The following is a 41,953-nucleotide window of genomic DNA, read 5'->3' on the forward strand; positions in this document are numbered from 1 at the left end:
CATGCCGCCTCGATGCGGAACAGGCGCGCGAGGAATGCGCCGAGATGCGGCGCGGCGTCGGTCAGCACGAAGGAGCGTTCCTCGGGCGTCATGCCTTCGCCCTGGCAGGCGCGGAAGGCTGCGAGGCGCGCGCCGACGCTGGCGTCCCTGTCGGCCAGGTAGGCGTCGAAGGTCGCGGTCAAACGCGCCAGGGCCCGCGGCTCGTAAAGGTCGGCGTAGGTAAAGCCGGGAATGCCGAGGGTGAGGGTGGCCGAGTCCTGGCCGACAGTCATGTCATTCATTATGCAGAGCGCCTGCTGGTTGAATTGAGGAAATATAAAGGGCGCAACAATACGGCAGCGTATGGATGAGCGCAATCAGTAGCGGGCGCCCGCGCCGCTGCCCCCGGGCGGGCCGGCCCCGCGGCGCATGCCCGCGTACATTCGGGGCAGCGCCCGCTCTCGGCAATAAGAAGTGACGTGCGAGTGGCCACACCGCCATCGCGTCAGGGGTATACGACCAGCGTCCTGACCTCGATGCTCTCCCGCGCATGCGCGTCAGGCGGCGCGGCCGGGTTGCGGAAGCCGGTGTGGGGGGTGTAACTCGCCCGTCCGTCGGCGCAGGAATCCCAGTTCTTGAGCAACAGCACCTCGTCGCGCTGCATGTCGCTGGCGTAGTACCAGCGGTGCGCAGGATTGTAGGTCACCGAATAGATTTCGCCGCTATGGCGCGGATGTTCGAGGTCGTCCTCGCCGAAATGATGGATGTCGGTGGCTACGAAGTCGGCGGGGTTGGCGCTGCGCGCATCGCACACCGCCAGCGGTACGTCCTGCACCGGCCCGACTATCGGCCGCCAGACGTTGACCAGCGCCATGCGCTGTCCGCTGTAAGCGGGACGCCCCGCATCGGCGAGGATTTCCCGCGCGCGGCGCGGGCCGGACTGGGGCGTGTAATCGTTGTGCGCGGCGTCGACCGGCATGCGTATGCCGGGCTGCCCCTGCGCGGCGCGCAGCGCGCTGCGCTGGTTGTGATCGAACACCACCACGTCAAGAGCGCCCAGCGCGCGGTGCAGAAGTTGCGCGACCTCGGGGTAGTAGCGGCTGCGCACCAGTGCGTCGTCATAGAAGTCGTCGATGGCCGACGGCGCCGTGAGCAGGGCGAAGCCGGCGCCGTCGAGGGTGGGCGCCTCGCCGAGCGCACGACAGTCGACGATGGTCAGGCGGTGGTGCTCCTGGGCCGGCAAGCGCGAGGGGCGGCCGCTGTTGGGCGGATAGATCAGGCGCTGGGCGCGGCCGCCCTGGGGGACGAGATAGGCGAGCGGGGCGACGACGTCGCCGGCGGTACTGGGCATGGTGGGTACTCCTGCGCGGGCCGTCTCATTGTAGGTGCGAATTCATTCGCACGTTCGGGGACCAGCTCAGGGATGCGCGGCGGCACCGATGGCGTGCGAATGAATTCGCACCGACGGGTGGTCTAGCTGGCCGCGCCGTCGAAGGTGCAACCGTAATGCACGCTGCCGTCATGGGCGTCGCGGCGTCGCACCTGCGCCGCGCATACGCTGCGCTGGCGACCGGGCACCGGCAGCGCCAGCGAGGCGCCGTCGCGCATGAAGGCGTCGGTCGGGGTGTCGACCACGAATCCCACGCCCTTGTCCGACAGGTCGCGCAATTGGAGATCGATCACGCCATCGGCGCTGCCATCGGCATTCAGCACCAGCGCCGACAATGCCGCCTGGCCGGCGCCGGCATTGCGACGCAGGTCTTCACGGCGATTGAAGATGCGGAAGAAATCGGCGGTGGCGTGGTTGCCGAGATCGGGCGCATCGGAGAAAGCGATGGCCACCACGCGCTGCGTGCCGCGCGTCGCGCACAGCACCACGTGGCTGGCGATTTCGGCAGTGCTGCCCATGCCCGGGATGCTGATCGACGTGGTCACCGCCTGGCCGCTGGCGAGGGCCGGCAGGTCCGGGTGATCGAACACCAGGCGCACGCCCTTGAGGCTGACGTTGACGACCTCGGCGGCGGTCCAGTGTCGACCGTCGAGTCCCAGGCTCAAGCTGGGCGCGCCCTGCGGCGGCGGTTCGTGGCGATAGTACTGACGACGATTATTGGTGTTCTTGGTGATCATGCACGCAGCCCTCTGTGGCGTCGCACTTTAACAGATGAGTCCATGCCCTGTGCATCATATTGTGGATTGGTTCGCGGTCTTGGGCCGGATATTGAGCCGAGGGGCGTCGTGCCCTGGGCTGGTGCACGCGTGCCGCGCGCAGGTCAGAATAGCCCCATGACCAGCGCCACGCCCGATGCCGTCCGCGATTTCGATCTGCGCCGCCTGCCGGACAGTTTCTATCTCGACCCTTATCCCACCTTCCATGCCCTGCGCCGCGAGGCGCCGCTCCATCGCTGCCCGGACGGCAGTTGGCTGCTCACCCGTCATGCCGATCTGAACCACGTCTACCGCAATCCGCGCCTGTTCAGCTCGGACAAGCAACAGCAGTTCCGCCCCATGTTCGGCGACAGTCCGCTGTTCGAGCATCACACCACCAGCCTGGTGTTCAACGATCCGCCGCTTCACACCCAGGTGCGCAAGGCCATCGGTGATGCGCTGTCGCCGCGCGTGGTGGCCGCCATGCAGGCCAGTCTCACGAGCCTGGTCGATGGTCTCATCGACGCCATGGCGGTGCGCGGCGAGTGTTGCCTCATGCAGGACTTCGCGTCCGCCATTCCCATCGAAGTGATAGGCAACCTGCTGGCGCTGCGACGCGAGGATCGACAGCCACTGCAGCGCTGGTCCAACGCCATCCTCGGCGCGCTGGAATTCGGCTCCGACAGCGCGCGCCTGGCCGAGGGCAACCAGGCGGTCAATGAATTCGTGGCGTTCCTCGAAGTGCTGATCGCCGAGCGGCGGCGCGACGCGGCCACCGCCGACGACATCGTCAGTCGCCTCATCCGCTGGGAGACGCCCGACTTCCGCCTGAGCGAGTTCCAGATCGTCCACCAGTGCATCTTTCTCTTGAATGCCGGGCACGAGACCACCACCAATCTCATCGGTAACGGCGTGCTGGCGCTGCTCAACCATCCGGCCGAGCTGCGACGGCTGCGCGCGGACCCGACGCTCATCGATGCGACGGTGGAGGAGTGCCTGCGCTACGAGGCGCCGGTGCAGCTCGGCAACCGCACCGTGACGGCGACGACGCGCATCGGCGACGTGGAGCTCGAGCCCGGCACGGTGTTGACGCTCGCCATCGGCGCCGCCAACCGAGACCCGGCGGTGTTCGACGCGCCCGATGTGTTCGACATCACGCGCACGCCCAACCCGCATCTCGCCTTCGGCGCCGGCATCCACACCTGCGCGGGCCTCGCGGTGGCGCGCTTGGAGGCGCGCATCGCGATATCACGCCTGGTCGAACGATTTCCGGCCTTGGCGCTGGCGGGTGAACCACGGCGTGCGCGGCGTGCGCGTTTTCGCGCGCTGGAGGAATTGCCGGTGATCTGCCGTTGAGCATGAGTGTGCGAATGAATTCGCACCTACAGGCGATGCCGACCAATCAATCCTTATCGACCCTGGATGTGCGATTCCAATCGCGCATCCGATCAAACGCCGCTGAACTTGCGCTCCAGCCCCCGCCAACATCCCGCGTAATCGTCTTGCAGGGTCGGCGTGTTCAGCGCCCAGGCCGTCAGCTTGAACACGTAGCGGCTTTCGAACATGAAGGCCATGGTGTGTTGCTGTTTCACCGGCGCGAGGTCGGCCTTGGATGCCGCCTCGAACACGCCCGCTTCCGGCCCATGGGGCACGAAGGCGTTGTGCAAGCTCATGCCGCCCGGTTCGAAGCCGGCCTTCTTGGCATCGTACTGGCCGTGGATGAGGCCCATGAATTCGCTCATCACGTTGCGGTGGAACCACGGCGGACGGAAGGTGTTCTCCGCCACCATCCAGCGCGGCGGGAAGATCACGAAATCGAGATTGGCCACGCCGGCGCCGGCGACGGTGAAGTGAGCACCGTGAATATCGACGGGTCGGGGTGATCGTAGGTGACGGTGTTCATGGCATTGAAGCGCGCGAGCTCGTACTTGAACGGCACCGCCGTGCCGACCCACGCCACCACGTCCAAAGGACAGTGCCCGAGCGCGGTGCTGAACATGCGGCCCTGGAACTTGGTGACGAGTTCGCAGGCCGCGTCGTCATCGCTGAAGTGCGCGACCGGCGTCATGAAGTCGCGGCCGTTCGCATAGCCGTCCGAACCTACCGGCCCGCGTTCGGCGAGGCGCAGGTAAGGACCGTAGTTCTCGCACACGTAACCGCGCGCAGGCCCGTCGACGAGGTCGACCTTGAACTTCATGCCGCGCGGCACCAGCGCGATTTCGCCCGGCGCCACGTCGAGCAGGCCGCACTCGGTGGCGAGCCGCAGCGCACCGCTCTGCGGCACCAGCAGCAGCTCACCGTCGCTGTTCTGGAAGTAGCGCCGTGCCATGTCGCGGTTGGCGCTGTACAGATGCACGCCGACGCCGGCCTGGGTGTGGCAATCGCCATTGGTGGCGACGGTCACGAGCCCATCGACGAAGTCATGGGGTGTGCCGCGCGGCGGCTGTGGGTCCCAGCGCAAGGCCGTCGGTGGGGTCAAGCCTTCGTCACAGGGTGCGGTGCGCAGACCGTCGTGCGCCAAAGGCCGCGGCTGGCCCTGCAGCACCGAGGGCCGGATGCGATAGAACCAGGTGCGACGGTTTTCAGCGCGCGGCGCGGTGAAGGCGGTATAGGTGAACTTCTCGGCGTACAGGCCGAGCGGCGGCTTCTGCGGCGAGAACTGCCCGCGCGGCAGTGCGCCGGGCAGGGCCTCGCTTTCGAACTCGTTGCCAAAGCCGTTGAGGTAGGAAAGTTCGTGCATGGTGGTCGCTCGCTGCTGGCGCGACGGGACGCGCGCGCTCGCGGCTATTATAGGCAGCGTGCGCGGCGACCCGCGTCGGGCCGTCGTTCGTCATCCGGAGAAATTCGTCCATGTCCGACACCGACACCGCAGCGAAGTCCGAAGCCGCCGCGCGCGCGCAACTCGCCGACGCGCGCACGCCGCTGATCCGCAATGCCTGGTACGTGGTGGCCCTCGCCGAGGAAGTCACGCGTACGCCGCTCGGCCGCGACGTCATGGAAACCTCGTTGGTGCTTTACCGCGGCGAGGACGGTCGTGCGGTGGCACTGCAGAACCGCTGCTGTCACCGCTCCTTTCCGCTTGCCCACGGCAGCCTGGAGGGCGACGCCATCCGCTGCGGCTATCACGGCCTGCTGTATGCGCGCGACGGCCGCTGCATCGACATTCCGATGCAGGACAAGATCCCGCCGCGCCTCGGTCTGCGCGCCTACCCGCTCGTCGAGCGCGGGCCGCTGCTGTGGGCGTGGTTCGGCGCGCCGGAGGCCGCCGATGCCAGCCTGTTGCCGCACCCCGCATGGTTGGGCGCGCCGCAGTGGGACATGTACATCGGCTACCTGCCGATTTCCGCCAGCTACGTGCACATGCACGAGAACCTGCTCGATCTCTCGCATCTTTCCTTCCTGCACCCCAAGACCTTCGGCACGCCGGAATACGCGCGCGCGCCGGTGGAACTGGCGGTCAAGGGTGACGATATCCAGGTGTGGCGCCGCGTCGAATGCCAGTTGCCCGACATCTACGCCGTGCCGCTGGCGTGGCAGGGCTGCCGTGCCGAGCGCAGTTCCGGCTCGCGGTTCGTGGCGCCCGGCCTGCACGTCAACACTGGCATCCTGCGCAATCTCGAGCGTCCGGCCGTGGCCGACGATGAGCTGCCCACCATCCGCGTCGCGCAGCTCATCACGCCCATCGACAAGACTCACCTGCATTACTGGTTCGTCGGTTGCCGCAATTTCGCGCGCGGCCGCGCCGACATCGACGACTTCATGCGCAGCGCGCAAATCAAGGCCTTCAGCGAAGACCAGTTCGCGATGGAAGCGATCACGCGCATGCACGCGGTGGACCAGCACGCGCCGCTCGAGGAGATGCACATCCCGACCGACGCCGCCGGGCTCGCCATGCGCCGCGTGCTGCGTGCGCTGGCCAATCGCGAAGCGCGCGACGGCGCTGGTCTTCACGGCGCATAGGCCATACGCTCAGGGCTGAACACGGGTTTCATGCAGGGGAGCATGCATCGATGACGGACAATCCCAAGGCCGCGCGCGCCGCCACGCGCAGCGCGCTGTTCGGCGGCATAGACGCCGAGCGCGAACGCATGGCGGCCAGCAGCGATGACGACGAGGCGCTCGGCAGTTTGACGCCGGCGGCGGTGGACGCGCTGGTCGCGTGCGGTGCGCTGCGCATGAAGCTGCCCATGGTGCTGGGCGGTTTCGAAGCCGATCTCGTCACCCAGATGGAAGTGCTGGAGCGACTGGCGATGATCAATCCCGCCATCGGCTGGTGCGCGATGGTGGGCGCCACCAGTCTCGGCGTGCCCGGCGCCTTCCTGCCCGACAGCGGCATCGCGCGCATGTTCGCCGACGGCCGCATCCCGCGCGGCGCGATCGTGGTCACGCCGTCGGGCGTCGCCACGCCGGTGGCGGGCGGCTTCAAGGTGAACGGACGCTGGGGTTTCGCAAGCGGCGTGCGCCACAGTGAATGGGTGGTCGCCATCACGCGCGTCGAGCGCGCGCCGCAGGCGCCGCCCGAAATCTATTTCCTGGTGTTTCCAACCAGCGCCTGCGCCATCCAGGACAACTGGCAGGTGCTGGGGCTGAAGGGCACCGGCAGCTGCGATATCGTCGTCGCAGACCTGTTCGTGCCCGACGACATGGCGTTTGCGGTCGGCGAGGCGCCACGCCGTGGCGGCGCCTTGTATCGCATCGGCCTGCCGGCCTTCGTCGCCTATGAACACGCCGGCTTCGCGCTCGGCATGGCGCGGCGCGTGCTCGACGACCTGGTCACGCTGATGCGCAACAAGAAGCGCGGCTACGCGCCGGGCGGCAGCAGCATGGTAGATCGCGGCGCGGTGCAACGCCTGATCGGTCACACCGAGATGCGTCTGCGCGCGGCGCGCGCACTCAACGTCGAAGCCAACGAGGAAGTGTGGGAGACCGTTGCCGGCGGCCGCGCGCTCACCGCCGAGCAGCAATGCGCGGTGCGCAGCGCCGCGACCTATGCCACCGAGGTCGCGGTGGAAGTGGTCAACGAGGCATTCCGTTACGCCGGCGCCAGCGCCATCTACGAGCACAGTTTCATGCAGCGCTGCCTGCGCGACCTGACGGTCGCCGCGCAGCACTACATGGTGGCCGACACCGCCTACGAGCAGCTCGGCCGCGCGCGCCTGGGGCTCGGCGACATCAACCCCATGGGCTGAGGCGAGGGCAGGAAGATGGAATTGTCATTGTTGCTGACCGGCCTCGGGCTCACCACCGGCGAACTCGTCATGCTCGCGCGCCAGGCCGACACCGCGGGTTTCGCCGGTTTCTACATGGCGGAAGTGCATCGCAGTGGTTTCGTGCCCTTGACCGCGGTGGCGAGCGCCACGCAGCGCCTGCGCATCGGCCCTTACGTCTTGAATGCCTACGCGCGCAGCCCCTTGATCACCGGCATGTCGGCCATCGATCTCAACGAGATCAGCGGCGGACGCCTGGTGCTGGGCGTAGGCGGCGGCAATCGCGTCATCAACGAGGTGTGGCAGGGCATTGCCCACCAGCGCGTGCTGACCAAGATGGGCGACTACGTCGAGATCCTGCGCCGCATGGCGGCCACGCGTGTCGGCGCGCGCGTGGACTTCGACGGCGCGGTGCATCGCTGTCATTGGTCGCCGGTTGTCGAGCCAGGGCCCAAGCCGTTTCCCATCGTGCTGGCGGCGGTGTTTCCGAGCATGATGAAGATCGCGGCGCGCGTCGCCGATGGCATCGGCGGCGGCGCCACGCTCGGCGTCGATTACCTGCGCGAAGTGCTGCGGCCGCAGGCCGCGCGCATGGCGGCCGAGGCCGGGCGCGATCCGGCCAGCCTGCGCTGGTCGGCGGTCGGTGTGATCGCGATGGACGAGGATCGTGAGCGTGCGCGCGCCGCGGCACGCGCGGCGCTGTGTCATTTCTACGCGCCTTTGCCGCACCCTTATTACGAACACACCATGCGTGAGCAGGGCTTCGGCGCGGCCGCCGATGCCGCGCTCCTGCACATGCCGAAAGGCAATCTCGCCGCCGCCATGGCGGCGATTTCCGATGCCTGCCTCGATACCCTGACCATCGCCGGCACGCCGGCCGAGTGTCGCGCGCGCATCGCGGCCTACGCGGGCGTGGTCGATGAACTGCTGCTGCTGAACGTCCTGCCGCGCGCGGACGGCCACGCGCTGATGGCTTACCAGGGCCTGATGGGCTTGCCGCGCGCGCTCAGCGCGGCACTTCGAGCTTGAAGGCAATGGTCACGCGCAGGCCGCCGAAGGCGCGGCTCGGCGGGCGACCGGCATGCTCGATGCGCGAATCGAAGAACAACGCACGGTTGGGCGCCGGCAGCCACGCGCGCAGCACGTCGTCGCGTTCGTAGAACACCGTCTCGCCTTCCCATTCCCGTCGCCACTCCGGCATCGGGTAGTAGAGCAGGGTGTAGGTGCCCTCGCGCAGGTCATCCTTGTGCGCCTGCCCGCCCTGGCCGAAGGTATGACCGTTGGCGTACACGCGCACGATGCGCAGCGGTCGCTGCGCGAGGCCCTCGCACAGTGGTTGCGCGTGGCGCCAGGCCTCGTCGATGAGCGCTTCGCCGTCGAGATCCATTTTCCAGAACGGCAATGAGCCGCCCGGCGTCGAGACGTTGCCGAACAGCCAGCATGGCCGTTGCACGAGCGTCCACAGCGCTTCATGCAGGGTGGCCGGCAGCAGCGATGGCAGCAGGCTCGGCATCGCGCTCATGTCTCGGCCCACATGCGCATGAGCGTGTGGTAGGCGTTGTTGAGCGCCATGAGTTCCGCGCTGTCGCCATGGCGCCCATGCAAGGCGCCCATCGCGCGGTCCATCTGGTGGAGCAGGCGCCGCTGCTCGGGATCGCGCACCAGGCTCTCCACCCAGGTGATGGCCGCCAGCCGCACGCCGCGCGTCACCGGCGCCACGCGATGCAGAAAATACGGCGGGTAGGCCACCAGCGAGCCGGCCGGCAGCTTCACCTGGCGCTCTTCGTTGCCGGTGTTGATCACGAGTTCGCCGCCGTCGTAGCTGGCCGGGTCGGACAGGAACAAGGTCACCGCGACGTCGGTGCGCATCTGCAGCGGCGTGAGCAGGATGGCGTTGTCGACGTGCTCGCCGTAGGCCATGCCGGGCTCGTAACGGCTGAACATGGGCGGGAAGGCGCGGCGCGGAAAAGCACAGTGATGGAACAGCGCATTGCGCTTCAAGGCCTCCAGCACCAGGCGCACGCCGTCCTGCACCGCCGGGTGTTCCGGCGGCAGCTGCTGGTTGTGTTTGACCGCCGCCGCGAGCCCGTGCGCGGTGTGCTTGCCATCGAGCGGCTCGACATTCGCGTACATCGCGTGGAGCGTGGCGACTTCATCGGTGCTCAGCACCTGATCGATGCGCGTCAGCATGGGGACGATGCCTGGTGGGTTCGCGCGATTATGGGCCAGGCCCCAACATCGGACCAGCGCGCGATGAGCGCCGATGATGGCCTCGGCTTGGGTTAGGATGGCGGTCAAGATGATGGCCGGGACGAACGAGGTGTGTGTGCCATGAATGACGAACAGACCAGCGACATGGATCTTGACCGCGCCAGCAGGCCGCTGCGCAGCGCGGTGATGGCGGCACTCGGCCTGCTGGCGGTGGTGGTGCTCGCCCTGATGTTCTATTGGGACGACGAGCCCGCGCTGTTCGACGTGCGCGCGGCGGCGCGCAACCATGTGACTTCGGCGGAAGACGCCAACATCACCGGCGTCACCACCGTCGCGACCCTGGTGCAGGTGGCCGAAACCCTGCTCGACAAGCGCGGCGGTTATCTTTCCAACGACCGTCTGCCGCCCGGCGTGCTGATGGACAACATGCCGAACTGGGAATTCGGCGCCTTGACCCAGGTGCGCGATCTCGCCAAGGCCCTGCGCAACGACTTCAGCCGCTCGCAGACCCAGTCCAGCGAAGACGGCGACCTGTCGGTGGCCGAACCGCAATTCAATTTCGACAATGCCTCGTGGATCCTGCCGTCGACCGAGGGCGAGTACCGCAAGGCCATCAACGCCCTGCAGCGCTACCTCGACAGGCTGGTCGACGACAACCACGAGGATGCGCAGTTCTACGCGCGCGCCGACAACCTCGCCGACTGGCTGGCGATCGTCGAGAAGCGCCTGGGCAGCCTGTCGCAGCGCTTGAGCGCGTCGGTCGGCGTGTCGCGCGTGAACGTGGACCTCGGCGGCGAAGCGAGCGGCGGACAATCGAAACCGCGCGCCGCGCAGATGGACATCAAGACGCCGTGGACGCGCCTCGACGACGAGTTCTACGAGGCGCGCGGCGCCACCTGGGCCTTGATCCAGTTCCTGCGCGCCATCGAAATCGACTGCCGTTCGGTGCTCGAGAAAAAGAACGCGCTGGTCAGCCTGCAGCAGATCATCCGTGAACTGGAGTCGACCCAGGACACGGTGTGGAGTCCGGTGATCCTGAACGGCACCGGCTTCGGCTTCGTCGCCAATCATTCGCTGGTGATGGCGTCGTTCATTTCGCGCGCCAACGCCGCGGTCATCGATCTGCGCAACCTGCTGTCCAACGGATGATGCCGTGATGGCCGACGGCGCGCGCAGCGAACGCCTGCTCGATGAACAGGCCGCGGTGGCGATGCTCGCTGACGGCATGACCATCGCCATCGGCGAGCCGGCGCCGATGGCGATGGTGCGCCATGTCATTCGTCATGGTCTCAAGGATCTCACCGTCATCGCCAGCGGTCTCACGCTCGACATGCTGGTGGCCGCCGGCTGCGTCAGGAAAGTCATCAGCTATTACGCCGGCGGTGGTTTCGGCGTGCCGGTCGCGCCGGCCTTCCGGCGCGCGGCCGAGCGCGGCGAAGTGACGGTGTGGGAATGCGAGGAAGGCATACTCACCAGCGGCCTCGAAGCAGCAGGCAAGGGGCTGCCCTTCCTGCCGTGGCGCGGCGGCGTCGGCACCTCGCTGCCCGAGGTCAATCCCGACCTCAAGATCATTTCAGACCCGATACGCGGCGAAACGCTGTTGGCGGTGCCGGCCATCCAGCCCGATGTCGCGCTGCTGCATGCCGCCGCCGCCGACGTGTACGGCAATGTGCAGCACCACGGCGGGCCGGGATGGCTGGACCTGTTCCTGGCGCGCGCCGCCGCGCGCACCCTCGTGCAGGTGGAGAAGATCATTCCCAACGAACAGGTGAGGGCCAATCCCTGGGCCACCACCATCGGCCGCGCGGATGGCGTGCTGCGCATGCCCTACGGCGCCCATCCCTATTACAGCCGCGGTCACTACCTGACCGACAGCGCGCTGCTCGAGGACTACGTGCGCGCCGCCGAGCGCGACGGCGGAGCGGATCTCGCGGCTTTCCTCGCCCATTATTGCCGCGAGCCTGCCACACATGCCGATTACCTGGAACGCATCGGCATCAAGCGCCTGCTGGCCCTGCACGAGTATTGAGGCACGCATGAACGACCAGTGCAGCGTGTCGGAACTGCTCGCGTGCTTCCTGGCGCGCGATCTCAACGATGGCGAAGAACTGCAGGTGGGCGTGGCGCTGCCCATTCCCGAAGCGGCGGTGCGTCTCGCCCATCTCATGCACGGGCCGAACATGGAGCTGGTGTTCCTCGGCGCGCGCATGAACGTGCATCACCTCGAGCGCGTGCCCTTGCCGGCTTTCGGCTGGGACAATCGCGTGGTGCGCTGGACCGAATCGTTCAGCGATCGCGGTCATCGCTTCGACCAGGTCAAGGACTGGCATCGCCGCGTGTTCTTCATCGGCGGTATCCAGGTCGATCCTTTCGGCAACACCAACTTGATAGGCGTCGGCCAGGATTACCAGCGTTTGAAATTTCGCGGCCCGGGCTCGGTCGGCACGCCGACGCTCACCACCCATGTCGGGCGTTACTACATCGTGCTGAACAGCCACAGCCCGCGCATCTTCGTGCCGAAGTGCGACTTCGTGAGCACCGTGGGCTGGGGACAGGGCGGCGCTGATGCGCGCTCGCGGCTCGGGCTGCCGGGCGGCGGACCGAAATATTGCGTGACGCCGCTATGCATCATGGATTTCACCGAAGACGAAAAGCGCCTGCGCCTGCGCTCGCTGCACCCCGGCGTGAGCGTCGAACAAGTGCAGCGCCAGACCGGCTTTCCGCTCGTCATCCCCGACGAAGTGCCGACCACGGCCTTGCCGAGCGCCGCTGAGATCGAGGTCCTGCGTACGCGGGTGGATAGTGTCGGCGCCTTGCGCCAGGCGTAAAAAAAGCCGGGCCCTCGCGGGCCCGGCTTCGGTGCTGCGTTACGCAGCGATTCGACTTAGAACGCGATGCCGAGAGAGATACCGGCGGTCCACACGTCGAGGTTCTGCTTGGTGTTGAGGCTCAGGCCCTTGGCCAGGCCTGCGGCACCGGCCGCCGCCACCGCACCGGCATCGTAGTCCGGGTCGGTCAGGTCGGCCGACAGGTGGTAGCGGAAATCGGCGCCGAGGGTGATGCCCGGCATGACTTCGTAGTCCACACCCGCGGCGAACTGCACGCCGATATCCAGGTAGTTGGTGCTGTCGGACGGCGGCGACACGACGTTCAGATCGAGACCGGCCGGGATGATCCAGGGACGCAGCTTCGAGCCTTCCATGAACTTGATCTTGGGCGCGGCGCTGACCGTCAGCATCATGAGGTTCTGCTTGCCCGTGATGTTGGTGCAGTTGAGCGCGCCCGGCACGCCACCGGCCTTCACTTCGTTCAGCAGCAGACACTCGGCGACGGGGCCGAGGAGATGCGCGTCCTTGCTGCCCATGTTGCGGAACTCGAGGCCGAGTTCGGCGATCGTCCATGCGCCGGGAATCAGGCCCAAGGTGTCGCGCGACAACAGGAAATCGAAACCGGCGCCGAAGTACCAGCCGTCGTCACGCTTGTTCTCGATGTCGGCCAGGCCAATCGCGCCCGGCACGTTGATCATGTCGGTGAAGGCCTGGTTGGAGCGGTCATCGGGCATCTTCGAATAGCCGCCGCGGAAGAACACGCGGTTGCCGGCTTCCTTGGCGGGCGCGGCGACCGGCGCGGGCGCGGTCTCGACCTTGGCGACACGGGTTTCGATTTCGGCGACCTTTTGCTCTTGGGCCGGCGCCTGGGCGGCAACCTTGGACAGTTCAGCGCGCAGCGCGGCCATTTCCTGTTCCATCTGGCTCAAGCGCTGTTGCAGTGCCGCCACATCCGCATCGGCATGGGCGCCGGCGCATGCGAGCGCGAGGCCTGCGGCTATCGCGGTGCGGGTAAACGTTTTTTGACGGTTCATCGTCGTGTCCTCATCTAGTCTGATCAGCAGGTTGTCTAGCTATCCCGTTCCTCGGGCAGCACTTGGGGCAAAGTCTGAAAGGGATTATGGAAATTCAGTTGATCGCGATCAAGCTGGAGCACGATGCCCTCCCTGGGGCAAACAAACAACAGCATCCGGCGGATATATCGGGAAATGCGCTACGGGATTGAGGAAGCGGGACTAAGGGGATACACCTACGGGGCGGGCAGTGCCGGCGCACGCATGGTGCAACGCCACCGCATCGCCGACACTAGCCGGGACGTCCCGGCGCCGCGCGCCTGCCTGGCGCCGCCTACAACACGCTCAGCAACAGAGGGGAAACCATGCATCCGCCCAGATTCGGCTTGTTCCTGTTACCCAACGACGTGCGCGAAGCGGTCACCGCGGCGCGGCGCGCCGAGGACGATGGCTATTACTCGGTGTCGGTCAACGACCACTTCTATTCGCCTTTCGGCGGCGCGCGCACGCCGCAGCTCGAATGTTTCACGGTGCTGACGGCGATGGCGATGGTCACGCGGCGCGTGAAACTCGCGCCGGCGGTGGTGGCGGCCTCGTTTCGCTCGCCGGCATTGCTCGCCAAGTGTGCGACCACCCTCGACCACGCGAGTGAAGGGCGCTTGATCCTGGGTCTCGGCGCCGGTTGGCAGGTGAGTGAGTACAAGGCGCACGGTTATCCCTTTCCGCCGACCCCTGAACGCGTCGAGCAACTCGCCGAGCAACTCGAGATCCTCAAAGCGCTGTGGAGCGAGGAAGCACCCAGCTACCAGGGCAAGTACTTCACCATCGCCGACGGCGGTAACAATCCCAAGCCGCTGCAGCAGCCCGGCCCGCCCATCATGCTGGGCGGCTCGGCGCCCTCGATCCTGGCGCTCGCCGCCAAGCACGCCAAGGTCTTGAACATCATTCCGCCGACCTCCAACGGCAAGGATTTTCCCAACGACCCGGCCGCCACGGTGCGCTTCACCATGGAGGTGATGAAAAACAAGATAGCGATGCTCGGCGGCCTGATGGAGGCCGAAGGGCGCAAGCGCGACGACATCGAACTCGGCGGCTTGCTGCTGCTCGGCATGTCGCGCCAGGCCAACGACAGCGCGCTGCACGACATGGCGAAGAATCTTGGCTTTGCCGACTACGCGTCCGCCCAGCGTTCACCGGTCGCGCTATTGGGCACGCCGGCCGAGGTGCGCGACGAAATAGCGCGGCGCATCGCCGAGACCGGTGTCACCTATTACATGATGTTCCCGGCGAGCGATGAATCGTGGTCATTGTTTTCGAAGGAAGTGCTGCCGCATTTCGCGCGCGGCTCTTGACCGACAGCGGCGCGGGCGATTCATGCGCCAGCGCGACGGCGCGGCGACTGCGTTTCAGCGCGGCGCCGACCTCGCCTCGGGCTCGGTGGCGGCGGTGACTCGCCACACCACGTCACCGACATCGTCCGCCACCAACAGTCCACCGCGCTGGTCGAGAAGCACGCCGACGGGGCGACCGAAAGCTTTGCCGTCGGCACTGACGAAGCCGGCGAGGACATCGCGCGGCGCGCCTTGCGGCCCGCCGTCGCCGAAGGGCACGAATACGACCTTGTAGCCGGCGAGCGGCCGCCGATTCCAGGAGCCGTGCTCGCCGATGAACATGCCGTGGCGAAAATTGGCTATGCCGGAGCCGACGCCCGCATAGGCCAGACCGAGGGCCGCGACGTGGCTGCCGAGGGCATAGTCGGGCACCAGCACGTCGCGGGCTTGGTCGCCCGATGCTTCCACGCGCGGATCGCGATGGTGACCGTAGTAGAACGCCGGCCAGCCATAGAAACCACCATCCACCACGCGAGTGAGGTAATCCGGTACGAGATCGCTGCCGAGTTCGTCACGCTCGTTGACGACGGTCCACAGCACGCCGTGGGCGTCCCAAGCCATGCCGTTGGGGTTGCGCAAGCCGCTGGCAAACACCCGCCAGGTGCGCGTTGCGAGCGTGACTTCGAGGATCGCGGCGCGATTTTCTTCGGCTTCCATGCCGTGCTCGGCAACGTTGCTGTTGGAACCGACGCTGACGTACAAGCGCTGGCCGTCGTTGCTCGCGACGACATTCTTGGTCCAGTGGTGATTGCGCATGCCCGCCGGTAGCGCGACCAGCTCGCTGACCGGCGTACTCACCCGCGTCATGCCGTCCCGATAGGCGACGCTGACAATGGCGTCGGTGTTGGCGATATAGAGTGTCTCGCCGACCAGGGCGACGCCGAAAGGGCTGTGCAGGCCGCTCAGGAATTCCGTGGAAAAGTCCGCCACACCGTCGCCATCACTGTCGCGCAACAGCGTGATGCAATCACAACTCTGCACCCCGGCGCCGGCTTTGCGCATGAAATAGCGTATCGCGTGGCCGCGCAGGCCGGCGTTGTCGAGGGGGCGCGGCGGCGCGTTGCTTTGCACCACCAGCACATCGCCATTGGGCAGTGCGTAGAGCCAGCGCGGGTGCTTGAGGCCGCGCGCGAAAGCCTTGACGCGTAAACCCGGCGCCGCGCGTGGTGTTGCGTTGGCGGGCCAGCCCTGCGCTTCCGGAATATTCACTGTCGGCAGCAGGCGCCGCACCGGTTCGGCCAGCGTCGGGTTACCGCCGGTAGTGGCATCCTCGCCAAGCCGCGCCATGTCGCCGCAACCGCTGGCTGTGAGCGCCAACCACAGTGGCAACAGGATTCTGCATGACATCGCTGCTCGCATGGCGCGCTCCCGCTGGAATGCCCGCAAGTTTATCGCGGCCATCGTGCACGCGGAGCCCGACAGCCACGACAACGGCGGCGCAGACCGGCTGCCGTTCAGGCGCTGCGCCCTTAGCCTGGTTCGGGGCAAAGCGCGGCACGGCGAGCCGTCGGTTCCGATCTTCGAGCCGGTTCTCGCGTGGTCATCTGGCCGGCTTCGGCGGTGATTTCACCGGCGCCTGCATTCCCGGGCTGGTCGATACCGGCGACCGTTACGGCACCGGCTGGTGCGGCTCCGTCGAAGGCGGCGATGGTGCGCTTTCTTGCGGTTCAGAGCTGGGCGGGGCGGGGCCGGCAAGGCCGCGTGAACGGCAAATTGTAAAATGCCGTTACGCTGAGAAGCACTTCTCATTACTGGCCAACGGTGGCCGCCAGCATCATGAAAGTCATATCAAGGAGGGTTTCTTCATGGCGACTCGCGGCCACTTGCGGTCCGGCCTGCACACCATCGTTCTGGCCATCCTGGCCAGTGGTGGCGTGGCGCACGCCGCGACCATCAGCATCCATCCGGAGGTCACGGCCGAGGCCGTCTACCAGGGCTTGAGTGCCGGCCCGATCTCCGCCGTGCACGGCGATCCCGGCGCCGCCTCGGTAGAGGCGCATGCGGGCCCCGACGAGGAAGCGGGCATTCTCGGTACCGATACGCAGGTCTACGACGGCGCCATCGCCAAGGCCCGTTCGCAGTTGGACAGCAGCCTGTCCACCTCCAGCGTCGGCACCTATGCCCACGCCGGCGGTTACTCTCCCGGCTTTGCTTCACCGCCCGACGAAGTGCATGCCGTCGCGAGTGTACGTTGGGTGCTGCGCTTCATGGTCAACGCGCCGAGCGACGTGACCACCGCGCAACTGAATGCGGAACTCGATGTGGACGGCACGCTGCTCGCGGCCGCCTACGGCGGCAGCCGGACGCCCGATGATCTGTGGGCGTCGGTAAGCGCGCGGGCCACCACCATCTCCAGCCTGGGCACCGTCGACTGGATCGACGCCAGCGCCAAGCTCGACTGGACCGGCCAGCTGGTCGAGACCGGCGACTGGGCAGGTGCGTTCGTGTACCACGCGCCGCCGCTGTTCCACCGCGACCAGGTGGCGACGGTGAATCAACACCAGAACCTGCCTGGCCTGATCACGGTGCCGACCAACGAAGTGTTCGAGTACGTGGTCGAGATGACGAGCCAAGCCTACGCGGTTGGCGCCTATGAGAACTGGGCGGTGTCGGATTTCTTCAACACGGCGGCTTTCGATCTCAGCGTGGCGACGCCCGGTCTCACGCTGGCGCGTATTCCAACGCCCGCTGTCGTGCCGCTGCCCGCGGCGTGGTTGCTGTTCGCTGGCGCTGCCATTGCGCTCGGCGCGCGACGGCGTCGCGTGACGCCCTGACGCTGACGGTCAAGCGCCACGCCGGTCCGCGGCGCGAGCGCGGTGAAGGGGCGTGCGTTCGGTCGCGCTGTCGAGCGTGCGTCGCGGTTGCGCGGGCTGGGCGGCGGGGCGACAAGGCCGCGAACGCGCCGGCCTGCCGGGCAAATGCCTGGGCGGGTCGCCGCGCAGCTTGCCAGTGCCTGCGAGTCAAGGGGCGCCAGCGAAACAGCACTGCGATTCACAGCGGCTGTCGTGCCAGACCGGCCGTTGACGTCGAACCTCGAGACGACACGTTACCCGCTGGTCCGGAATGCGGGCTGTCCCGCATCACTATGTACTTTAGGACAATGGCCGCTGCGACGGGGCGGCCAGACAATCGAGATGTTTCGATTGCACGGGATCCGTCGCCATGATCAACTCCGCCTTTCCCTCCGTGCGCACTCGCCTGGCGCTGGCCGTACTCGGCGTGTTGGGCACCGCACCGGCGTACGCCGCCAACATCTCGTGGCTGTTGGACGGCGACGGCAACTGGGGCACGGCCGGCAACTGGTCCTCGTCGCCCGCGCTGCCGGGCGCGGCCGACGATGTCACGCTGGACGTCGGCGGCGACACGCGTCGCACCGTCACCATCAACACGGTCGCTGCGGCCAGCACCCTGGTCAGCCAGGAAAATATCACGCTGTCGGCAGGCAGCCTCACGCTAGTCGGCGATTCCGCCATCCATGGCGACTTCCTGTTGTCCGGCGGCACGCTGGCGGGGGCGGGCGCCTTGACACTCCATGGCGCGGCTTCGAGTTGGGTCAGCGGCAGCATGTCGGGCACCGGCACGACGCGCGTTGCCGGTGGCGTGTCGTTGGCTGGCGGCGGTTTGAAGGATATCAGCGGGCGCGCACTGGCCGTGCTCGCCAACGGTTCGGTGAACTGGAGCAACAGCGGGCATGACAGCGGCCGCATCCGCACCGGCGGTGCCACGCTCAGCAATGCCGGTCAGTGGAACGATCTCAACACTTTCAACAACCGCATCGCCAACGAACTGAACGCCACGGCTTCGAGCTTCAGCAACAGTGGCACCTATACCAAGAGCGGCGCGGCCACCACCGAGGTAGCGATCGCCTATCACAACAGTGGTCTCACCGACGTGCAGGCCGGCATCCTCAGCCTGACCGGCGGCGGCAGCAGCGGTGGCGAGTTCCACGCAGCGGCGGGCGCCACGCTCAACTTCGGTGGCACGAGCTACAGTTTCGTCGACGGTGCGCTGTTCAGTGGCGCGGGCGCCAAGAACCTCAACGGCGGCAGCTTCACGTTGAACGGCACCATCACCGGCAGCAATCTCAACCTGGTGGCGGGCAGCTATAGTGGCACCCACAGCCTTGCTGGTGAAACGGAGTGGCTGGGCGGCGCCTTCTCGAGCGGCGGGACCACCAGCGTGGTGAACGGCGCGAGCTTCAGTCTCACGACGGGTGGTCTGAAGGATATCGCCGGTCGCACATTCGACGTTGCCAGCGGCGCGACCGTGAACTGGAGCAACAGCGGACATGACAGCGGCCGCATACGCACCGGCGGCGCCACGCTCATCAATGCCGGTCAGTGGAACGATCTCAACACTTTCAACAACCGCATCGCCAACGAACTGAACGCCACCGCTTCGAGCTTCAGCAACAGCGGCGCCTATACCAAGAACGGCGCGGCCACCACCGAGGTTGCGATCGCTTACCACAACAGCGGCCTCACCGATGTGCAGGCCGGCATGCTCAGCCTGACCGGCGGTGGCAGCAGCGGTGGCGAGTTCCGTGCCAGCGCCGGCGCCACGCTCAACTTCGGTGGTACGAGTTACAGTTTCGTCGACGGCGTGCTGTTCAGCGGTGCGGGCGCCAAGAACCTCAACGGTGGCAGCTTCACCCTCAACGGCACCCAGACCGGCAACAATCTCAACCTGGTGGCAGGCACTTACAGTGGCAGCCACAGCTTCGCCGGCGAAGTGGAGTGGCAGGGCGGCGCCTTCGCGGCGAGCGGCGCCACCGCCATCGGCGCCGGTGGCGCCTTCGCCCTCACGGGCGGCAATGTCAAGGACATCCACGCGCGCACCTTCAGCGTGCTCGCCGGCGCGACCCTCGACTGGAGCACGATTGGCCACGATGCCGGCCGCATTCGCACCGGCGGCACCACGCTCAGCAACGCCGGCCAGTGGAACGACACCAGCGCGTTCAACAATCGCATCGCCAATGAACTCAACGCCAGCGCGTCGAGCTTCGCCAACAGCGGCACCTATACCAAGAGCGGCGTCGGCGTGACCGACATCGGCATCGCGCTGAGCAACAGCGGGCGGGTGGAGGTGAACGCCGGCACATTGAATTTCAGTAGCGCGGGCAGCAATGCCGCCAGCGGCGTGCTCGAGGCCGGTGCCGCCGGCACCGTTGCCTTTGGCGCGGGTTTCAGTTTCCTCGACGGCAGCACCCTGGCTGGCGCCGGCGCCAAGAATCTCAACCTCGGCACCTTCACCATCGCAGGCACGCAGCACGTGACGAATCTCAACCTGGTGGGCGGCACCTACCAGGGCAGCCACGGTTTCGACGGTGACGTCGACTGGCTGGGCGGCACATTCAGTGGCGCGGGCAGTACCACGGTACTGGGAGCATCGAGTTTCTCCCTGACCGGCGGCGCTGTGAAGGATATCAACGGCCGCACCCTGAGCGTGGCGGCCGGCGGCAGTGTGAACTGGAGTAACAGCGGCCACGACAACGGCCGCATTCGCACCGGCGGCGCGGTGTTGAGCAATGCCGGGCAATGGCACGATCAAAACGCCTTCAACAATCGTATCTCGAATGAATTGAACGCCGTGCCGTCGAGCTTCGTGAACAGTGGTAGTTATGTACGCAGTGGCCCGAACACCACGGACATCGCCATCGCCTTCACCAACACCGGCACGGTGGACGTGCAAGCCGGTGCCTTGAACCTGAGTGGCGGCGGCAGCAACGGTGGCACCGGCGTGATGCAGGCCGGCGCCCTGGGTACGCTGGTCTTCAGCAACGGTTTCACGTTCGCCGATGGCAGCAGCTTCGCGGGTCTCGGCGCCAAGAACCTGACGGGCGGTAGCTTCACGCTTAGCGGTATGCAGCACGCCAATAATCTCAACCTCGTGGGCGGCACCTTCCAGGGCAGTCACCAATTCGACGGCGACGTGGAGTGGACGGGCGGTAACTTCAGCGGCGCCGGCACCACCAGCGTGACGGCGAATGCGAGCTTGGCGCTGGCCGGCGGCAATCTCAAGGACATCAACGGACGCACGCTGCACGTGCTGGAAGGCGGCACCCTCAACTGGAGCAATACCGGTCACGACAATGGCCGCATTCGCACCGGCAGTGCAAGCTTGATCAACGCCGGCCTGTGGCACGACCAGAGTGGCTTCAACAACCAGCTTGCCAACGAATTGGGTGGCAGCGCATCGAACTTCACCAACAGCGGCACCTACGCCAAGAGCGGCATCGGCACCACGCAGATCTCCATCGCCTATCACAACAGCGGGCTGACCACCGTGCAGGCGGGCGCTCTCAGTTTGAACAGCGGCGGCAGCAGTGGTGGCGAGTTCCGGGCGGAGACCAACGGCACCATCAACTTCGGCGGCAGCGGCTACACCTTCACCGATGGCGCGAGCTTGAGCGGCGCGGGCGCCAAGAACTTCAACGGCGGCAGCTTCGCGCTGAACGGCGCGTTGACCGTCAACAATCTCAACCTATTGTCCGGAACCTACGCCGGCACCCATACGTTGGCGGGCGAAGCCGACTGGCAGGGCGGCAATTTCGCCGGGGCCGGCACCACCACGGTCGCGGACGGCGCCAGCCTCAGCTTGAGCAGCGGCAGCCTCAAGGACATCAGTGGTCGCACGCTCAGCGTTGCCGCTGGCGGCAGCTTGAGTTGGAGCAACAGCGGGCATGATAGCGGGCGTATCCGCACCGGCGGTGCGGTGTTGCAAAACGCCGGCCAGTGGTTCGACCAGAATACGTTCAACAATCGCATCTCCAACGAACTGGGAGGCGGCGCTTCGAGTTTCACCAACGGCGGCACCTACACCAAGCTCGGCGCGGGCCAGACCGACATCGGCCTCGCCTTCACCAACACCGGCGCGGTCGATGTGCAGGCCGGCACGCTGCTGTTCAGCGCCGACGTCGCGCAACACGTCGGCAACGTGTTGAACGGCGGCACTTGGCGCGTGAGTGGCAGTGGCGTGCTGGCACTGAACGAGCCGGGTGCCCAGAACATCGTCACCAACCACGGCGACGTGACACTGGTCGGCGCCAGCGCGAGTTTCGCGCGCATCAATTCCCTGGCCACCAACAACGGCGCCCTGCGCCTGCTCGGCGCACGCAACTTCACGGCTGTCGGTGATTTCACCAACAACGGCATTGTGCAACTGGGCGGCGGCAGCTTTGGTGCGACCACGCTCACGGGCGGCGCCGCGAGCGAGATCTTCGGCTTCGGTACCGTCACGCCGACGGTAGTCAATTCAGGACGGGTGCGTGCCAGTGGCGGCGTGCTCACGTTCGCCGGTGGTGTGGATGGGCAGAGCGGCACGCTGCAATCCGACGCCGGTGCGACGCTGGCGTTGGGCGCCAACAGTGATGGCGACTTCCTGGTGAACAACGGCGCGCTCGCGCTCGGCGTCTTCGACGTCACCGTCGCCGTCGATTACAGCAACGCCAGCTTCGGCACTGGTAACGATTTCGACGCCCGCGCCGAGGTCACGGGCAGCGGGCACATCCTGGCCGCGGGCGATCTCGGCCAGGCCGTGAGCGGCGCCATCAGCGGCGGCGACGGCGCCACGCCCCAGATCCAGTTCGGCAACATCCACGTCGGTGACGTGGCGCATCGCGAGTTCTCGGTGCTGGCCACCGGCAACAGTGGTCCGGCCTTGCGCGGTGCGCTGCAGACCGCCGCCGGCGGTGGACTCATCGACGACGCGCGTCTCGGCGGCAGCGGTGTCAGTGCGCAGAACTTCGGCCCGTTGTCGGTGGGCCAGAACAGCGGCCCCTATGTCGTGACTCTCAGCGGTGATTTCGCCGGTGCGCTCGACAACCAGCGCGTGGCGGTGGTGAACAACTTCGACAATGTCGCCGAACAGGTGCTCGGCATCAGTGGCGCGGTGTACCGCTATGCGAGTGCCAGCGCATTGAGCCCGTTACCGGTGGATTTCGGCAAGCGGCGCGTGGGCGAAGTGCTGAGCCAGGCGTTGACGGTGACGAACGAAGTGCCGGCGGATGGCTTCTCGGAATCACTGGATGCCGCGTTTGTAGCAAGCAGCGGCGAGGCGACGCATGACGGTGGCCACATCGCCTTGCTGGGCGCGGGCGCGAGCGATGACAGCAGTCTCGCGGTCGGCCTCGATACCAGCGTGGCGGGTCTGCGCAGTGGCACGGTGACGGTGGAGTTCGCGTCCAACGGCGCGGGCAGCAGCGGTCTCGGCATCACGGCGCTGGCCAGCCAGGTGGTGGACGTGCAGGCCGAGGTCTACCGGCTCGCGAGCGCGAACACGGTGGCGCCGGTGGTGTTCGCCAACCGTCACGTGGGCGACGCGGCGACGCAGTTCCTGGCGGTGAGCAACACGGCGGCGGCGGATGGCTTTTCCGAGCGCTTGAACGCGAGTCTCGGCACGACCAGTGGCGACGTGAGCAGCAACGGCGGTGCGTTCACGCTGCTCGATGCGGGTACCAGCAACGACGTGGCCCTGGCGGTCAGTCTCGACACTGCGAGTGCGGGCCACAAGAGCGGCACGGCGACGGTGGCGTTTGCGTCGGACGGCGCGGGTACCAGTGGCTACGCGGCGTTCGATCTTGGCACCCAGAGCGTGGAGGTGAGCGGTGACGTGTACCGCTATGCGAGCATCGGGCCCGTGGCCGACTTGAGTTTCGGCAACGTGCACGTCGGCGACCTGCTGAGTCAGTCCCTGACCATCACCAACACCGCACTCGACGATGGCTACTCGGAAGCACTGGACGCGAGTTTCGTGGCTGCCAGCGACACACGCATCCAGTTCAGCGGCGAGATCATCGGCCTCGGCGCGCAGCAGGCCGATGCCGACAGTCTGCGCGTCACGCTCGATACCAGCAGCGCCGGTAGCGTCGACGGTGTCGTCACGCTCGCCCTGCGCTCCAATGGCGCCGGCAGCAGCGGCCTGGGGCTGACCGCTCTCGGCAACCTGGGTGTCGGCGTGCGTACCAACGTCGGTGTCTACCGCTTTGCCGACGCGGCCTTGTTGTCCGCTGAACCCATCGACCTCGGCGCGGCGCGTGTCGGAGACAGCGTAGCGCTCAACACCATCATGCTCGCCAATAACGTCGCGGCCGATGGCTTCTCTGAAAGTCTGGATGCTAGCTTCGGCACGTCAGCCGGGGGCGTCACGGCCACCGGCAGCGTGAGCGCACTCGCGGCCGGCGCCACCAGCGCTGCGCTCGCCGTGGCGCTGGACACCAGTGTCTCCGGTCTGCGCGGTGGCGACGTCGACATCCTGCTGACGTCCAACGGCGCCGGCAGCAGCGGCCTCGGCACCACCGCGCTCGCGACCCAGAGCGTGGCGGTGAGCGGTAAGGTCTATGACATAGCGGTCGCCGATGTGGATGTCACCAACATCGATTTCGGCATCGTACATGTCGGCGATGCGCTGCCGACGCGTGCGCTCACCGTCAGCAACCTCGCCGGCGGCGCGTTGACGGATAGTCTGCGCGGCGCGCTTGGCTCGCTGCCGGTGGGATTCCAGGCCAGTGGTGCGTTGCCGGCGGCGGGGATCGCGGCCGGTGCCAGCAGCGATGCGCTGTCGGTGGCGCTCGATACCGGCGTGCAGGGCGTGTTCGCGGGCGTCGGCACGCTCGACTTCGCTAGCCACAACGATGACATGGCCGATCTCGCCCTGCCCTCGATAGCGCTCACGCTGAGCGGGCAGGTCAACGCCTACGCCAACCCGGTACTCACGCAGACCGGCGGCGCGGGCAGTTTCACGGTGACCGGCGCACGCAGCTTCGAACTCGATTTCGGTGTGTTGAATGTCGGCCAGTCCGGCGTGCAGGGACTGCTCGCGCTCACCAACCTGGTCAGTGGACCGGCCGACCTCCTGGGCGCGGATTTCGATGTCGACGGCGGCCACTTTACGCTGGACGGTGCGCTTGCCTTCAGCGATCTCGCGGCGGGCGACAGCCACGCACTCGGCATCAACCTGGAGCCGCTCGTGATCGGGCTGTTCGAGCAGGTGCTGCGCATGCACCTGTACGGCGGCAACGGCGGTGGCTATCACGGCGACCTCGGCAGCTTCGAGATCACGCTGCGCGCCTCGGTGCAGGCGGCGCCGGTGCCGTTGCCGGCGCCGCTATGGCTGCTCGGCGCAGGTCTGGCGTCATTGGCGCTGCGCCGTCGGCGGACGCCGGCCGGCGCGTGACGGCTGCACCGCGCCGCAGCGCCAGCGTGTGCGGGTGCGCGTAGCTGATAAAGTGCGAGTGTTGGCGTAAAGAGGCTGCCAGGTGCCGCGCATCCTGCTGATCGACGATCATCCGCTCTACCGGCACGGTTTCATCTCCGCGCTGGAAGCCCGTCTGCCGGGTTACACCGTGGTCGGCGCGGCGAGTGCCGAGGAGGGCGCGGCGGAACTCGACCGGCATCCTGACACCGATCTCGTCATCATCGACTTCCGCTTGCCCGAGGGCGATGGCTTGGCCGCCCTGGTGACGTTTGGCGCGCGCCACCCCGGTGTGCCGCGCGTGCTCATGTCCGGCGAGGAAGGCGCGGATCTCGGACAGCGCGCTGGCCGCCGGCGCATCGGGCTTCATCCCCAAGTCGATGGACGTGGAAAGCGTCGAGGCAGCGCTGCGCCAGGTTCTGGCGGGTGATTGTTTCGTGCCGCCCATCAGTGCTCACCAGGCCGACGGCCTGACGCTCAGACAGGTGGAAGTGCTGCGCCTGCTGGGCGCCGGGTGTTCGAATCGCGATATCGCGACCGCGTTGCATATCACCGAGCGCACCGCCAAGGCCCATGTCTCGGCGATCTTCGCGCTGTTCGCCGTCGAGAATCGTACCCAGGCCGTGCTCGCCGCGCAGCGCGCCGGTTTGTTGTGAGCATTGCCGCAGTTCCATGAACACCGCGGCGCCGCCCCTCGCGCGGCTGGTCGAGACGCAACTGGCGCGCGATTACCTGGCCCTGATTCCGGCCGCGCTCGTCACTCACCTGGTGGGTGCGGCGCTGATGCTATGGCCGCTCGCGGCCGGCGCGCGCGGCGCGCGCTGGTACGCAGCCTACCTGTTGCTGAATGCCCTGCGCATGCTTGCCTGGGGCCTTTACCGGCGCGACGCGCGCTGGCAGACGCGGCCGAGCTACTGGGTACGTCACCAAGCGCTCGGGCTGTTCTGTTCGGGCTTGCTGTGGGGCGCCGCACCGTGGCTGTTCCTTGCCCAGGCGCCGGCACTGGGGCAGATCTATGTATTTGCCACCATCGTGGTGATGGCGATCGGCACGACGGTGGTCAATGCGCCTTTCCAGCTAGCACGCCTGGCCTTCGCCGTGCCCGCCCTGACGCTCGGCGCGAGCCGCGCGTTCGTCGAGGGCGGGGCGCAGTACGAGGCCATCGGTGCGGTGCTGCTGTGTTCGCTGCCGGTAGTCATCTTTCTCGGCGCGCAGTGGGGCGGCATGCTCGCCGCTTCGGTGCGCATGCGGCACGAGAACACCACGCTGGTGGAAGAACTGTCGAAACAGAAGGCCGCCGCCGAGCGCGCCATCGTCGCGCGATCGGAATTCTTCGCCGCCGCCAATCACGATCTGCGTCAACCGGTGCATGCGCTGGGGCTCTACGCCGCGGCCCTGCGTGACGCGGACAAGGGCCGTCGCTCGGCGGCGCTCGCGGAGAAGATCGGCGAGAGCGTCGACGCGCTCGAGTCCTTGTTCGATGAACTGCTGGACATCGCGCGCATCGACAGCGGCGGGGTGCTCGCCCTGCCGCGCGATTTTCGATTGCAGCAGGTCTTCGATCGCCTCAGTGCCGCCTACCGTCCGACCGCCGAGCAGGACGCCATCCGGCTGCGTTTCGCGCGCACCCGCCGCGTGGCGGCCACCGACCCGTTGCTACTCGAACGCATACTTTCAAACCTCGTGGCCAACGCGCTGCGATTCGCGCCGGGCGCGGCGGTGTTGGTCGGCGCCCGGCAGCGGGGAACCCATATCGCCATCGAGGTGCGCGACCGCGGTGCTGGCATCGCTGCCGCGGACCAGGCGCGCATCTTCGACGAGTTCATCCAGCTCGCGAATCCCGAACGCGATCGACGCCAAGGCCTGGGCCTGGGCCTCGCCACCGTCAAACGCCTGGCCGAGCTCCTCGACCTGCCCCTGGAATTGGACTCGGCCGCCGGTCACGGCAGCACGTTTCGCGTGCTGGTGCCGAGCGGCAACGAGGCGGCGGTGGCGGACAGCGACCCGGTCGTGTCGCCCATCGCGCCACAGGATCGGTTGCGCGGCTGCCGCGTGCTGGTGGTCGACGACGAGGAGGCGGTGCGCGACGCGATGACCGAGCTCTTCCAGCACTGGCAGTGCGAGTGCATCAGCGTGCGCTCGGGCGCCGAGGCCGAGCAGCTCGCGGGCAAACCGCCCGATGCGCTGATCGTCGATTATCGGCTGCCGGGTACGGCGAGCGGACTGCAAGTGATAGAGACGCTGCGAAGCCGCTACGGCAGTCCGATCCCGGCGCTGCTGATCACCGGCGACGCGCGCGACGAAGTATTGCGCGCGGCGCGGGCTGCCGGTCTGCCGGTGCTGACCAAGCCGGTACGCGCCGCGCGGCTGCGCGCGGTGCTCGCGCACCTGCTGCAGACGCAGGGTGAGTGAGCGCGTGGCCGAAGCCATTCCGCACATCGCCAGGGGCGCTGAGAGGCAGGCAGTGGCCCTTTGAATACGACCGGACGCTCGGCTAGCATCCGGATTACCGTCGGACCATGCCCGGAACGCACGCTCGTGCCCCACGCGTCCATGTCTCCTGACGCTTCAACGAACTCAAACTCCTGGCGCCGGCGGCCACCGGGACGCGCGGTATGGCCGCACGCCTGCAACAGAGTCGCCCGCCCGGATCCGCGGGAGCGATACCTTGAACTCGAATCATGATTTGACGCGCGGCCAGAAACTCGCGAACTGGTTTCTCGACCACCGGCTGGCGACCATCTTGCTCATCCTGGTGCCGACCCTGGTGCTGGCCTATGCGCTGACCAAGATCGAAGTCTATTCGCGCTTCGCCGACCTGCTGCCCGCCAAGCACGAGTACATCAAGAACTACAACCGCATGAAGGAGACCTTCGGCGGTGCCAACGTGGTTTCGATGTCGCTGCAGGTCAAGAACGGCAGTGACATCTTCACCCGCGAGACCCTCGGCAAGCTGCAGTACCTGACCCGTGAGATCGACCTCATCCAGGGCGTCAATCACTACCAGGTCACCAGCATCGCCCATCCCAAGGTGCGCCGGGTGCGAACCACCGCCGGTGGATTGATCAAGTCCGAGCCGGTGCTGCCGGAAGAACTACCGACCGACACCGAGCAGCTCAAGCAGTTGCGCGAGGAGTCGTTCAACAACGACATCGTCTACGGCACCTACATCTCGACCGATGGAACGGCGGCCTTGATCCTGGCCGGCTTCGACGAAGAGCGGCTCGACTACAACAAGATTTTCTCGCGTCTGCGCGCCCTCAAACAGGAGGTCGAAGCGGACGGCAGCACCGCTTTGTACGTCGCGGGTGAGCCGATGCTGAAAGGCTGGATCTACCATCACTCGGTCGAATTGCGCACGATTTTCGGCGTCACCCTGGCGGTGATGGTGGTGCTGCTGTACCTGCATTTCCGCACCTTCGCCGGCGTGTTCATCCCGATGCTCGGCACGGCCGCGTCGGCGGTGTGGGGTTTGGGACTGGTGGGCTGGCTCGGTTACAACCTCGACCCCTTGATCCTGGTCGTGCCGGTGCTGATCTCGGCGCGCACCGCCAGTCACTGCGTGCAGATGATGGAGCGCTACCACGACGAACTGTTGCGCGGCGCCAATCGCGACCAGGCGGTGCGCACCAGCATGGGCGAACTCATCGTGCCGGCTTCCATCGCGATTTTCACCGACGCCGCGGGCCTGCTGGTGCTGTCGATTTCGTCGATTCCGATCATCGCCAAGCTCGGCTATTTCTGCGCGTTCTGGTCGTTCAGCAACATGATCACGGTGGCGGTGCTGGTGCCACTGGTGCTGTCCTACCTGCCGGCGCCCAAGGTGTTGACGGGCGAGGAATCCAGCAACGCCTACGCGCGCGTCATGCGCAGGCTCGGCAACTTTCTCGTTTCGCGTGGCGCCTCGGCGCCGCTGTTCGTCGGCACGGTTCTGCTGGTGGTCATCTCGTCGTACTACGCGAAGGACGCGGTGGTCGGCGAGGAAAAGCCTGGCTCACCGATCCTGTTCCAGGATTCCGAGTACAACATCGCGGCCGAACACATCGCACGCATGTTCTTTGGCGCCAACCAGCTCAGCATCTACTTCGAAGGCGACGGCGCGCACAAGATGAAGGAGCCCGAAGTGCTGCAGATGATGGAGCGTTTCCGCAATACCATGGCGGCCGCCGTGAACTTCGGTGGTACGCGCGACACGCCGACGCTGGTGCGATCGATCAACCGGCTCTATCACTATGACGACCCGCGCTGGTCGCTGGTGCCGGCGACGCAGCGCGAGATCGGCAATACGCTGTTCATGTACGAGGCCGGTGCGGCGATGCCAGGCGTGATCCTCGAGTACATGGATCTCGAGGGGCGCACGGCGAACTTCGTGGTGTTCTTCAAGGACGCCACCGGCCCGACGGTCGATTCGGCCATTGCGACCGCGCAGCGCTTCGTCGACGCCAACCCGGTGGCGGGCGTCACCGCGCGTTTTGCCGGGGGTATCATCGGTACCACCGCCGCCGCCAACCAGGAAGTCGAACAATCGGAGCTGATGCAGACCGTGCTCATCATCGTGGTGTGCATGCTGTCGGTGCTGGTGACCTACCGCTCGGTGATGGCGGCGGTGCTGGTGTTCGTGGTGCTGGCGCTGGCGGTGCTGATCAACCGCGCCTACATGGGTTTTCGCGGCATTGGTCTCAACGTCAACACATTGCCGGTGACGTCGGTCGGCGTCGGTCTCGGCGTCGACTACGCGCTGTATGTCATCGACCGCATACGCGCCGAAGTCCGCCACCGCAACTTGGACGACGCGATACGCGAAACCATGTCGACCACGGGTGCGGCGGTGCTGTTCACCGCGGTGATGGTGATTGCCGGCATCGTCTACTGGATCCCGGGTTCATCGTTGCGATTCAACAGCGAGATGGCGATGCTGTTGCTGCTGCTGATGACCAGCAACATGGTCGGCGCCGTGACCGTGCTGCCGGCGCTGGTGCGGGTACTGAAGCCCGGCTTCGTCGTGAACGAACACGAAGACGAAGCCGTTGGCGGCGCTGAGCGGCAGCAGTCGTCCGCTGCGCAGTGACGGAGGCGGCAGTGGGGCGACTGATGTCGCCGAAGCGCGCGCACTGCGTGCCGCGCTCCGGCATTGACGAATCAGGCTACGCGCTGTCGGCGCCGCGCCGCCAGCAGCGGCGTGGCACCCGCCAGTAACCACAGCGCGGAGGGCAGGGGCACCGTTTGCGGGGCGCTCAGGCCCTGCAGGTCGAAGGCGATGCCCGAGTCCCAGGCTTCGTCGCCGAAATTCACCACCCCCACTTCGAGTCGATAGGTGCCGGCGCCGGGCGTGACGCGTGATTCCAGCCAGCCGCTGAAACCGCAGCCCTCGGCGTTGTCGCGCCAGCAGGTACCGTTCCAGATGCCGAGCGGTGACCAGTCGATGGGATCGAAGGCACTGGACTGCGTGGTGCGCGTGTTGAACTCGAAATCCGCGTAGTTGACGATGGTCTGGTCCGGATCGAATTCCACGGTGTTGTTGCTGGCCTTGGTCAAGGCATTGCCCGGCACCACGTTCTGCTTGTTGCCATTGCTGCTGCGCGCGGTGAAGAGCCAGGCCGCGGTGTTGCCGACGCCGTCGATAAGCCGCGCCCAGGCATAGTCGTCGAAACCCTTGCCATCGGTGGACACGTAGTTGAAGTAGGCCCGCACATCCTGACCGTCGGCCAGTGTGAACGGCGCCGAGGTGTAGGACGAGCCATTGGTCTGGCTGAATTCCGCGCCGCCGCCGCCGCTCTCGACGATGGCCAGCGGCGAAACGCCGTGGGCGCTCGAGCCGTTGGTGGTCAGGTAGGCGTAGCGCGGGCTGCCGTAGGGCGAGAGGGTGATGTCGCCGTCGGCCGCGAGCGTGCCGCAGGTGCCGAGGCAGGTCCAGGTGTCGAGCGCGGGATCGACGCCTGTCGCCTGGGCTATTGGCGCGGCGGCGATCAGGGCCGCGAGCGCGGCCAGCGAAGGAAGGGTGCTTGAACGCATCGACGTGTCCTGTGGTTTGTTTGCATGGGCGTGGCGGCGCGGCGCAGGCCGTCCGTCATGGCTTTATCCGGTGACTCCCGCAAAGGGTTCATCCGGCATCGCGACGCTGCGCGCCAGCGCGATGTAGCTCACAGTTTCCGCCCATGTCGACGCCACCCGCGTGGCTATACTCGAGGCGCCAACTCGGGATTCGCCATCGGGGAGCAGGGACATGGAACGCATTCGGGTACGGGTATACGGCTGTGTCGCGGCGCTGGTCGCGGCGCTGCCGGTGGCGGCCGCCGACCACACCCGCGAGATCGTGCGGGAAGGCGACCTCTTCGGCGGACCGGCCACCGCCTTTTCCTCGTTCATCGCGCCGTCAATCAACAATGCCGGCGCGCTGGTGTTCAACGCCCGCCTCGGCGGCGCCGACACCAACGCCGGCAACAACAGCGGTATCTTTCGCCTTCATCTCACCGCGCCCTTGCTGCCGGTTGCCGGCGGTATCGCCGCGGTGTTGCGCGAAGGCACAGCGTTCCAGACCGGGCTCGGCGAACTCATCCCGGCCGACCTGTTCCTGGCCCGCGTGCACCTCGAAGAGCCGGTGTTCGACCTGGCCGTGCCTGTCACCGGCAAGTTCGACGCGGTGGCGGTGCAGGTGCGGACCAGCGGTGGGCTGGCCGCGGGCGATTCCGTCATCGTGCTCGATGAACTCAACGTGCCGGGCTTCTCGCTGGCCGGCGCCGAGGGTGAGGATGTGCCGAACGGCAACGGCAGCTTTCGCGACTTGTCCGGCTTCAACCTGTTCGGCATCGGCATCAGTGGCGAGGCCGGCTTCTTCGCCGCGCTGAACTCGACCAATGGCGGCACGACGGACGACACCGCGCTGTTCCGTTACGACGACGGCGGGACCAGCGAACTGGTGCGCGAGGGCGATGCGCCCGGCGGCGCGACCCTCAGCGGCGTGTTCTCGCCGCGCATGAACCGCGGTGGCGAAGTGGCTTTCCTCGGCGGGCTGGCGGGCGGCGATGCCAACGCCGACATCGCCGTGTTCCGCGTCGCCGGCAGCGGCACCGCGACCTCGCGGCTCGTGGCCGAGGGCGATGCAGCGCCGGGCGGCGATGGCGTGCTCGGCGAACTCGGCGAACTACGCATCAACGGTGCGGGCGACGTCGCCTTCAGCGCGCGTCTGCGCAACACCGACGGCTTGCCGGGCACGCCGTTCGCCGGCAGTACCGCGCTCGACGACAGTGCGCTGTACCTTGCCCGCGCGAACGGTGCGCTGCTGCAACTCGCCCGTGAGGGTGACGAGGTCAGCCCCGGCGGTGCGCGCCTCGGCGCGCTCGCCGACGCATTCAGCGGCGATGTGCCGCGGCCGAGTCTCAACGACGATGGCGCGGTCGCGTTCCGTGCCGGACTGTTCGACGTCGTACCCGAGGCCGGCACCGGCATCTTCATCGCCGCCCCGGACGGCCTCACGCAAATCGCGCGCAGCGGTGCCGTCTATGACGACGGCGTGTTCGGCGGCTTCGAACACCCGCTCATCAACCGGCGCGGCATGGTGGCCTTCAAGGCCGAGATCACCGTCGGCGAAGTCAACGGCGAAGAAGGCCCGGTCGCGCTCAACGAAACCGCGCTGGTGGTGTCCGATGGCATCGATTTCGCCACCGTGGCGCGCGAAGGCGACCCGCTCAACGGCGACGTCGTGCTCGACATCGACTTCAACGCCGATCCCACCGGCCCGGCCAACGGCTTCGACGACGCGGGCCGTGTCGCCTACCAGGTCATTTATGCGAGCGGCGCGCGCGCGATCAACGTGTGGACGCCGCGCGCACTGTGGCGCGGCAGCTTCGAATCGCCCGAGCAGGAGGCGCAGTGGGACGATGCGCACAACTGGCGCTTCGGCATGTTGCCGGGCGCGGCGCACGATGCCGATCTCGTCACCGCTGGCGGCGCGATACACGGCCCCGCGCAGGACACCACGCTGGCCTCACTGACCGTGGGCGGCAGCACGCGACTGCTGCTCGGCGCCGGCGCGCTCGGCACCATCGGCGGCCTCACCATCGGCGCCGGCGCGAGCGTCGAGGGTGGCGGGGCGATCAGCGGGCCCGTCGACAATCAAGGCACCGTGCGCGTCACGCCGGGCCAGGCGTTGAACGTGGACGGCGAACTCGTGAACGGTGGCGAGATACGCGTGGATGCCGCGGCGAGCGTGCGCTACGCGGGCAGCTATTCCGGCAGCGGGATCATCAGCGGCGCCGGCACCAGCCTGTTCGACGGCGGTCTCGACCCGGGCGACAGCCCGACCCTCATGCAGGTGGCGGGTGAGGTGGTGCTAGGCGCAGGCAACGAGACCGTGCTCGAAATCGCCGGGCTCGCGCGCGGCACCCAATACGATGCGCTGGACGTCGGCGGACGACTCACGCTAGGCGGCACCCTGCGCATCGCGCTGCTGGATGGATTCGCCCTCGCGCCTGGTCAGGACTTCCTGCTGTTCGACGCGGGACTGCTGGAGGGTGAATTCGCTGCCCTGCTGTTGCCGCAGATCGACGGCATCGCGTTCAGCTTGCAGCGCGACCAACACAGCCTGCGACTCGCGGTGCAGGCGGTACCGGTGCCGGGCGTGGGATGGTTGTTTGCTGCCGTGGCGGGGGCGGTGTGTGGGCGGCGGCGCTTGGCGCGGTCGACACTAAAGAATGCCGAAGACCACGATAGACATTCGTAGTCAGCGCCCTGACCACGACTACCGACGACGGCCGTTCGGCCAAGGCGAGCGTGGCGCCCGATTGCCGGGCCCGGTTGCGCACCAAGCAGGTGCCGACTGCGGCCCATTCGGTAAGGTCGCGAAGCGCTCTGACAGCTACAAAATTTTGCATTTCATTTGCACTCATCGGGCTGCCGCTGCGATGCGCATCGTTTAGAGTTCAAGTTCGACACGCGGAGTTGCCCACGAGGCCCACACCAAAGTAGAAGCGACGCGCAAATCGTCGCGCCGCCACAGTAATCAGCTACAACGAGACCTGACTTCATGATCCAAGCAAGCTTCGCGCGTGCCGTGGGCGGGCTTTGCCTGTTCGCCGGCAGCGCCTGCGCATCCGCCGCCTCCTTGAACCTTACCTTCAGCGATTTCAGCGACCTGTCCGCACTGCGGTTGAACGAGCGCGCCGCCAGCATCGGTAATGCCGTGACCGACGATCAAGGCCGCAAGGTGCTGCGCCTGACCGACAACTACGCGCAGAAATCATCGGCCTTTCTCACCACCGCGGTATCTTTGGCCGACGACCTGTCGTTCAGCACCTTCTTCCAGTTCCGTATGACCGCTGGTGATGGCTTCGCCGAGGCCGGCGAAAGTCCGGTCAAGGGTGCCGACGGCATCGTGTTCGCGGTCAACACCGCCTACGACTACACCGGTCCGACCGGCGAGAGCCTCGGTTTTCGTGGCATGTGGTTCGGCGCTGGCGTCGAGTTCGACACGTTCAACAACGGCGGCGTGGTGGACACCGATGGCAATCACGTCGGCATCGACCTGGACGGCTCGGTGGCGTCGGTGGTAGCGCGGTCGGTGACGCCGCTGTTCAACAACGGCCAGGTATGGAGTGCGTGGGTCGATTACGACGGCGTCGCGGACCGCCTGGAAGTGCGGCTTGCCCAGGGCGGTACGGCTGCCCGTCCGACCGACGCCTACCTGAGCTACGGCGTGGACCTGTACGAGAAGGCCTTGCACCAGGATGTTTACTTCGGCTTCACCTCCGCCACTGGTTCGCTGCGCAACAACCAGGACATCCTGCGCTGGGATATCGCAACGGCACCGGCGCCGGTACCGTTGCCGGCATCCGGGTTGCTCGTCGCCAGCGCAGCGCTGGCGCTGGCTGGACTGGCGCGGCGTCGACGCGGCGCTTGAGCACAAGTCACACGAAGCACGACTCGCGGACGGGCGCGTTCACGCGCAGCATTGGGTGTTGCTTGGAGCGGCGTTCGCAGACCTTGCGCGCGTTCTCGTCTTCGCGGCTTGCTTTGCGACTTTGTCGAACGACAGGTTCTCATCGAGCCAGTGCTTAAGCCATAAACGCAAAACGGGTAGTGAGGCCCGTTCTACGTTTCTTGGACTAGGATTGACTCGCATCCGCTTGTGCGGATGCTCGCCCCTGCGGGGCGCCGCTGCGCGGCGTCCAAGTTCGCATTGCGAACTTGTCGAACGATAGGTTCTCATCGAGCCAGTCCTTAAGCCAATAACGCAAAACGGGCCTTGCGGCCCGTTCTGCGTTATTGGCTGGGGGACTAGGATTCGAACCTAGACTGGCGGAGTCAGAGTCCGCTGTCCTACCGTTAGACGATCCCCCAAGAGAGGAGCGCAAGCTTAATTCAGAATCGCATCGGCATAAAGCCCGAATTGCGAATTCTATTCGGCGACGTGGTGCCAGCTGCGTCGGATCACGGGTGTGGTGTCCGCCTGCGCTTCGCACCATTGAATGAGGCTTTGCAGTTGTCGCGAGATCTCGAGCGACTCCTGCATGAGTTCGGTGGAACTCGGCAGGGTGACGAGATCGAGTTGCGCGGCGAGGTAGAGTTGGGTGCGGAGCTCCGCGCAGCTCGAGCGGGCGCGTTCGAGGAAGTGCGCGAACTGTCGCAGCGACGAGCGTTCGTAACCGGCCGCGATCTGGGCGGCGAGCGCGATGCTGGCCGAGGTGATGCGTTCGCGAAAGATTGGGTCTTCGCAGTGCTGAACGAGGGAGTAAGTTTGAATCGCGAAACCGCAGGCGCGGTTCCAGACGCTGAGCGTGTGCAGGGCATCCATGCCGTGACCTCCATGTCGCTTTGAGCATTGCCCGGGCATCCTGCCCGGGCGTTCGTTTGGCGGTGGCCGCGAGTGCGGCCGCCGGATCAACGCTTCGAGTACTGCGGGCGCTTGCGGGCCTTGTGCAGACCGACTTTCTTGCGCTCGACTTCGCGCGCGTCGCGGGTCACGAAACCGGCCACGCGCAGCTGGCGGCGCAGGGTTTCGTCGTACTCGATGAGAGCGCGGGTGATGCCGTGACGGATGGCGCCGGCCTGGCCGGTGATACCGCCGCCTTCGACCGTGACGTTGATGTCGAAGTCATGGGCCATGTTCACGGTCTCGAGCGGCTGGCGCACGATCATGCGGCCGGTCTCGCGACCGAAGTACTGGTCGAGCGGCTTCTCGTTAATCACGATGTTGCCGCTGCCGCGCTGCAGGAAGACGCGTGCGCTGGAACTCTTGCGACGACCTGTGCTGTAAAGAACTTCGTATGCCATGCGCTCAGAACTCCAATTGAATCGGCTGCTGGGCCGTATGCGTATGAACCGGACCGTTGAAGATCTTGAGCTTGCGCAGCATCGCGCGGCCCAGCGGACCCTTGGGCAGCATGCCCTTCACGGCGCGCGTGATGACGGTCTCCGGTGATTTTGCCAGCAGCTTCTCGAAGGTGGTTTCCTTCATGCCGCCGATGTAGCCCGAATGGTTGTAATAAATCTTGCCCTTGGCCTTGTTGCCGGTGACGCGAATCTTCTCGGCATTGACGATCACGATGTAATCACCGGTATCCATGTGAGGCGTGAAGATGGGCTTATGCTTGCCGCGCAGGCGCTTGGCTACTTCGGCCGCCACACGACCCAGTACCTTGTCGTTGACATCGAGCAGGTACCAGTCACGTTTGATCGTGTCCGGCGTCGCGGTGTAAGTTTTCATTGGATCGTCTGGCTGGTTCGGAAAAAAGAGGCGCAATGGTACGGATGGGCGCCGGGAGTGTCAATGCAAAACCCTGTTATCCCGCCACATTTTCGCCCGGCCCGGGGTCTGCGGCGAGCCGGGCCCGGGCCCCTGACGCGATGAGGGTCTATTCCGGTCTCGATCGCGTGCTGGAGCGGGCCGATTCCCTGTTGCGGGCCGCGACCCGCACCGGCGCCCGCCAGCAACGCCCGACGCCCGGGCAGGAACTGCCGGAGCCGGCCCTGGACAATGCGGCTCGCCGCAAGGCGGCGGGGCTCATGCGCGTCAATCACGCCGGCGAGGTCTGCGCCCAGGCGCTCTATGTCAGCCAGGCGGCGCTGGCCCGGGACGAGGACAAGCGCACGGCGCTCCTGCAGGCGGCGCGCGAGGAGGGCGACCATCTGTACTGGTGCGAGCAGCGCCTGGCCGAACTCCACAGCCACACCAGTCGCCTGGACCCGCTGTGGTTCGTCGGCTCCTGCGCGATCGGCATGGTGGCGGCCGCCGTCGGCGACCGCTGGAGTCTCGGCTTCGTCGAGGAGACCGAGAGGCAGGTGGTGGCCCATCTCGAGGGCCACCTCGGCCGGCTGCCCGAGCACGATCTGCGCAGCCGCGCGATCGTGGCCATGATGCGTGACGACGAACAGCGCCATGCCGACGACGCACAATTGCGCGGCGCGGCGCCGCTGCCGGCCGCCGTACGCGGGGCCATGGGCTGGACCGCGCGGGTGATGACCACCGTTTCCTACTGGGTGTGAGCTTTCGGATCTGCCGGCGCGGCCGTTGAAAGCGGCGGTGCGCGCCCCTACCCTCTGGGCCATGAAACAGATACTGACCTTCCTGCGAGCTTACGCGGCGCTGCTCGGCGCCTGTCTTTGGACCTTGAACGCCGCCGCGGCCTTGCCGCCCGCCGTCGACGGCAATGCGCTGCCGAGCCTCGCGCCGATGCTCGAGAACGTGACGCCGGCGGTGGTCAACATCGCGAGCGAGGGCCATGTCGAGCTGCAGTTGAACCCGCTCTTCAACGACCCATTCTTCCGCCGCTTTTTCAACGTGCCGGACCAGCCCCTGAGCCGCAAGACCCAGAGCCTCGGTTCGGGCGTCATCGTTGACGCCGCCCAGGGCCTCATCCTCACCAACAACCATGTCATCGCCAACGCCGACAAGGTCACGGTCAACCTGCGCGACGGTCGCAACTTCAAGGCCGAACTGGTCGGCAGCGACCCGGACAGCGACGTTGCCGTGATCAAGATCAAGGCCACCAAGCTGACGGCGCTGCGCCTCGCCGACTCCGACAAGCTGCGGGTGGGTGATTTCGTGGTCGCCATCGGCAATCCCTTCGGCCTCGGCCAGACCGTGACCTCGGGCATCGTCAGCGCGCTGGCGCGCAGCGGCCTTGGCATCACCGGCTACGACGACCTCATCCAGACCGATGCCTCGATCAATCCCGGCAATTCCGGCGGCGCCCTGGTCAACCTGCGCGGTGAACTCATCGGCATCAATACCGCCATCTATTCCCAGAGCGGCGGCAACATCGGCATCGGCTTCGCGATCCCGGTCAACATGGCCCACCAGATCATGCAGCAGCTGGTGTCCCACGGGCAGGTCAAGCGCGGCTACCTCGGCGCGCAGTTCCAGGATCTGAACCCCGAACTCGCCGAGGCTTTCGGTCTGCGTGCCGACAAGGGCGCGGTGGTGGTGGACGTCACGGATGGCTCACCCGCGGCACGCGGCGGACTCGCGCCCGGCGATGTGGTCACGTCGATCAACGGACGCTCGATTGCGAACGCGGCGGAATTGCGCAACCAGATTGGCCTCATACGTGGCGGCCAGAAAATCGAGCTCGGGCTGTTGCGCGAAGGTCAGGCGGCGCGCGCCACGCTGGTGATAGCCGATCGCGACGAGGGCGTCAGCGCGTCGGGGCAGTTCCGCAACGAGCGTTTCGCCGACACCACCATCGGCGAGATCCCGCAGGATTCTCCGGCCTTCGGGCGTCTGCAGGGCGTGATGGCCTACAAGGTCGATCGCGGTTCGCGGGCGTGGGCGGCGGGCCTGCGCGCCGGCGACGTCATCGTGTCGGTCAACCGCACCCGCACGCCCAGCCTGCCGGCTTTCCTCGCGGTGGTGAACCAGGCCCAGGGCGCGCTGCTGCTGAGCGTGCACCGCGGCAACCAGAGCGCCTACCTCGTCATCAAGTGAGCCTCAGGCGCAGTAATCGACGCCCTTGAGCCTGGCCTCGCGCACCACCGTCGCGAGGCACTGGATGACTTGCGGGCGTGCGAAGCCGCGGCGATAGAACACCGCGATGGTGCGCGTCGGCTGCGGCGCCACGAACGGCCGCACCACCAGGTGCTCGGCGAGATCCTCGTTGATGCGCATGGTCGACGGCAGGATGGTGAGGCCGGCGCCCATCGCCACCATCTGGCAGATGGTTTCCAGCGAGCTGCCTTCCAGCGTCTTCTGCAAGGCGCCCATGTCCGGCCCCACCGGGCAGATCTCGATGACTTGGTCGCGAAAGCAGTTGCGCGCGCCGAGCAGCAGCAGGGTGTCGGACGCGAGATCCGCCGGTGCGATGCGCTTCTTCTTCGCCAGCGGGTGGCCGGCCGGCAGCGCGACGTTGAACGGTTCGTCGTAGAGCGGCCGCGACAGCAGCTGCGGGTCGGCATAGGGCAGGGACATGATGACGGCGTCCAGCTCGCCGCGTTTCAGCGCCGCCGCCAGGGCGTCGGTGAAATTCTCCTGCACCACCAGCGCCATGTGCGGCGCGTGCTGTTTCAAGCCGGGAATGAGCCGCGGCACGAGGTAGGGGCCGACGGTGTAGATGACGCCGAGCCTGAGTTCGCGTCCCAGCGGATCGCGCGCCGCCTCGGCAATGACCTTCACGGTGTCGGCCGCGCCCAGCACGGTTTCGGCCTGCGCCACGATGGCGCGGCCGATGTCGGTCACCAGCACGTCGTTGTGGCTGCGCTCGAACAGGCGCACGCCGAGCTCATCCTCGAGTTTGCGCACCGCCACGCTCAAGGTCGGCTGGCTGACGAAACAGGCCTCGGCGGCCTTGCCGAAATGCCGGTGGCGCGCGACGGCCACGATGTAGCGCAGTTCGGTGAGTGTCATGCAGAGTCAGGCGTAAGAACGACGCGGGCAGCGCTCAGGCGTGGGCACGCAGCGCCGCGCGCGGCTCGTCGCCGAGCGCGCCGTGGCGGCGCAACACCAGCGTTTCGAACAGCGACAGGTCGACATAGTGATGACCGGCGGCACAGCCTTCGAGCACCGTGAACGGCGCATGGGGCTCGCCGGCGGAATCGACCACCAGGTCGGCGTCGGGAAAATGCTCGTCGCGGGTGAAGCGGTGGGTGGTGACGATGGTCACCAATCCCGCGGCGCGCGCCGCGGCCAGGCCGTTCAAGGTGTCTTCCAGCGCCACGGTGTGCGCGGCGGCGGTACCGAGTCGTTCCAGCGCCGCCAGGTACACGGCCGGCGAGGGCTTTTTCTGCGGTACGGAGTCACAGGTCTCGAGCGCCGTGAACCATTGGCGCCAACCCGGCGGCAGGTTGTTGTCGAGCAGCGTTTCGATGTTGCTGCGCGCCGAACTGGTGGCGATGCCGAGCTTGAGGCCGGCGCCGCGCGCCTCGTCCAGCAGGCGCCGGATGCCGGGGCGCAGCGGCACTTCGCCCTCGGTCAGCATGGCGGCGTACTTGCGGGTCTTGGCCTTGTGCATGGCCACCACGAATTGCTCGAACTCGGCGTCGGTCGCGAAGCGGCGGCGCAGACGGCGGCCATAATCGGCGATGCGTTCGCGGCCGCCCGAGATCGCCAGCAGTTCGCGATAAAGCTCGGGCGTCCAGTTCCAGTCCAGGCCGTATTCCTGGAACACGTGGTTGAACGCCAGTCGGTGCACGTCCTCGGTGTCGGCCAGCGTGCCGTCGACGTCGAAAATGATCCCCTGCAGTGTTTTCACCGAACGCTTTCGAGCCTCGACCGTGAGCGTGATTGTGGGTTTCAGTCTATGCGAGTCCATCTGATTAAGCGATTGATTATGGGCAGTTATGCCCATTTCTCCCGCTCAGGTGGGGGGCTGTGGGCGCCTTGCAAGGGCCGCGCTCTAGCGGTCCTCGACAGCTTGTCGGTCGGAAGGCTTGGAAACTTCAGGCCCGTCGAGTTCCACGCGCTCGATTTTTTCAAAGCGCTCGGTGATCTTGCGTGCCGAGACGTTGACCTCGTCGACGTCCTTGTTGGCCTGCTGGATGTGCACCGCAAGCTTGTCCATGCGCGTGCGGAAGCGTTGGAAGTCGTCGGCCAGGTAGCCTAAGTGGCGCTGGATGATGTCGACCTGTTCGCGGGTGGCGGCATCCTTCAGCACCGCCGCGGCGGTGTTGAGGATCGCCCACAGCGTGGTCGGCGAGGTCAACCACACGCGGTTGGCCTGGGCAAAATCGACCAGGTCGGGGTGGTGGGCCTGGATCTCGGCAAACACCGCTTCGGCCGGGATGAACATGATGGCGCTGTCGGCGGTTACGTCGCGCACGATGTACTTGTCGGCGATGTCCTTGACGTGTTTGCGGATGTCCTGTTTGAACTGCGCCTCGGCGCGCTTGCGCTCGAGCTCGGCGCGGCTGGTGTCGGTCATGAAGCGGAACGACTCGAGCGGAAACTTCGAATCGATGCAGATGGTGCCGGTCGGGTAGGGCAGCAACAGCACGCAGTCGGCGATGCGATCATTACCGAGCCGGTACTGCAGGGCATAGCTCGACGGCGGCAGCACGTTTGCCACCAATTGCGCGAGCTGCACTTCGCCGAAGGCGCCGCGCGAACGCTTGTCGACCAGGATCTCCTGCAGGCTCACCACTTCGCTGGACAGCGCGGTGATCTTCTTCTGCGCTTCGTCGATCAAGGCCAGGCGCTTGATGACATCGGTGAACGTGGCGGTGGTCTTCTCGAAACCATCGGACAGGCGCTTGTCGACCTGGCCGGCGATTTCCTTCAAGCGTTCGTCGGTGACGCGCGTCAGCGCTTCGACGCGTTGGCCAAGATCGGTCGAACCGCGCAACAAGGCTTCGCCGAGCTGCTGGTGCAGGCTGTCGAAACCGCTGCGCATGCTGTCCTGCAGGGTTGCGAGCACGCGACCGCCCTGTTCTTCCGCGTGACGCCGATGCTCGGCCAGCGCCATCGCCAATTGCTCACGCTGCTCGCGTAGCTGTCCGAGCACCAGCGCGCGATCGTCGGCGAGGGTGGTCGACAGCGCGAGCTTGGTCGCTTCCATGCGCGT

32 protein-coding genes, 1 tRNA gene and 1 pseudogene (1 of these 34 running past the window's edge) are annotated in these 41,953 nt (G+C 66.7%); 18 read left to right on the top strand and 16 right to left on the bottom strand.

Annotated features, from left to right (window positions below; genetic code table 11):
• The 3 genes from IPM80_19135 to IPM80_19145 all read right to left on the bottom strand — a co-directional run.
• Positions 1–272 carry the start of an FAD-dependent oxidoreductase gene (locus IPM80_19135; GenBank protein ID MBK8960468.1) on the bottom strand. It extends 3,337 nt beyond the left edge of the window, so only the first 272 of its 3,609 coding nucleotides appear in the window; the start codon lies at positions 270–272; its stop codon lies beyond the left edge, outside the window.
• Between the two features lie 212 nt (positions 273–484).
• Positions 485–1,330 (bottom strand): methyltransferase, encoded by an 846-nt coding sequence (locus tag IPM80_19140; protein MBK8960469.1) that lies wholly within the window; start codon positions 1,328–1,330, stop codon positions 485–487.
• 122 nt (positions 1,331–1,452) lie between these two features.
• On the bottom strand, positions 1,453–2,106 hold the full coding sequence (locus IPM80_19145) for a PilZ domain-containing protein (GenBank protein MBK8960470.1): 654 nt from the start codon (positions 2,104–2,106) through the stop codon (positions 1,453–1,455).
• 156 nt (positions 2,107–2,262) lie between these two features.
• Between IPM80_19145 and IPM80_19150 the strand changes: the two genes are divergently transcribed.
• Positions 2,263–3,480: a cytochrome P450 gene (locus tag IPM80_19150; protein ID MBK8960471.1), complete on the top strand. Its 1,218-nt coding sequence runs from the start codon at positions 2,263–2,265 to the stop codon at positions 3,478–3,480.
• Positions 3,481–3,572: 92 nt separating this feature from the next.
• Here IPM80_19150 and IPM80_19155 read toward each other — a convergent pair.
• Positions 3,573–4,864: pseudogene (locus tag IPM80_19155) on the bottom strand (homogentisate 1,2-dioxygenase).
• 110 nt (positions 4,865–4,974) lie between these two features.
• Between IPM80_19155 and IPM80_19160 the strand changes: the two are divergent.
• Genes IPM80_19160 through IPM80_19170 form a run of 3 tightly spaced genes read left to right on the top strand, consistent with a single transcriptional unit; the run spans position 4,975 to position 8,360 of the window.
• Positions 4,975–6,084 carry an aromatic ring-hydroxylating dioxygenase subunit alpha gene (locus tag IPM80_19160; protein ID MBK8960472.1) on the top strand — a complete coding sequence of 370 codons (1,110 nt, stop codon included), beginning with the start codon at positions 4,975–4,977 and terminating at the stop codon, positions 6,082–6,084.
• 50 nt (positions 6,085–6,134) lie between these two features.
• A complete protein-coding gene (locus tag IPM80_19165; GenBank protein ID MBK8960473.1) occupies positions 6,135–7,313 on the top strand; it encodes a hypothetical protein in 1,179 nt (392 codons plus the stop codon).
• A 15-nt stretch (positions 7,314–7,328) separates the two neighbouring features.
• A complete protein-coding gene (locus IPM80_19170) occupies positions 7,329–8,360 on the top strand; it encodes an LLM class flavin-dependent oxidoreductase (protein MBK8960474.1) in 1,032 nt (343 codons plus the stop codon).
• On the opposite strand, the gene IPM80_19175 is transcribed toward IPM80_19170, so the two are convergent.
• Together IPM80_19175 and IPM80_19180 are read right to left on the bottom strand one after the other, a co-directional pair.
• A complete protein-coding gene (locus IPM80_19175) occupies positions 8,338–8,853 on the bottom strand; it encodes a 2OG-Fe(II) oxygenase (protein ID MBK8960475.1) in 516 nt (171 codons plus the stop codon). The genes IPM80_19170 and IPM80_19175 overlap by 23 nt on opposite strands.
• Positions 8,850–9,521, bottom strand: a complete 672-nt coding sequence (locus IPM80_19180) for a Fe2+-dependent dioxygenase (GenBank protein MBK8960476.1) — start codon at positions 9,519–9,521, stop codon at positions 8,850–8,852. Before IPM80_19180 ends, IPM80_19175 begins: the two co-directional genes overlap by 4 nt.
• A gap of 141 nt (positions 9,522–9,662) precedes the next feature.
• Between IPM80_19180 and IPM80_19185 the strand changes: the two genes are divergently transcribed.
• Genes IPM80_19185 through IPM80_19195 form a run of 3 tightly spaced genes read left to right on the top strand, consistent with a single transcriptional unit; the run spans position 9,663 to position 12,370 of the window.
• Positions 9,663–10,691: a DUF2333 family protein gene (locus IPM80_19185; protein MBK8960477.1), complete on the top strand. Its 1,029-nt coding sequence runs from the start codon at positions 9,663–9,665 to the stop codon at positions 10,689–10,691.
• 4 nt (positions 10,692–10,695) lie between these two features.
• Positions 10,696–11,571 (top strand): CoA transferase subunit A, encoded by an 876-nt coding sequence (locus tag IPM80_19190; protein MBK8960478.1) that lies wholly within the window; start codon positions 10,696–10,698, stop codon positions 11,569–11,571.
• A gap of 7 nt (positions 11,572–11,578) precedes the next feature.
• A complete protein-coding gene (locus IPM80_19195; GenBank protein MBK8960479.1) occupies positions 11,579–12,370 on the top strand; it encodes a hypothetical protein in 792 nt (263 codons plus the stop codon).
• Positions 12,371–12,426: 56 nt separating this feature from the next.
• Here IPM80_19195 and IPM80_19200 read toward each other — a convergent pair whose 3' ends face one another.
• A complete protein-coding gene (locus IPM80_19200) occupies positions 12,427–13,404 on the bottom strand; it encodes a hypothetical protein (GenBank protein ID MBK8960480.1) in 978 nt (325 codons plus the stop codon).
• 344 nt (positions 13,405–13,748) lie between these two features.
• Here IPM80_19200 and IPM80_19205 point away from each other — a divergent pair, with 344 nt between their 5' ends.
• Positions 13,749–14,735, top strand: coding sequence for an LLM class flavin-dependent oxidoreductase (locus tag IPM80_19205; protein ID MBK8960481.1), 987 nt, complete (start codon positions 13,749–13,751; stop codon positions 14,733–14,735).
• 54 nt (positions 14,736–14,789) lie between these two features.
• Here IPM80_19205 and IPM80_19210 read toward each other — a convergent pair whose 3' ends face one another.
• Entirely contained in the window at positions 14,790–16,121 is a 1,332-nt protein-coding gene (locus IPM80_19210; GenBank protein ID MBK8960482.1) for a sorbosone dehydrogenase family protein, read from the bottom strand.
• Here IPM80_19210 and IPM80_19215 point away from each other — a divergent pair.
• From IPM80_19215 to IPM80_19240, 6 genes are all read left to right on the top strand, one after another.
• The gene (locus tag IPM80_19215) at positions 16,115–17,548 is read left to right on the top strand and encodes a hypothetical protein (protein ID MBK8960483.1); all 1,434 of its coding nucleotides are present in this window, start codon (positions 16,115–16,117) and stop codon (positions 17,546–17,548) included. The genes IPM80_19210 and IPM80_19215 overlap by 7 nt on opposite strands.
• A 388-nt stretch (positions 17,549–17,936) precedes the next feature.
• Positions 17,937–24,947, top strand: a complete 7,011-nt coding sequence (locus IPM80_19220; protein ID MBK8960484.1) for a choice-of-anchor D domain-containing protein — start codon at positions 17,937–17,939, stop codon at positions 24,945–24,947.
• Between the two features lie 82 nt (positions 24,948–25,029).
• Entirely contained in the window at positions 25,030–25,395 is a 366-nt protein-coding gene (locus IPM80_19225; protein ID MBK8960485.1) for a response regulator transcription factor, read from the top strand.
• Between the two features lie 7 nt (positions 25,396–25,402).
• Positions 25,403–25,621 carry a response regulator transcription factor gene (locus IPM80_19230; GenBank protein ID MBK8960486.1) on the top strand — a complete coding sequence of 73 codons (219 nt, stop codon included), beginning with the start codon at positions 25,403–25,405 and terminating at the stop codon, positions 25,619–25,621.
• A 16-nt stretch (positions 25,622–25,637) separates the two neighbouring features.
• Positions 25,638–27,377 carry a hybrid sensor histidine kinase/response regulator gene (locus IPM80_19235; protein MBK8960487.1) on the top strand — a complete coding sequence of 580 codons (1,740 nt, stop codon included), beginning with the start codon at positions 25,638–25,640 and terminating at the stop codon, positions 27,375–27,377.
• Positions 27,378–27,633: 256 nt separating this feature from the next.
• Positions 27,634–30,033: an MMPL family transporter gene (locus IPM80_19240; protein ID MBK8960488.1), complete on the top strand. Its 2,400-nt coding sequence runs from the start codon at positions 27,634–27,636 to the stop codon at positions 30,031–30,033.
• A 71-nt stretch (positions 30,034–30,104) separates the two neighbouring features.
• Here the strand turns inward: IPM80_19240 and IPM80_19245 are convergent, their stop codons facing one another.
• A complete protein-coding gene (locus IPM80_19245; GenBank protein ID MBK8960489.1) occupies positions 30,105–30,977 on the bottom strand; it encodes an NF038132 family protein in 873 nt (290 codons plus the stop codon).
• 211 nt (positions 30,978–31,188) lie between these two features.
• Here IPM80_19245 and IPM80_19250 point away from each other — a divergent pair, with 211 nt between their 5' ends.
• Together IPM80_19250 and IPM80_19255 are read left to right on the top strand one after the other, a co-directional pair.
• Positions 31,189–33,684, top strand: coding sequence for a hypothetical protein (locus tag IPM80_19250; protein MBK8960490.1), 2,496 nt, complete (start codon positions 31,189–31,191; stop codon positions 33,682–33,684).
• A gap of 303 nt (positions 33,685–33,987) precedes the next feature.
• Positions 33,988–34,860, top strand: a complete 873-nt coding sequence (locus IPM80_19255; protein MBK8960491.1) for a hypothetical protein — start codon at positions 33,988–33,990, stop codon at positions 34,858–34,860.
• Positions 34,861–35,226: 366 nt separating this feature from the next.
• Here the strand turns inward: IPM80_19255 and IPM80_19260 are convergent.
• From IPM80_19260 to rplM, 4 genes are all read right to left on the bottom strand, one after another.
• Positions 35,227–35,300: transfer RNA gene (locus IPM80_19260), tRNA-Gln, on the bottom strand.
• Between the two features lie 58 nt (positions 35,301–35,358).
• Entirely contained in the window at positions 35,359–35,754 is a 396-nt protein-coding gene (locus tag IPM80_19265; protein ID MBK8960492.1) for a four helix bundle protein, read from the bottom strand.
• Between the two features lie 86 nt (positions 35,755–35,840).
• Positions 35,841–36,233, bottom strand: a complete 393-nt coding sequence (gene rpsI / locus IPM80_19270) for a 30S ribosomal protein S9 (protein ID MBK8960493.1) — start codon at positions 36,231–36,233, stop codon at positions 35,841–35,843.
• A 4-nt stretch (positions 36,234–36,237) separates the two neighbouring features.
• Complete coding sequence (gene rplM / locus IPM80_19275; GenBank protein MBK8960494.1) at positions 36,238–36,666, bottom strand: 50S ribosomal protein L13; 429 nt, start codon at positions 36,664–36,666, stop codon at positions 36,238–36,240.
• Between the two features lie 140 nt (positions 36,667–36,806).
• On the opposite strand from rplM, the gene coq7 reads away from it, so the two are divergent.
• Positions 36,807–37,445: a 2-polyprenyl-3-methyl-6-methoxy-1,4-benzoquinone monooxygenase gene (gene coq7 / locus IPM80_19280; protein ID MBK8960495.1), complete on the top strand. Its 639-nt coding sequence runs from the start codon at positions 36,807–36,809 to the stop codon at positions 37,443–37,445.
• 61 nt (positions 37,446–37,506) lie between these two features.
• Positions 37,507–38,886: a DegQ family serine endoprotease gene (locus IPM80_19285; protein ID MBK8960496.1), complete on the top strand. Its 1,380-nt coding sequence runs from the start codon at positions 37,507–37,509 to the stop codon at positions 38,884–38,886.
• Positions 38,887–38,889: 3 nt separating this feature from the next.
• Here the strand turns inward: IPM80_19285 and IPM80_19290 are convergent, their stop codons facing one another.
• The 3 genes from IPM80_19290 to rmuC form a co-directional block, all read right to left on the bottom strand.
• Complete coding sequence (locus tag IPM80_19290) at positions 38,890–39,801, bottom strand: hydrogen peroxide-inducible genes activator (GenBank protein ID MBK8960497.1); 912 nt, start codon at positions 39,799–39,801, stop codon at positions 38,890–38,892.
• 34 nt (positions 39,802–39,835) lie between these two features.
• Complete coding sequence (locus tag IPM80_19295) at positions 39,836–40,645, bottom strand: HAD-IA family hydrolase (protein ID MBK8960498.1); 810 nt, start codon at positions 40,643–40,645, stop codon at positions 39,836–39,838.
• Between the two features lie 144 nt (positions 40,646–40,789).
• Positions 40,790–41,953, bottom strand: a 1,164-nt coding sequence (rmuC, locus tag IPM80_19300) for a DNA recombination protein RmuC (GenBank protein MBK8960499.1), incomplete at its 5' end; no start/stop codon positions are given.

The organism is Pseudomonadota bacterium (assembly GCA_016719885.1).
In the GTDB taxonomy this organism is placed as follows: domain Bacteria; phylum Pseudomonadota; class Gammaproteobacteria.

Coding starts and splice junctions, on each gene's coding strand:
- IPM80_19185 (MBK8960477.1), top strand. CDS start 9,663: ATGAATGACGAACAGACCAGCGACATGGATCTTGACCGCGCCAGCAGG.
- IPM80_19205 (MBK8960481.1), top strand. CDS start 13,749: ATGCATCCGCCCAGATTCGGCTTGTTCCTGTTACCCAACGACGTGCGC.
- IPM80_19265 (MBK8960492.1), bottom strand. CDS start 35,754: ATGGATGCCCTGCACACGCTCAGCGTCTGGAACCGCGCCTGCGGTTTC.
- IPM80_19175 (MBK8960475.1), bottom strand. CDS start 8,853: ATGAGCGCGATGCCGAGCCTGCTGCCATCGCTGCTGCCGGCCACCCTG.
- IPM80_19170 (MBK8960474.1), top strand. CDS start 7,329: ATGGAATTGTCATTGTTGCTGACCGGCCTCGGGCTCACCACCGGCGAA.
- IPM80_19250 (MBK8960490.1), top strand. CDS start 31,189: ATGGAACGCATTCGGGTACGGGTATACGGCTGTGTCGCGGCGCTGGTC.
- IPM80_19245 (MBK8960489.1), bottom strand. CDS start 30,977: ATGCGTTCAAGCACCCTTCCTTCGCTGGCCGCGCTCGCGGCCCTGATC.
- IPM80_19180 (MBK8960476.1), bottom strand. CDS start 9,521: ATGCTGACGCGCATCGATCAGGTGCTGAGCACCGATGAAGTCGCCACG.
- IPM80_19215 (MBK8960483.1), top strand. CDS start 16,115: ATGACATCGCTGCTCGCATGGCGCGCTCCCGCTGGAATGCCCGCAAGT.
- IPM80_19140 (MBK8960469.1), bottom strand. CDS start 1,330: ATGCCCAGTACCGCCGGCGACGTCGTCGCCCCGCTCGCCTATCTCGTC.
- rplM (MBK8960494.1), bottom strand. CDS start 36,666: ATGAAAACTTACACCGCGACGCCGGACACGATCAAACGTGACTGGTAC.
- rpsI (MBK8960493.1), bottom strand. CDS start 36,233: ATGGCATACGAAGTTCTTTACAGCACAGGTCGTCGCAAGAGTTCCAGC.
- IPM80_19210 (MBK8960482.1), bottom strand. CDS start 16,121: ATGTCATGCAGAATCCTGTTGCCACTGTGGTTGGCGCTCACAGCCAGC.
- IPM80_19195 (MBK8960479.1), top strand. CDS start 11,579: ATGAACGACCAGTGCAGCGTGTCGGAACTGCTCGCGTGCTTCCTGGCG.
- IPM80_19220 (MBK8960484.1), top strand. CDS start 17,937: ATGATCAACTCCGCCTTTCCCTCCGTGCGCACTCGCCTGGCGCTGGCC.
- IPM80_19290 (MBK8960497.1), bottom strand. CDS start 39,801: ATGACACTCACCGAACTGCGCTACATCGTGGCCGTCGCGCGCCACCGG.
- IPM80_19145 (MBK8960470.1), bottom strand. CDS start 2,106: ATGATCACCAAGAACACCAATAATCGTCGTCAGTACTATCGCCACGAA.
- IPM80_19165 (MBK8960473.1), top strand. CDS start 6,135: ATGACGGACAATCCCAAGGCCGCGCGCGCCGCCACGCGCAGCGCGCTG.
- IPM80_19235 (MBK8960487.1), top strand. CDS start 25,638: ATGAACACCGCGGCGCCGCCCCTCGCGCGGCTGGTCGAGACGCAACTG.
- coq7 (MBK8960495.1), top strand. CDS start 36,807: ATGAGGGTCTATTCCGGTCTCGATCGCGTGCTGGAGCGGGCCGATTCC.
- IPM80_19285 (MBK8960496.1), top strand. CDS start 37,507: ATGAAACAGATACTGACCTTCCTGCGAGCTTACGCGGCGCTGCTCGGC.
- IPM80_19160 (MBK8960472.1), top strand. CDS start 4,975: ATGTCCGACACCGACACCGCAGCGAAGTCCGAAGCCGCCGCGCGCGCG.
- IPM80_19200 (MBK8960480.1), bottom strand. CDS start 13,404: ATGAACCGTCAAAAAACGTTTACCCGCACCGCGATAGCCGCAGGCCTC.
- IPM80_19150 (MBK8960471.1), top strand. CDS start 2,263: ATGACCAGCGCCACGCCCGATGCCGTCCGCGATTTCGATCTGCGCCGC.
- IPM80_19255 (MBK8960491.1), top strand. CDS start 33,988: ATGATCCAAGCAAGCTTCGCGCGTGCCGTGGGCGGGCTTTGCCTGTTC.